This window comes from Streptococcus sp. HN38 (assembly GCF_028335765.1).
Taxonomy (GTDB): domain Bacteria; phylum Bacillota; class Bacilli; order Lactobacillales; family Streptococcaceae; genus Streptococcus; species Streptococcus suis_P.
This window is the reverse complement of record NZ_CP116604.1, coordinates 1,613,101-1,667,316: the sequence shown is the minus strand read 5'-3', so window position 1 is coordinate 1,667,316 and position 54,216 is coordinate 1,613,101. Positions and strand designations below refer to the sequence as shown.

Annotated in this window: 72 protein-coding genes, 1 other RNA gene and 4 pseudogenes (2 of these 77 cut by a window edge); 65 read left to right on the top strand and 12 right to left on the bottom strand. The window is 41.0% G+C overall.

Features of this window, described 5'->3' with window-relative positions; all coding sequences use genetic code 11:
- From PHA78_RS08065 to galE, 4 genes are all read left to right on the top strand, one after another.
- Positions 1-445 carry the 3' portion of a TIGR01457 family HAD-type hydrolase gene (locus tag PHA78_RS08065; protein ID WP_104929690.1) on the top strand. It extends 329 nt beyond the left edge of the window, so the window shows 445 of its 774 coding nt (coding positions 330-774); its start codon lies beyond the left edge, outside the window; its stop codon occupies positions 443-445.
- Entirely contained in the window at positions 435-1,064 is a 630-nt protein-coding gene (locus PHA78_RS08060; RefSeq protein WP_104929689.1) for a TIGR01906 family membrane protein, read from the top strand. The genes PHA78_RS08065 and PHA78_RS08060 overlap by 11 nt, the downstream gene beginning before the upstream one ends.
- A gap of 97 nt (positions 1,065-1,161) precedes the next feature.
- Positions 1,162-1,338 (top strand): 30S ribosomal protein S21, encoded by a 177-nt coding sequence (gene rpsU / locus PHA78_RS08055; RefSeq protein ID WP_000048054.1) that lies wholly within the window; start codon positions 1,162-1,164, stop codon positions 1,336-1,338.
- A 104-nt stretch (positions 1,339-1,442) separates the two neighbouring features.
- Positions 1,443-2,456, top strand: a complete 1,014-nt coding sequence (gene galE, locus PHA78_RS08050; RefSeq protein ID WP_002942991.1) for a UDP-glucose 4-epimerase GalE — start codon at positions 1,443-1,445, stop codon at positions 2,454-2,456.
- A gap of 79 nt (positions 2,457-2,535) precedes the next feature.
- On the opposite strand, the gene mscL (PHA78_RS08045) is transcribed toward galE, so the two are convergent.
- The 3 genes and pseudogenes from mscL (PHA78_RS08045) to mscL (PHA78_RS08035) all read right to left on the bottom strand — a co-directional run.
- Complete coding sequence (gene mscL, locus PHA78_RS08045; protein WP_099776538.1) at positions 2,536-2,916, bottom strand: large conductance mechanosensitive channel protein MscL; 381 nt, start codon at positions 2,914-2,916, stop codon at positions 2,536-2,538.
- 194 nt (positions 2,917-3,110) lie between these two features.
- Entirely contained in the window at positions 3,111-4,865 is a 1,755-nt protein-coding gene (locus PHA78_RS08040) for an IS1634 family transposase (RefSeq protein ID WP_029175660.1), read from the bottom strand.
- A 133-nt stretch (positions 4,866-4,998) separates the two neighbouring features.
- Positions 4,999-5,283, bottom strand: a pseudogene (mscL, locus tag PHA78_RS08035) (large conductance mechanosensitive channel protein MscL); the annotation flags it as partial.
- Positions 5,284-5,464: 181 nt separating this feature from the next.
- Between mscL (PHA78_RS08035) and dnaG the strand changes: the two are divergent.
- The 3 genes from dnaG (at position 5,465) to PHA78_RS08020 (ending at position 8,828) form a co-directional block, all read left to right on the top strand.
- Positions 5,465-7,255: a DNA primase gene (dnaG, locus tag PHA78_RS08030; RefSeq protein ID WP_029175824.1), complete on the top strand. Its 1,791-nt coding sequence runs from the start codon at positions 5,465-5,467 to the stop codon at positions 7,253-7,255.
- Between the two features lie 2 nt (positions 7,256-7,257).
- Positions 7,258-8,376: an RNA polymerase sigma factor RpoD gene (rpoD, locus tag PHA78_RS08025; protein ID WP_029998484.1), complete on the top strand. Its 1,119-nt coding sequence runs from the start codon at positions 7,258-7,260 to the stop codon at positions 8,374-8,376.
- 128 nt (positions 8,377-8,504) lie between these two features.
- Positions 8,505-8,828, top strand: coding sequence for a metal-sulfur cluster assembly factor (locus PHA78_RS08020; RefSeq protein ID WP_024377440.1), 324 nt, complete (start codon positions 8,505-8,507; stop codon positions 8,826-8,828).
- A gap of 100 nt (positions 8,829-8,928) precedes the next feature.
- Here PHA78_RS08020 and PHA78_RS08015 read toward each other — a convergent pair.
- A pseudogene (locus PHA78_RS08015) lies at positions 8,929-9,775 on the bottom strand (IS630 family transposase); the annotation flags it as partial.
- Positions 9,776-9,964 (bottom strand): annotated as a pseudogene (locus PHA78_RS12585) (helix-turn-helix domain-containing protein); the annotation flags it as partial.
- Between the two features lie 594 nt (positions 9,965-10,558).
- Between PHA78_RS12585 and tnpA the strand changes: the two are divergent.
- Positions 10,559-11,022 (top strand): annotated as a pseudogene (gene tnpA, locus PHA78_RS08010) (IS200/IS605 family transposase).
- 143 nt (positions 11,023-11,165) lie between these two features.
- On the opposite strand, the gene PHA78_RS08005 reads toward tnpA, so the two are convergent.
- The gene (locus tag PHA78_RS08005; protein ID WP_024377438.1) at positions 11,166-11,759 is read right to left on the bottom strand and encodes a TVP38/TMEM64 family protein; all 594 of its coding nucleotides are present in this window, start codon (positions 11,757-11,759) and stop codon (positions 11,166-11,168) included.
- 109 nt (positions 11,760-11,868) lie between these two features.
- On the opposite strand from PHA78_RS08005, the gene ssrA reads away from it, so the two are divergent.
- Positions 11,869-12,216, top strand: a transfer-messenger RNA (tmRNA) gene (gene ssrA / locus PHA78_RS08000).
- Between the two features lie 137 nt (positions 12,217-12,353).
- Here the strand turns inward: ssrA and PHA78_RS07995 are convergent.
- From PHA78_RS07995 to PHA78_RS07980, 4 genes are all read right to left on the bottom strand, one after another.
- Positions 12,354-13,427, bottom strand: coding sequence for a tyrosine-type recombinase/integrase (locus PHA78_RS07995; RefSeq protein WP_099780102.1), 1,074 nt, complete (start codon positions 13,425-13,427; stop codon positions 12,354-12,356).
- A 266-nt stretch (positions 13,428-13,693) separates the two neighbouring features.
- Positions 13,694-14,341 (bottom strand): type II toxin-antitoxin system PemK/MazF family toxin, encoded by a 648-nt coding sequence (locus PHA78_RS07990; protein WP_024378009.1) that lies wholly within the window; start codon positions 14,339-14,341, stop codon positions 13,694-13,696.
- 13 nt (positions 14,342-14,354) lie between these two features.
- Positions 14,355-15,101, bottom strand: a complete 747-nt coding sequence (locus PHA78_RS07985; protein WP_105157043.1) for a S24 family peptidase — start codon at positions 15,099-15,101, stop codon at positions 14,355-14,357.
- Between the two features lie 574 nt (positions 15,102-15,675).
- A complete protein-coding gene (locus PHA78_RS07980; RefSeq protein ID WP_024378011.1) occupies positions 15,676-16,365 on the bottom strand; it encodes a hypothetical protein in 690 nt (229 codons plus the stop codon).
- Between the two features lie 61 nt (positions 16,366-16,426).
- On the opposite strand from PHA78_RS07980, the gene PHA78_RS07975 reads away from it, so the two are divergent.
- Positions 16,427-16,645: a helix-turn-helix transcriptional regulator gene (locus PHA78_RS07975; RefSeq protein ID WP_238139787.1), complete on the top strand. Its 219-nt coding sequence runs from the start codon at positions 16,427-16,429 to the stop codon at positions 16,643-16,645.
- Between the two features lie 119 nt (positions 16,646-16,764).
- On the opposite strand, the gene PHA78_RS07970 is transcribed toward PHA78_RS07975, so the two are convergent.
- On the bottom strand, positions 16,765-16,986 hold the full coding sequence (locus PHA78_RS07970) for a hypothetical protein (RefSeq protein WP_029178447.1): 222 nt from the start codon (positions 16,984-16,986) through the stop codon (positions 16,765-16,767).
- A gap of 82 nt (positions 16,987-17,068) precedes the next feature.
- Here PHA78_RS07970 and PHA78_RS07965 point away from each other — a divergent pair, with 82 nt between their 5' ends.
- Both PHA78_RS07965 and PHA78_RS07960 read left to right on the top strand, forming a co-directional pair.
- The gene (locus tag PHA78_RS07965; RefSeq protein ID WP_004195135.1) at positions 17,069-17,290 is read left to right on the top strand and encodes a hypothetical protein; all 222 of its coding nucleotides are present in this window, start codon (positions 17,069-17,071) and stop codon (positions 17,288-17,290) included.
- 14 nt (positions 17,291-17,304) lie between these two features.
- Positions 17,305-17,442 (top strand): hypothetical protein, encoded by a 138-nt coding sequence (locus PHA78_RS07960; protein WP_157756012.1) that lies wholly within the window; start codon positions 17,305-17,307, stop codon positions 17,440-17,442.
- Here the strand turns inward: PHA78_RS07960 and PHA78_RS07955 are convergent.
- Positions 17,439-17,657 (bottom strand): hypothetical protein, encoded by a 219-nt coding sequence (locus PHA78_RS07955; RefSeq protein WP_024378015.1) that lies wholly within the window; start codon positions 17,655-17,657, stop codon positions 17,439-17,441. The genes PHA78_RS07960 and PHA78_RS07955 overlap by 4 nt on opposite strands.
- Positions 17,658-17,725: 68 nt before the next feature.
- Here PHA78_RS07955 and PHA78_RS07950 point away from each other — a divergent pair, with 68 nt between their 5' ends.
- The 53 genes from PHA78_RS07950 to PHA78_RS07690 form a co-directional block, all read left to right on the top strand.
- Entirely contained in the window at positions 17,726-17,890 is a 165-nt protein-coding gene (locus PHA78_RS07950) for a hypothetical protein (RefSeq protein ID WP_153308685.1), read from the top strand.
- Positions 17,891-17,903: 13 nt separating this feature from the next.
- A complete protein-coding gene (locus tag PHA78_RS07945; protein WP_141666655.1) occupies positions 17,904-18,083 on the top strand; it encodes a hypothetical protein in 180 nt (59 codons plus the stop codon).
- A 232-nt stretch (positions 18,084-18,315) separates the two neighbouring features.
- Positions 18,316-18,507, top strand: coding sequence for a helix-turn-helix domain-containing protein (locus PHA78_RS07940; protein ID WP_024378016.1), 192 nt, complete (start codon positions 18,316-18,318; stop codon positions 18,505-18,507).
- Positions 18,508-18,588: 81 nt separating this feature from the next.
- Positions 18,589-18,891, top strand: a complete 303-nt coding sequence (locus PHA78_RS07935; protein ID WP_029876246.1) for a helix-turn-helix domain-containing protein — start codon at positions 18,589-18,591, stop codon at positions 18,889-18,891.
- Positions 18,888-19,145, top strand: a complete 258-nt coding sequence (locus PHA78_RS07930; RefSeq protein ID WP_024378018.1) for a hypothetical protein — start codon at positions 18,888-18,890, stop codon at positions 19,143-19,145. The genes PHA78_RS07935 and PHA78_RS07930 overlap by 4 nt, the downstream gene beginning before the upstream one ends.
- Positions 19,126-19,320, top strand: a complete 195-nt coding sequence (locus tag PHA78_RS07925; protein WP_024378019.1) for a hypothetical protein — start codon at positions 19,126-19,128, stop codon at positions 19,318-19,320. Before PHA78_RS07930 ends, PHA78_RS07925 begins: the two co-directional genes overlap by 20 nt.
- On the top strand, positions 19,317-19,442 hold the full coding sequence (locus tag PHA78_RS07920) for a hypothetical protein (RefSeq protein WP_257212218.1): 126 nt from the start codon (positions 19,317-19,319) through the stop codon (positions 19,440-19,442). Before PHA78_RS07925 ends, PHA78_RS07920 begins: the two co-directional genes overlap by 4 nt.
- 52 nt (positions 19,443-19,494) lie before the next feature.
- A complete protein-coding gene (locus tag PHA78_RS07915; RefSeq protein ID WP_004194647.1) occupies positions 19,495-19,860 on the top strand; it encodes a hypothetical protein in 366 nt (121 codons plus the stop codon).
- 258 nt (positions 19,861-20,118) lie between these two features.
- On the top strand, positions 20,119-20,448 hold the full coding sequence (locus PHA78_RS07910) for a hypothetical protein (RefSeq protein WP_024378020.1): 330 nt from the start codon (positions 20,119-20,121) through the stop codon (positions 20,446-20,448).
- Between the two features lie 6 nt (positions 20,449-20,454).
- Positions 20,455-20,595 carry a hypothetical protein gene (locus PHA78_RS07905; RefSeq protein ID WP_099780097.1) on the top strand — a complete coding sequence of 47 codons (141 nt, stop codon included), beginning with the start codon at positions 20,455-20,457 and terminating at the stop codon, positions 20,593-20,595.
- Positions 20,596-20,605: 10 nt separating this feature from the next.
- Positions 20,606-20,734: a hypothetical protein gene (locus tag PHA78_RS07900; RefSeq protein ID WP_014636676.1), complete on the top strand. Its 129-nt coding sequence runs from the start codon at positions 20,606-20,608 to the stop codon at positions 20,732-20,734.
- Positions 20,734-20,913, top strand: a complete 180-nt coding sequence (locus PHA78_RS07895) for a hypothetical protein (RefSeq protein WP_024378021.1) — start codon at positions 20,734-20,736, stop codon at positions 20,911-20,913. Before PHA78_RS07900 ends, PHA78_RS07895 begins: the two co-directional genes overlap by 1 nt.
- Entirely contained in the window at positions 20,910-21,821 is a 912-nt protein-coding gene (locus PHA78_RS07890; RefSeq protein WP_024378022.1) for a recombinase RecT, read from the top strand. The genes PHA78_RS07895 and PHA78_RS07890 overlap by 4 nt, the downstream gene beginning before the upstream one ends.
- A complete protein-coding gene (locus tag PHA78_RS07885; RefSeq protein WP_024378023.1) occupies positions 21,821-23,035 on the top strand; it encodes a DUF1351 domain-containing protein in 1,215 nt (404 codons plus the stop codon). Before PHA78_RS07890 ends, PHA78_RS07885 begins: the two co-directional genes overlap by 1 nt.
- Positions 23,028-23,864 carry a PD-(D/E)XK nuclease-like domain-containing protein gene (locus PHA78_RS07880; RefSeq protein WP_272157946.1) on the top strand — a complete coding sequence of 279 codons (837 nt, stop codon included), beginning with the start codon at positions 23,028-23,030 and terminating at the stop codon, positions 23,862-23,864. The genes PHA78_RS07885 and PHA78_RS07880 overlap by 8 nt, the downstream gene beginning before the upstream one ends.
- 122 nt (positions 23,865-23,986) lie before the next feature.
- A complete protein-coding gene (locus tag PHA78_RS07875; protein ID WP_099872512.1) occupies positions 23,987-24,346 on the top strand; it encodes a hypothetical protein in 360 nt (119 codons plus the stop codon).
- Positions 24,343-24,792, top strand: a complete 450-nt coding sequence (locus PHA78_RS07870; RefSeq protein ID WP_024378026.1) for a RusA family crossover junction endodeoxyribonuclease — start codon at positions 24,343-24,345, stop codon at positions 24,790-24,792. The genes PHA78_RS07875 and PHA78_RS07870 overlap by 4 nt, the downstream gene beginning before the upstream one ends.
- Positions 24,793-24,797: 5 nt before the next feature.
- Positions 24,798-25,082, top strand: coding sequence for a DUF3310 domain-containing protein (locus tag PHA78_RS07865; RefSeq protein ID WP_050571202.1), 285 nt, complete (start codon positions 24,798-24,800; stop codon positions 25,080-25,082).
- A gap of 120 nt (positions 25,083-25,202) precedes the next feature.
- Positions 25,203-26,381, top strand: a complete 1,179-nt coding sequence (gene dcm / locus PHA78_RS07860; RefSeq protein WP_272157945.1) for a DNA (cytosine-5-)-methyltransferase — start codon at positions 25,203-25,205, stop codon at positions 26,379-26,381.
- The gene (locus PHA78_RS07855; protein ID WP_024377122.1) at positions 26,374-26,718 is read left to right on the top strand and encodes a hypothetical protein; all 345 of its coding nucleotides are present in this window, start codon (positions 26,374-26,376) and stop codon (positions 26,716-26,718) included. The genes dcm and PHA78_RS07855 overlap by 8 nt, the downstream gene beginning before the upstream one ends.
- Positions 26,719-26,722: 4 nt before the next feature.
- On the top strand, positions 26,723-27,289 hold the full coding sequence (locus PHA78_RS07850) for a DUF1642 domain-containing protein (protein ID WP_272157944.1): 567 nt from the start codon (positions 26,723-26,725) through the stop codon (positions 27,287-27,289).
- Between the two features lie 28 nt (positions 27,290-27,317).
- Positions 27,318-27,446 (top strand): hypothetical protein, encoded by a 129-nt coding sequence (locus PHA78_RS07845; RefSeq protein WP_257212217.1) that lies wholly within the window; start codon positions 27,318-27,320, stop codon positions 27,444-27,446.
- A gap of 130 nt (positions 27,447-27,576) precedes the next feature.
- Complete coding sequence (locus PHA78_RS07840; protein ID WP_153603776.1) at positions 27,577-27,714, top strand: hypothetical protein; 138 nt, start codon at positions 27,577-27,579, stop codon at positions 27,712-27,714.
- Positions 27,708-28,085 (top strand): YopX family protein, encoded by a 378-nt coding sequence (locus PHA78_RS07835; RefSeq protein ID WP_099831244.1) that lies wholly within the window; start codon positions 27,708-27,710, stop codon positions 28,083-28,085. Before PHA78_RS07840 ends, PHA78_RS07835 begins: the two co-directional genes overlap by 7 nt.
- Positions 28,078-28,299 carry a hypothetical protein gene (locus tag PHA78_RS07830; RefSeq protein ID WP_024378749.1) on the top strand — a complete coding sequence of 74 codons (222 nt, stop codon included), beginning with the start codon at positions 28,078-28,080 and terminating at the stop codon, positions 28,297-28,299. The genes PHA78_RS07835 and PHA78_RS07830 overlap by 8 nt, the downstream gene beginning before the upstream one ends.
- A gap of 327 nt (positions 28,300-28,626) precedes the next feature.
- Positions 28,627-29,049, top strand: coding sequence for an ArpU family phage packaging/lysis transcriptional regulator (locus PHA78_RS07825; protein WP_024378747.1), 423 nt, complete (start codon positions 28,627-28,629; stop codon positions 29,047-29,049).
- A gap of 516 nt (positions 29,050-29,565) precedes the next feature.
- Positions 29,566-29,889, top strand: a complete 324-nt coding sequence (locus PHA78_RS07820; protein ID WP_024378746.1) for an HNH endonuclease — start codon at positions 29,566-29,568, stop codon at positions 29,887-29,889.
- Positions 29,890-29,901: 12 nt separating this feature from the next.
- Entirely contained in the window at positions 29,902-30,369 is a 468-nt protein-coding gene (locus tag PHA78_RS07815; protein WP_024378745.1) for a phage terminase small subunit P27 family, read from the top strand.
- A gap of 2 nt (positions 30,370-30,371) precedes the next feature.
- Positions 30,372-30,593, top strand: coding sequence for a hypothetical protein (locus PHA78_RS07810; protein ID WP_024378744.1), 222 nt, complete (start codon positions 30,372-30,374; stop codon positions 30,591-30,593).
- 12 nt (positions 30,594-30,605) lie between these two features.
- A complete protein-coding gene (locus PHA78_RS07805; protein WP_024378743.1) occupies positions 30,606-32,351 on the top strand; it encodes a terminase large subunit in 1,746 nt (581 codons plus the stop codon).
- Complete coding sequence (locus PHA78_RS07800; RefSeq protein ID WP_162841104.1) at positions 32,352-32,519, top strand: hypothetical protein; 168 nt, start codon at positions 32,352-32,354, stop codon at positions 32,517-32,519.
- A 13-nt stretch (positions 32,520-32,532) separates the two neighbouring features.
- A complete protein-coding gene (locus PHA78_RS07795; RefSeq protein ID WP_024378742.1) occupies positions 32,533-32,769 on the top strand; it encodes a hypothetical protein in 237 nt (78 codons plus the stop codon).
- A gap of 77 nt (positions 32,770-32,846) precedes the next feature.
- On the top strand, positions 32,847-34,052 hold the full coding sequence (locus PHA78_RS07790; RefSeq protein WP_024378741.1) for a phage portal protein: 1,206 nt from the start codon (positions 32,847-32,849) through the stop codon (positions 34,050-34,052).
- Complete coding sequence (locus PHA78_RS07785; protein ID WP_024378740.1) at positions 34,030-34,704, top strand: head maturation protease, ClpP-related; 675 nt, start codon at positions 34,030-34,032, stop codon at positions 34,702-34,704. The genes PHA78_RS07790 and PHA78_RS07785 overlap by 23 nt, the downstream gene beginning before the upstream one ends.
- 28 nt (positions 34,705-34,732) lie before the next feature.
- Positions 34,733-35,911 (top strand): phage major capsid protein, encoded by a 1,179-nt coding sequence (locus tag PHA78_RS07780; RefSeq protein WP_024378739.1) that lies wholly within the window; start codon positions 34,733-34,735, stop codon positions 35,909-35,911.
- A 139-nt stretch (positions 35,912-36,050) separates the two neighbouring features.
- Positions 36,051-36,365: a head-tail connector protein gene (locus PHA78_RS07775; RefSeq protein ID WP_024378738.1), complete on the top strand. Its 315-nt coding sequence runs from the start codon at positions 36,051-36,053 to the stop codon at positions 36,363-36,365.
- Positions 36,352-36,720, top strand: coding sequence for a phage head completion protein (locus PHA78_RS07770; RefSeq protein WP_024378737.1), 369 nt, complete (start codon positions 36,352-36,354; stop codon positions 36,718-36,720). The genes PHA78_RS07775 and PHA78_RS07770 overlap by 14 nt, the downstream gene beginning before the upstream one ends.
- Positions 36,717-37,091 (top strand): HK97-gp10 family putative phage morphogenesis protein, encoded by a 375-nt coding sequence (locus PHA78_RS07765; protein ID WP_024378736.1) that lies wholly within the window; start codon positions 36,717-36,719, stop codon positions 37,089-37,091. Before PHA78_RS07770 ends, PHA78_RS07765 begins: the two co-directional genes overlap by 4 nt.
- The gene (locus tag PHA78_RS07760) at positions 37,088-37,531 is read left to right on the top strand and encodes a hypothetical protein (RefSeq protein ID WP_024378735.1); all 444 of its coding nucleotides are present in this window, start codon (positions 37,088-37,090) and stop codon (positions 37,529-37,531) included. Before PHA78_RS07765 ends, PHA78_RS07760 begins: the two co-directional genes overlap by 4 nt.
- Positions 37,532-37,533: 2 nt before the next feature.
- Positions 37,534-38,127, top strand: a complete 594-nt coding sequence (locus tag PHA78_RS07755; RefSeq protein WP_024378734.1) for a major tail protein — start codon at positions 37,534-37,536, stop codon at positions 38,125-38,127.
- Between the two features lie 51 nt (positions 38,128-38,178).
- A complete protein-coding gene (gpG, locus tag PHA78_RS07750; protein ID WP_024378733.1) occupies positions 38,179-38,508 on the top strand; it encodes a phage tail assembly chaperone G in 330 nt (109 codons plus the stop codon).
- Positions 38,509-38,720: 212 nt separating this feature from the next.
- Complete coding sequence (locus PHA78_RS07745) at positions 38,721-42,845, top strand: phage tail tape measure protein (RefSeq protein ID WP_024378732.1); 4,125 nt, start codon at positions 38,721-38,723, stop codon at positions 42,843-42,845.
- On the top strand, positions 42,846-43,565 hold the full coding sequence (locus PHA78_RS07740; protein WP_024378731.1) for a phage tail protein: 720 nt from the start codon (positions 42,846-42,848) through the stop codon (positions 43,563-43,565). It begins immediately after the preceding gene.
- A complete protein-coding gene (locus tag PHA78_RS07735; protein WP_272157943.1) occupies positions 43,566-47,822 on the top strand; it encodes a phage tail spike protein in 4,257 nt (1,418 codons plus the stop codon).
- Between the two features lie 14 nt (positions 47,823-47,836).
- On the top strand, positions 47,837-48,049 hold the full coding sequence (locus PHA78_RS07730) for a hypothetical protein (protein WP_024376852.1): 213 nt from the start codon (positions 47,837-47,839) through the stop codon (positions 48,047-48,049).
- Positions 48,050-48,051: 2 nt separating this feature from the next.
- A complete protein-coding gene (locus PHA78_RS07725) occupies positions 48,052-48,396 on the top strand; it encodes a hypothetical protein (protein WP_024378885.1) in 345 nt (114 codons plus the stop codon).
- Positions 48,397-48,441: 45 nt separating this feature from the next.
- A complete protein-coding gene (locus PHA78_RS07720; protein WP_202822138.1) occupies positions 48,442-48,933 on the top strand; it encodes a phage holin family protein in 492 nt (163 codons plus the stop codon).
- Between the two features lie 108 nt (positions 48,934-49,041).
- The gene (locus tag PHA78_RS07715; RefSeq protein ID WP_052805275.1) at positions 49,042-49,878 is read left to right on the top strand and encodes an N-acetylmuramoyl-L-alanine amidase; all 837 of its coding nucleotides are present in this window, start codon (positions 49,042-49,044) and stop codon (positions 49,876-49,878) included.
- A 355-nt stretch (positions 49,879-50,233) separates the two neighbouring features.
- Entirely contained in the window at positions 50,234-50,419 is a 186-nt protein-coding gene (locus PHA78_RS07710; RefSeq protein ID WP_024376845.1) for a type II toxin-antitoxin system HicA family toxin, read from the top strand.
- Between the two features lie 60 nt (positions 50,420-50,479).
- On the top strand, positions 50,480-50,884 hold the full coding sequence (locus PHA78_RS07705; protein WP_029185623.1) for a type II toxin-antitoxin system HicB family antitoxin: 405 nt from the start codon (positions 50,480-50,482) through the stop codon (positions 50,882-50,884).
- A gap of 217 nt (positions 50,885-51,101) precedes the next feature.
- Entirely contained in the window at positions 51,102-51,332 is a 231-nt protein-coding gene (locus PHA78_RS07700) for a hypothetical protein (RefSeq protein ID WP_272157938.1), read from the top strand.
- Between the two features lie 349 nt (positions 51,333-51,681).
- The gene (locus PHA78_RS07695; protein ID WP_272157936.1) at positions 51,682-53,409 is read left to right on the top strand and encodes an ABC transporter ATP-binding protein; all 1,728 of its coding nucleotides are present in this window, start codon (positions 51,682-51,684) and stop codon (positions 53,407-53,409) included.
- A protein-coding gene (locus tag PHA78_RS07690; RefSeq protein ID WP_024378609.1) for an ABC transporter ATP-binding protein crosses the window boundary here: on the top strand, positions 53,409-54,216 show its 5' end (the start). 932 nt of this gene lie beyond the right edge of the window; only the first 808 of its 1,740 coding nucleotides appear in the window; its start codon is at positions 53,409-53,411; its stop codon lies off the right edge, out of view. The genes PHA78_RS07695 and PHA78_RS07690 overlap by 1 nt, the downstream gene beginning before the upstream one ends.

Sequence of the window (54,216 nt, the reverse complement as noted above, 5' to 3'; positions counted from 1 at the left end):
GGAAAATCCAGCCTATGTTGTTGTCGGTTTGGATACTCAGTTGACCTATGAAAAACTGACCATTGCCACCTTGGCTATTCAAAAGGGAGCGACCTTTATCGGTACCAATCCTGATCTGAACATTCCGACGGAAAGAGGTCATTTGCCAGGAGCAGGCTCACTTATTGCGCTTTTGAGAGCTGCTACCCGAGTAGAGCCGACCTTTATTGGTAAGCCTGAAGCCATTATCATGGATAAGGCTCTGGAGATTTTAGGTACAGAACGCAGTCAGACAGTTATGGTGGGGGATAACTACCTGACGGATATTTGTGCAGGGATTGACAATGGTTTTCCCACACTTTTGGTTCTGACTGGATTTACCAAGCCAGAAGAAGTAGCAGGCTTACCCCTGGCTCCAACCCATGTCCTTGATAGTTTAGATGAATGGAGTTTTGATGAGAACTAAGTTGCAGCTTATTGGAACGATTTTATTTGTCTTGTCGGCAGCAGTTCTAGGAACCATCTACCTAACTTGGCTAGTTTATCCGCTTGAGATTTCTTTTTTGGGGTTGGAAAAAGTGGTCTACATGAAAGCGGCAGATATTTCTTATAATTTCAATATTTTGATGAACTATTTGACCAATCCATTTGCAAGTGTTTTAGACATGCCAAATTTTTCATCCTCAGCTGATGGTCTCGAGCATTTTGCGGATGTCAAGCATTTATTCCATCTAACTCAGGGGATTTTTATCCTCACACTCCCTGCCTTTGTGCTTTTTGTAAAAAACATTCTGCTAAAAGGTTATGGAGACTTGGTTAAAAAGGTCATTTTCTGGACCATGCTTACGCCAATGATAATCGGTTTATTAGGAGTTCTTGTTGGCTTTGATCAGTTTTTTGTATTGTTTCATACGGTGCTATTTCCAGGAGATTCTACATGGCTATTTGACCCTGCAAAGGATCCTGTCATATATATTTTGCCACAAGAGTTTTTCTTGCATTGCTTTGTATTATTTTTTGTCCTTTACGAATTCTTCTTTGGGACAATACTGGCGTGGATAGGAAAAAAGAATAGGATAGGATAAGAGCGTAAAATTCATATTTTAGAATTAAAAAATATTGACAAATGAGTTGAATCATAGTAAAATGATAAAGACTTTGAAATTGAGGGGAGTGAAAAAAATGTCAAAAACAGTAGTACGCAAGAACGAATCACTTGATGATGCTCTTCGTCGTTTCAAACGTGCGGTTACTAAAGCTGGTACTCTTCAAGAAACACGCAAACGCGAATTCTACGAAAAACCATCTGTAAAACGTAAACGTAAATCAGAAGCAGCTCGCAAGCGTAAAAAATTCTAATTGAATTTGAAAACGGCCGAAAGGCTGTTTTTTGTTTACATTTTACAACAAGTAACATATAATAGGGATATAGAATTTTTGTCCAAGTGAAAAGGAGTAAAGAGATGAGTATCTTAGTTACTGGTGGTGCAGGTTATATTGGTAGTCATACGGTTGTCGAATTGTTGAAGTTGGGGAAAGAAGTGGTTATCGTAGATAATCTTTCAAACTCAAGTATTTTAGTTTTAGATCGCATTGAAACCATCACTGGCAAGCGCCCAACTTTCTATGAGTTGGACGTGGCAGATAAGGAAGCCTTGCGCCAAGTTTTTGAAAATGAAAACATTGAGGCAGCCATTCACTTTGCTGGCTACAAGGCAGTAGGAGAATCAGTGGCTAAGCCAATTATGTACTATGAAAACAATATCATGTCAACCCTAGCTTTGGTGGAAGTCATGGCAGAATTTGGTGTTAAGAAAATTGTCTTCTCCTCAAGTGCGACTGTTTATGGCCTCAATAATCCATCGCCTTTGGTTGAAACTATGCCAACTAGCGCAACGAATCCGTACGGCTATACCAAAGTTATGTTGGAACAAATCTTGCGTGATGTGGAAGTAGCAGACAAGGGGTGGAGTATTGCCCTTCTCCGTTATTTCAACCCAATCGGTGCCCATGAATCTGGTTTGATTGGGGAAGATCCGGCTGGTATTCCTAATAATTTGATGCCGTTTATTGCACAAGTAGCCGTTGGTAAACGTGAGGAACTCAGCGTTTTTGGTAACGATTATGATACAGTTGATGGTACTGGAGTGCGTGATTATATCCATGTGATTGATTTGGCGCTCGGTCATATTAAGGCGCTTGAAAAAATTTCAACTACTACAGGTGTACATACTTACAATCTTGGTTCAGGTCAAGGAACTAGTGTCTTAGAACTTGTTCAAGCTTTTGAAAAAGTGAATGGTGTACCGGTACCTTATAAAATCGTTGACCGTCGTCCGGGTGATGTGGCGACCTGCTATGCTAATGCAGACAAGGCTCTAGCTGAACTCAATTGGAAAACAGAGAAAACGATTGAGGATATGTGCCGTGACACATGGAACTGGCAGTCTAAAAATCCAAATGGATATGAAGGATAAAACAATAAGGGAAGCCGATTGGCTCCCTTTTTTTGACAAGAAGAAAACAGGCAAGGTACCTGTTTCACTATCTTATTGATTATTTTTTCAACAAGTCGCGGATTTCTGCAAGCAATTCTTCTTGAGTTGGACCTGCTGGAGCTTCTTCAACAGCAGCTTCTTCCTTCTTAGCTAAGCTCTGAGCTTTTTCAGCAGCCTTAACGATGAAGAAGAGAACAGTACCAACAATCAAGAAGTTGATAACAGCACTCAAGAAGTTACCGTATGCTACACCGTTCCATGACAAGTCAGCGATTTTTTCTGCACCAGCAGCTTTCAAAGCTGGCGTCAAGAACAATGGAGTAATTACATCTTCAACCAATGATTTAACGATTGCACCAAATGCAGATGCAATAATCACACCGACAGCCAAATCAATCACGTTTCCACGGAACAAAAAGGCTTTCAAATCTTTTAACATATCCTAAATATGTCCTTTCATAAATATTTTACTCTATATATAATAACCGTTAAAAATTATTTTACAAGTAATTTGTTTTAGAAATTTTACATTTTCCCGTATTTAGTATACAATCCCGTCTTTGACAGTTTTACAAGACAAAAACCTCCCTAACCCTATGCATATCAAGGGTTTAGCGAGGTTTTCTTTTTATATCAAAAATGCGTACTTTTTCTCGATTTTGACGATTGTAAAATTTTTTTCATCTTTTTTTCGCTTAGAATTTGATAATCACTTCTGAATCCAAATGTCTGATGCAGCTGGTCAGTAATAGCCGTCCGAGTGTAGTTAGGTAGATAACCAAAACCAGGCAGATACTTAAAGGTGTATGAACGTAAGGTTTCAATGAGTTCAGTACATGTGAATTGCTTCTGAACCGCCAGCTCTAAGTAACGATAGAGTATAAGAGCAAGAAAGCAAGTTGTAAAGTGAGCAGAAATGCGATCTTCTCGACTTAAATAAACTGGTCTAGCTTTCAATTCATGCTTCATAATACGGAAACATTCTTCAATTTCCCATCTTCTCTGATTAATGGAAACAATGGTCTCAATCGTATCGTCTAAGTTTGTTGTTACCGCATAAATTCCATCAAATCTAGCTTCAGAAACAATTCGTTCTTCATCCAACTCAATAAACGTTTTCTCAGCTATTTCTCCATCCCTTGTTGTCTCTGTTACTTTTAGGAAACGCTTAGGATCTGTAGATTGTTTCTTCTTGTAGTCAGCTGGTTTTCCAATCCATTTTGAGGCACGTTGAATCTGGCGTTCGCGTATCTTTCTTTGGTAATCTCTGTATTTAGCTGAGAAGGTTACAATCAATCGTTGGTCTTCTAGCCCATCTTGTGGTAAGGGGCATTCTTTGTAAAAGACTTGTCTATAGAGAAAGTCTTGATTACTTTCATCTAGTGCAGAAATATCATAGAATGTCTCGGACTTATCTCCCATCAACCGCCAACCTGTAGAAGCTGTAGCCCAGTCTTTGTCTTCTTTCTTTAACTTTTTGATAGATTGAGTTGTGACAAAGGCTCTCCCGCTGATATTATTGTAGCGTTTGTTTCCAATAGAAGATAGTCCAGCATCTGTACAGACCACAAATTGAGCTTTTTCAAAATCCTTGATAATCTTCTTCTCCAAAGGTTTCATAGTCGTTTGTTCATTCGTATTACCAGGTGTGACGGAGAAAGCTAATGGAATTCCTTGAGAATCCATAAACAGCCCCATTTGAACGATTGGATTCGGTCGATGTTCCTTAGAATAGCCATATTGTCTCAGTTGCCCCTCCTCATCTTCTTCCTCAATTTCGAAATAGAAATTTGTACAGTCGTAATAGAGGACATCAGTTTTACGAGAGGAAAGTGCAGTTGAGTTTTTATAGAGTTGTTCTTGAATAAAGTCAGTTTCTTTGGCAATAATTTCTAATCCTCGGTAGAGGTGCTGGAGTTCCAGAGTTTTAGGTTCTAGGAGAGTTTGTGAAAAATGAGCAGTAGACCGTTTAGAGGATGGGAATAGGATTCTGCCGTAGAGGAGACGAGAAAGAATGGTATCTAAGTGAAAACTAAAGTGATACCTCTTCTGAATATCTTGACAGATTTTATCCAATCCCAACTGATAATAGATATTCTGTAGAAATAAATATCCCCCATGATATTCATTTCGTTGATTTTGTTTCAACTGTTTATTCTCATGAAGTTTGACTAATATTTCTTGTTTATCTTCTTTATCAAGTTCGGTTAACTCTTTAGCCCGCAATTTTGCCCATTCCATTGGTTCCATTTCGGGATGTAGCTGTTGAAGAGTTTCATGATTGCCGAGATTTTCGACAATGGTTGATGTCCGTTTGTTTCCGACCTTGATATCTTTGATAATGGCATAGTTGATAGTATTTTTAGATACTGATTTTTTAACTCTCATGGATTCGCACCTCACTCTATTATACCACAGTACGAGAAAGTACGCAATAAAAATGTGCGAGAATTTGACAAAAAAATAGCGTCACATCAACGTTTGTGACACTTTTGGTGGTTTCAAACTGTCAAACTCCCGAGCTCTGAGCTTTTTCAGCAGCCTTAACGATGAAGAAGAGAACAGTACCAACAATCAAGAAGTTGATAACAGCACTCAAGAAGTTACCGTATGCTACACCGTTCCATGACAAGTCAGCGATTTTTTCTGCACCAGCAGCTTTCAAAGCTGGCGTCAAGAACAATGGAGTAATTACATCTTCAACCAATGATTTAACGATTGCACCAAATGCAGATGCAATAATCACACCGACAGCCAAATCAATCACGTTTCCACGGAACAAAAAGGCTTTCAAATCTTTTAACATATCCTAAATATGTCCTTTCATAAATATTTTACTCTATATATAATAACCGTTAAAAATTATTTTACAAGTAATTTGTTTTAGAAATTTTACATTTTCCCGTATTTAGTATACAATAGAGTATGTTAAACTAAGGGAAGAGTGTTCACTTTTTAAATTAGCTAGTATGATATGAGGAGGGAATGTGCTTTCAAAGGATAAAATTACTGAAATAAAACAAGCTCTCAATATCGTTGATGTTATTGGTGAAACGGTTGCTTTGACAAAGGCCGGACGTAATTATGTCGGTCTTTGCCCTTTTCATGGGGAGAAAACCCCGTCTTTCAATGTGATTGAAGATAAGCAGTTCTACCATTGTTTTGGATGTGGTAAGTCCGGAGATGTATTCAAGTTTGTCGAAGAAGTTCGTGGTGTTTCTTTTGCAGATGCGGCAGCTATCTTAGCTGAGAAGGCAGGTTTTCAAGTAGATGTAACTCCTTCCTATCGTCCAGAAGAGAAAAGGGTTAGTCCGCATCAGGTACTGTATGATATCCATCGAGATGCCGCAAAGTTTTATCATGCCCTTTTGATGACAACCAAAATGGGTGAGGAAGCTAGAGCTTATCTACACCAACGTGGCTTGACAGATGATGTCATAAAAACATTCCAGCTAGGCTTAGCTCCTGCCGAACAGAATATTCTTTACCAAAAACTATCAGGTCAATATGACGAAGAAAGTCTATTGAATTCGGGTTTGTTCAATCCAAGTGAGAATAATATTATTTATGACGCCTTTCAAGCGAGGATTATTTTCCCCTTGGCGGATGAATATGGTCGAATTGTAGCTTTTTCAGGTCGGATTTGGACCGAAGAAGATCGAAACAATAAACAATTAGCTAAGTATAAAAACTCTCGTAGTACTGCAATCTTCAATAAAAGCTATGAATTGTATCATTTGGACAAGGCTAAAGCGGTTATTAAGAAGCAACGTGAAACCTATCTCATGGAAGGTTTTCTAGATGTGATTGCTGCTCATCGTGTAGGGATTGATAATGCAGTGGCTTCCATGGGAACAGCTTTGACAAGAGAGCATGTTGCACATCTAGCTAAGTTTTGTAAGAAAATTGTTCTGACTTATGATGGGGATAAGGCTGGACAGGCAGCTACCATGAAGGCGTTGGACGAACTACAAGATTTTCAGGTTGAAATTGTGAGTTTGCCAGATAATATGGACCCAGATGAATTTTTGCAGAAAAATTCGGAAGAAGCCTTGCAACAGGTTTTAACCAAATCACGAATCAGCGATGTAGAATTTTTGATTCAATACTTGAAACCTGAAAATCCTGACAATCTACAAATGCAGATTGAGTTTGTAGATAAGATTGCACCAATTATTGCCAAAGTATCATCCATTACAGCTCAAAATTCTTATATTTATAAGGTGGCGGATTTACTTTCTGACTTTGATTATAATCAGGTGGAACAGGCAGTAAATGCTGTTCGTCTGAACCAGCGCCAGGAGAGAACACAACAGGTATTTCAATCACAGACTGGTCAGTCTTATTTGCCACCAGTCCAAACGATTGCTCGTATAACGAGTCTAATTCGAACAGAAAACCATTTACTTTATCGGATGGTTGAACATCCTTATATTCTCAATGAGTTCCGTTTACGAGAAGATTTTTATTTTGCGACGCCAGAATTGCAAGCTATTTATGATATGTTAAAAAAATCTGGGGAAATTACCAGTTTTGAACTATCACAGTTGAACGATTCCGCTCAACAGGCTTGGTATCGTATGCAGGAAGAACGTTTACCTAATGAAGTATCTCCACACGAAATCGAAGAATTAGAAATTCGGCGAGACAAGGAATTGTTGAAGAAGGAGAACCAGCATCTAGCACGGAAAATCCGTGAACATTCCCATGTGGGAAATGCAGATATTGCCCTCGATGAGTTGCAAAAACTCCTCGATAGAAGAAGACAAATGGAGTAAATATGACAAATAAAAAAGATAAAAAAACAGAAGTCACTACTTTTGATGTACAAGTTGCCGAATTTATCCGTAACCATAAAAAACAAGGTTCAGCTACAGACGATGAAATCAATGACCAACTGGTTATTCCGTTTACGCTTGATGCTGATGGGATTGATGACTTGCTCCAACGTATTCAAGATGCCGGGATTTCGATTGTTGACAAGGATGGTAATCCTTCTGCGCGTGCTATGCAGGTAGAGGAAGAACCAGGATTATCTGATGAAGAATTGCTCGGAAGCACTTCTGCAAAAGTGAACGACCCAGTCCGCATGTATTTGAAAGAAATTGGTGTTGTACCTCTTTTGACCAACGAGGAAGAGCAAGAATTGGCATTGGCGGTTGAAGCAGGTGACCCAGAAGCGAAACAACGTTTGGCTGAAGCCAACTTGCGTTTGGTTGTTTCCATTGCCAAACGCTATGTCGGCCGTGGTATGCAGTTCCTTGATCTTATCCAAGAAGGAAACATGGGCTTGATGAAGGCCGTTGATAAGTTTGACTATTCAAAAGGTTTCAAGTTTTCAACCTATGCAACTTGGTGGATTCGTCAGGCTATCACTCGTGCCATTGCGGACCAAGCGCGTACAATCCGTATCCCTGTTCACATGGTAGAAACCATTAACAAATTGGTCCGTGAACAACGCAATCTCTTGCAGGAATTGGGCCAAGATCCAACTCCTGAGCAAATCGCTGAGCGTATGGATATGACGCCTGAGAAAGTTCGTGAAATCCTCAAGATTGCACAAGAGCCTGTTTCACTCGAGACCCCAATTGGTGAAGAAGATGATAGTCATCTTGGAGATTTTATCGAAGACGAAGTCATTGAAAATCCAGTTGATTACACAACTCGTGTCGTTCTTCGTGAACAGTTAGATGAGGTATTGGATACTCTTACTGACCGTGAGGAAAACGTATTGCGTCTTCGTTTTGGTTTAGATGATGGTAAAATGCGTACGCTTGAAGATGTTGGTAAAGTCTTTAACGTAACCCGTGAACGCATCCGCCAAATTGAAGCCAAAGCCCTCCGTAAACTCCGCCACCCATCCCGCAGCAAACCACTCAGAGATTTTATTGAGGATTGATTTTGTCTGGGAGACAAAATCAACCGCTCGCTGAAAACAGGAAACGAGCGAGAGTTCGGGGAGGTTTTGACACAAACTTCGTTTGGTTCTTTTCTAGTATTGAACTTGTGAAAAAGAAAGAGAGAAAAATGACGTACACAGAAGATCAAATTAAAGACATTCAGGAGCGTGTTTTTCATGCTCTTGAAGATGTGATTGACCCTGAGCTAGGTATTGATATTATCAATTTAGGGCTAATTTATGAAATCCGATTTATTGAGGGCAAGGCTGAAATTGATATGACCTTGACGACCATGGGTTGTCCATTAGCTGATCTAATTACCGATCAAATTCATGATGTACTGAAGGATGTCCCTGAAGTAACAGAAGTAGATGTGAGACTGGTTTGGTCACCAGCTTGGACCATTCAAAAAATGAGTCGTTATGCTCGAATTGCATTAGGAATTAAATAAAAAAACAAAATGGTTTCGAACGTTTGAAGCCATTTTTTTATTAATGTTTGGATTTTTTGTAAAAAATATTAATACTCAACAAAAATCAAAAGCAAACCAGTCAAGTGTTTTTAAACCATTGTCTACTAACAATTGGTTTTAAAATAGACCAATCTAACTCTCGTATTACTTCTTGAAGCTTGTTTATCACATCGTCTAGTGTTTTAAAAGCTTTATTCTTAAACCCTCTCTTTCGAATCTCAGCCCAAACTTGTTCAATTGGATTCATTTCAGGAGTATAGGGAGGAATAAACTCAAAACCAATATTATGTGGTTTCTCTAAGGTACTTGATTTATGCCAAACGGCATTGTCCATCACTAATAAAATATAATCGTCAGGATAAGCTTCAGATAGTTGTTTGAGAAAAACATTCATCCAATCTGTATTACAGCCCCCAGCGATAATGAAGAAGGACTCTCCTGTATGGGCATCAACAGCACCATAGCAATAGCGATACTCACGAATATAGTGACTATGTACATGCGGTCTCACCCCTTTTGGTGCCCAGGCCTTCCCAATTTTACTGATCCGACCGAAACCCGCCTCATCTTGATACATTAGCCTGACTTTATGATAGCGACGACTATTCTTGAAGCGCTTTCCTGTTTTCGTGAATGAAGATTTTATTTTTAGACGCTAGAATCGTTTCGGCGTCTGCTTTTTTAGGGTGTTCTGGTCTTGGCGTCACTTTGCGCCAACCATGGCGTTTAAGAATGGCATAGAATCCTTCCTTGGTCGTAGGGTGTCCAACCCGTTTCTGATAAGCTTCATAGAGAGAGTTTATCGTCACAAATTCGCCATTTAGTGAGGCTGTTAACTGTTCTTTTAGAAACGCTTCCTCTTCTTGAAGGGTTAAATATTGACGGTTCCGTCCACCTCGCGTTTCTCTTACTAGAGCTGAAATCCCCTCAAGTTCGTACTTGCGCTGTAAGGACCAGATTGTATACTTTGAATAGCCGATGAGGTTAGTGATTTCCTTATAGCTAAGACCTTCTGCTCTGAACAAGATAACTTGAAGTCGTCTATGAAATGGAGAATAGGTTTTATCTTTCAAATAAGTTTTTAATTCTTTCGTTTGTTCGATAGTAAGTTTCATAAATCTATTATAGGTTAGTTTTTGTTTTTTGAATAGTATAAAAATTATACTTGTCAAAGAGAAATTTCCGTGTTACAATAAACAGGCCTAGGAAAAGTAGTCATACCTATTCTAGCAAATATCAGACCTATATGGGATGGGTAGCTCTGCTATTTATCATAACCAAAGCCTACGGACAGGCGGGTCGAATGCCGAAGCGTGGCGTAAGCCACATTATTGATAGGGTTAAAAGCCTACATTTTATAAGTTGATTTTAGGGTTCATCCCTAATTCGTATATCAAATTTAGTGTGGTGAAAGCACACGTCATCTTGTGAAACGGTCAATAAAGTACGTATATATTTGCACTGGAGAGTAGGAAACGGTAGGCACATAAACTCAAGAGAAGAATAAAAAGCGTCGATTTGGATTGTAGAGCAGGATGAACCCTGCTCTTTTTGCTTTGTTATGTGACTTTTAGTCCGTTACGCTCCATAAGGTGCGTGACAAATAAACCACCCGCTATGCGGGTGCGCGACGAAGGTTATACCAAAAAAACTCCAAACGCGATACAATAAAGGTGTTCAAGCCTATTGTAAAGCGAAAGGAGAAAAATATGGCGCAAAAGGCACATAGTTTATCACATACAAAGTGGCTGTGTTCTACCACATTGTCTTCACCCCTAAGTATAGACGAAAAATTATCTATAATCAATATCGAAGTAGTCTTGGAGAGATATTTCGACGATTGTGTAGTTATAAAGGTGTTGAAATTATCGAAGGTCATCTGATGCTGGATCATGTTCATATGTTAGTCAATATTCCCCCGCGGTTAAGTGTATCCAGTTTTATGGGCTATTTAAAAGGCAAGAGTGCTCTTATGATGTTTGATAAACACGCCAATCTCAAATATAAATTTGGCAATCGTCATTTCTGGGCAGAGGGATATTATGTAAGTACGGTTGGACTTAATGAAGCCACAATTAAGAAATATATACAAGAACAGGAAAAACATGATCTAGCACTTGATAAATTGAGTGTAAAAGAGTATGAAGATTCCTTTAGGGATAATGGCAAGTAGTACGAATGCCTCTTTAAGAGGCTAGTGACGAGTCAAAAGCAGTGAGGCTTGAACAAAGTGAAAGCCAGCGTCTTTAGGCGCTGGCTGGTGATGTGGGCTTATAGCCCTTGTTCAAACCACCCGTTTTCACGGGTGGTTATGACTTATCCTAACAATTGCTGCAACCATTGGCTGCCATAGATCCAAAAGAAGCTATAGGCCACAACTGAGAAAGGGCGACAAAGTAAAGTAATCATAATAAATTTCCGATAGCTCATGCTTGTTAATCCAGTAATCATCACCACTATGTCAGCTGGAGAAATGGGAGAAAGCATACAAAGAACAAAGAAAATTTCATAACTACGTTTATTATCAATTTTGCTTTCATATTTGTAAAACGTATCTTCAGACATGAAGAGGAGACAAAATTTCTTTCCATAGCGACGAGCCAACCAGAAAAGGATGATACTACCGATTGAAATTCCAAGATAATTGAGAAAGAATCCCCACCAAAAATGAAATACGAGGAAACCTACAACAGTCGTAACACCGCCTGGAATAATCGGAAATACAACTTGAATAATCTGAATAGCTAAAAAAGAGAGGCTACCTAAAGCACCTTGGCTTTTGATTAAATCGCTTAAGACATTTTGGTCGTTCAAAATGCCAATCTTATAGAGCCAAAACAGAAAAATAGCAGTCCCGATAAGGGTCAAAATACTTAATACTTGAATGGTTTTTTGCCAAAATTTATACATACTTTCATTTTACCATATTTCAAAATTTTTTTAAATTGTAAGGAAAATGTAAAATAATTTTGCTATTTATAAAAAATTCTGCTATAATAATTCCTGTATCAAATCCTACGGGGTTGTTACGGATTCGACAGGCATTATGAGGCTTGTTCTGCAACTCATCGGCAGATGTAAAAATGCCAGTTAAATATAACTGCAAAAAATACAAACACTTACGCATTAGCAGCTTAATAACCTGCCTGCGTGACCATTCGCGAATTGCTTGTGTTTGCTGATTGGTCTTAAAATAACAAGCTACGTTGGGATTGAGTCAGGCTGTTCCAAAAGAGATTTACTGACTCGCTTGGTCTAGGTTTGAGTTATGTATCGAGCCCAAGTTAAAGCAAGACATAACCTATGGTTGTAGACGAATAAGTTAGCAGGTGTTTGGACGTGGGTTCGACTCCCACCAGCTCCATATATGGTTTTCATAACTTTTTATAACTTGTCAAAAACGTTGTTAAATCAACGTTTTTTGTGTTTCGCGCTATCATAAATTATCACAATTTTTCATATAAGTGATACCCAAAGTGATACCCAAAACGTGAGAATGGCAACTTAAAAATCTAAGTATTTTGAAAATTTTTCTCCGATATTGTCCACTGCTGATTGGGTAATATGTGTATAAACATTCATTGTGGTCTTCATATCGGAGTGCCCCAATCTGTGCTGAACTTGTTTAAGTGTCATACCTGCATCAAATATTAAACTGGCATGAGTGTGGCGAAAACCGTGGATGTTAATCTCCGATAAATCTGTGCCCTCTATGATTTCAAGTAACCATCTTCTAGGGTCGGTAGGCGATAGAATGCCTCCTGTTTCACTCTCGAACAAGAGTGTACTGGTTGGATATTGTCGTTTTAACTCATGTAGAATTTGGTCTGTCTTATCGTCCAAGCTAATCAGACGTTCGCTAGAACTGTTCTTAGTTGGTCCTATTTCTTCGCCTGCAAAACCTCTTGTGACTGCTTTATTGATCCGCAAGGTTTTAGAGTAATGGTCGTCTTTATGAAGCGCACGAAGTTCGCCTTTGCGAATACCTGTAAAAGCCAGCACTCGGAAGAGGGCTATCTTGCGAATATCACCAGTTGCCTCTACTCTTTGCATAAACTCCTTTAATTCGTGCTTGTCGTAGAAGTCTTTGGTCGTGCTGACGGTTCGTTTTAGTTTCGGGGCTGTGACACTTTCTGCTGGACTGATGGCAATGAAGCCCATGCGTACTGCGTAGCGATATATCGTTTTGACCAAGCCTAATATCTTCCTGCCGTATTTTAATTTGGAACACCATTGCTGTGTATGGCTTTGTAGCTCCAGGGCTGTAATTTCAGAGATGCGCCTGTGTCCGATAGTTGGTGTAATGTGGTGTTTAATGTTCCTACTTGTTTTGATGTAGGTGCTTTCTGCTACCTCGGTTTCGTAGTTTTTTAGCCATTTCTCTGTCAGCTCTTGGAAGGTCATATCTCCTACAGGTCGGTCAATTTCTTCTTGCAAAGAAAGTATTGCCGCTCTGGCATCGGCCTTTGTTTTAAAATTGGCACGCTTGACGTATTTTCGTTTCCCGTCAACTACGCCAGCATACAGCGTGAATTTGTAATACGTTTTTCCGTTTTTTATATATGGTTTAATTTCCATTGTCATTCACCTCATTTTCTGTTAAAATGGGTATAGTAAAGAGACCTACTGCGAAGCAGGTTTTACTATACGGAATTACCCTACACTCAAGCTTTGGTCGGCGGAGAGTATAGGGAATTTTTTTTTGTAAAATAGCAAAAAAGCAGCCATGAAAAACATGACTGCCGTACGGTATGGGACTAAATCCCGAATGTAAACTTTATGAGGCTTTACCTCTAATACAGTCATATTTTATACTTTTTTTTGATTTTTGTAAAGTATTTTGGTTAGAAATACAATTCTTTAACTTTTGCGTTGATGGCGTCAAGAGTTTCTGGTGATACTTTTATCTTTCCTACAGGGTCTAAGGGGTTCTTTTTGAGTATCCTATCTTTGCTAATGGTTTGTAGGCTGTCGCATTTTGCGAATGATTGCTTGAGGTATTTACCATAGTAGTCGATGACTTCTTTTAGATTTGAAATGGTGAGTTGGAACTCCTCACTTGAAGTGTTTTCCTCAGTTATCTTCTGTTCTAGTTTAGCAAATTCTTTGTCTATGTACTTAAATGATTGTTGACCAATTATTTCTTGTAACGGAACAGTGTTGTCATTTTCTTTGGAAGTGATTGGGATGACTGTCAATGTCTTTTTGTACGGTGAATCTGTTTTATCAAGTACTATAGCCCAATGATTGTTTGATAACTCTCCACCAACGTTTACTCCAAATTCAACAAAGACTAGTGAACCACGATTAAACTTCCAATATTTCCTTTTGGGATTTTCTGCCTCGTAAAGATACTGCTCTGATTGTCTTTTGACAGCAGGGGCTAGGAAGCGGTATTTGGTGGAGGTGTGTTTTGCTTTGCCAAGTTTGTATAATTTTTCTACTTTGATGTAATTCTGTTTGGTATCCTCAAAGTATGGATTTTCTTTCATAAAAATCGCCTCCCTATCTCTCCCTATACACCTCCACGACTTCTCCAATAGTTCGGAAGTCGGTGTCTGCTGTGATGGGGATGTCGTCATAGTCTGGGTTCAGGCTGTGGAGGTAGGCACCTTGGTCTGTGATACGGAGTTGCTTGATGTAGGCGTCGCCGTTATAGGCAAATACTCCGATGTCGCCGTCAGATAGGTCTACGGATAGTTTGACGAATATATAATCGCCTGAGTGGTATTCTGGTTCCATGGAGTCTCCGTAGATGGGGACAACGAAGTCGGCGTCCACTTCAATAGGTAATTCGATTGTTTCAACTTTCACATCATTCAGATATTGACCTGTGCCAGCGGAAGCGGGTTGGTCGTAGTAGTTGTAGGTGTGGTAGGTGGCTTGAAGTTCGCTCACTGTATTCTTACTGTCTGTTACTGTATTTTGTTTATCTAGGAGTTCGCTAGAATAGCGTAGCACGTTTTTCTGGTTGGGTTCGGTTAATTGTACCATCTTCTCCGAAACCTGCTCTATGAGGCTGTTAGGGGCTGTGGTGGTGGATAATACAACCAAGTCTTCACCGAGTAGCACTGATTTTTTGATGTCAAATAACAACGCCATGGACTCTATGTTATCCATTAACGGTTTGTTTCTCCCTAATTCCCAAGCGGATACCGCAGTTGGAGCTACCCCTAGCTTTGAAGCAAGTTCTTTTTGTGTAAGTCTCGCTCTCTTCCTATAGAGTTTGATATTTTCTGCAAGTGTTGGCATAACATCACTCTTTCTATATATTATCGACTACATTATACACTTGAAGTGTAAAAAAAGCAAAAAATTTTGTACTTTTTGCAAAAAAATGTTGACGCTACACTTCAAGTGTAGTATAATATAGTCAAGGTTAAGGAATTAACCGAATCAAAACAGGAGGAAAAGCAAATGGTGGACATACTAAAAAGCCTAAAACCAGAAGAACTCGGGACAGTTCTAATAGTCCTAGGCTTAGTTCGAGAAGCAAGGCTCTGGCACAAACAAATACTAGAGCATAAAGCTTCAAATAAAAAGTAAGAGCTAGGGGCGAAAGCCCCAACCTCTTATTTGAGTATACCACCATTTGCCAAAGAAAGCAATGATCTATTGGTTAGCTGGTTTGTTGGTTTTGTCGTTTGTCATACGGCAGATTGTGAAGTGGAGAAAGAAGAAGTAAGGGCAGAAAGGAGCAGTCATGATAAGTGCTGAAGAAAAGCTACATCTAGATAAAAGATTACTGGATTTAGAAAATGAATCAAAAAAAGACAAAGCAACTATCGCATATTTGATAGGCCTTGTCCAAGGGTTGGATACTAAATTAACGGATATTGCGGATTTGTTGCAACATGGAACGGACCTGAGCGAATAAGGCTTCTAATCGAGCGGGGTTATCAACGCCTAGATCGAGCAATCGAGGGATGACTTTTTCGATTGGAAGTATCGTGGTATCAAACTGTCTTGTTTCATTATTCTTTTGAATGTTACGAGAAATGTTTGACACGTTGCTCTTGATTTCGTCTAGTTTACGTTCAACTTTTTCTTCGAAGGTTTGTTTTGGAAGATTTTCCGAATCGAAACTAAAATGGCTGACCATTTTTTGGATTCCGTCAATCGCATCTTGAATATTAATAGATGCTTCGCTGGGATAATCGGATTTTAATTGATAATGATGAACATAGAACGTTTTCATATCGAAAGGAATCGGTTCGTTATCATTCTCTTTTATACAGAAAAATGGTTTTCCAAGAGCTTTGCGGTATCCGAGTTCTAGAAATACGTTTGGGTTATTTGTAGTAATGTCAACAGCTACCAAATCTGCCTCTTCTAAATAGCGGAAGATTTCATCGTCCAATTTATCTGGTTTGAATAAAAGGTCCGCCCTGATAATATCAAACTCTTCTTCAAGAGCAGGTTCTAGGAAGCGAGTCATTACTTCATCTGAACGTCTTCTATCAGCAGAGATTTTTTCTCCGATAGGGGAAACAAAGAAACAAGTTTTTTTATCCATGAGATTTCATCTCCAATCGTTTTTATTTTATTATATCATATTTAGAAAGGGGTGAGGGGTATTGAAATGGACATTGGAACAAGCTCGGCTTCATCGAGGCATGACTCAGGAAGAGGTAGCCCGTGAGTTGAAAGTTTCAAGACAAACTTATCAAAACTACGAAAACTATAAAACAGCTATGCAGATTCCGGTTGGGTATTTGTTTAGCAGAATTGTAGAAATTCCATTTGATGATATTATTTTTTTTGATAGAAAACTACACTTGAAGTGTACAGATTAAACCAACCGAACTAGGAAGGAGGGAGGACAAAATGAGACCAAAACGGTATCCGTATAGACAAAAAGAGCCTACCAAGTTGATGGTAGACCCTAAGTTGAAAGCAAGACTTCTTCGTGATTCTAGTCTTGTAGAGCGTTTACTAGCTGAGCCAGTAATGCGACTGTGGTGTCAACGCTGAACTTGTGTCCAGCAATGACGCTGTTTAGAATAGCTTGTTTGACTTCGATGTCGATTGGGGAATCTTTCAGAACATCATTCAAGCTATTTTCGATATGAGGGATGCTGTCTTTGAATGTTTCTTTAGCAATTCTTGAAGCGTCCTCAATGGTTAATTTTGCCACAGCATTCTCCTTTCTGTGTTGATATATCAATTATATCACAGGAAAGGAGTACAGCTCTGCTATTTACGGAAAGGAGGAGGACATGTCAAAACAAAGATACGGTCGCCCAAGTACAGGGCAGAAAGGGAATAACCGTCCCACAGTGGTCATTAGTCGTGAGAACTACGACGAGGTAGACAGCTTGTCAATTGGTACAGGAATGAGCCGTAGTGCTATTATTGATTATTTTATCAGTGAGGGCTTGAAACGTGCTCGTATTGAAGAAGTTGTCATCAAGACTAAGCGTCTAGTTCTTGAGGACTAGAAAGGAGAAACAAGATGAATGAAAAACAAACATTTGCTACAACGGTGAATAAATACGCTAAAGATGTATTTGAAAAAGCGGATAAAAAAGACCCTGCGTCTGTCGTAGCAGTCGCAGAGTTAATTAAAGCAATGAAAGGGATTTTTTATTAGTAAACCCATTCAGTTGGAATATATGGTCTTACAGTAATGACTTGATCTAAGTTGAGCAGAAAACTTGTTTTATCTTTTCGTTCAACGACTTCAATCAAATTGTCATAACCTTTGTGTTCGTTAGCAACTTCTATCACAATTACCGTCTGACCATCACTCAATGTTAGTGCTAAAATTTGTTTTTGTTCTAGCATATCAACAATGTATTTTTTCATAATATTACCTCCTTTCTGTGTTTATTATAGCACGGAAAGAGAGCAACCAAACTAGAAAGGAGAAGGGGATGCGAAAAGTATTCGAGAGAATAGCAAAAAGCCTTGAGAATATTGTTGAATTACTCAAGGCTCAAGCTCAAGAACGTGCTGAATTAAAAGAAAAATTCGACACATTCGAGAAAATGTTAACGGACTTACGCAACAATCCATTTGGAATTAAAGAAAAGGAATAGCAAGGAGAAGAGGATGAAACATAATACGCAAGATAAATTTCTAGACCTGATGCAGACGGTTCTGGATGAAATAAAAAGCCCTGCAGATGACTACAACGCTCATTCGTTAAATAGTTGTCTTAGTCGTCTAACAGAGGCTTATCAAGTCTATCTGGAGGTTGTTCATCGTAGCTCAGATAGGAATTTACGATAGTACTCTTTGTACTTGTCGATTTGAACAAAATTGATGCGAGGGTGTGTTTCTTTTGTGAAGTCAGCGGTCATCATAGCTATAGCTAAGTCATGAGCTATTTGTTCTTTAGAAAGCATATATCTCTCCTTCCTTGTTGATAAGTTGATAATAACACAAATATATAGAAAGGTCTATATATAGAAATAATATCAGTCTAAAGACGGATATGGCACTATATATAGTGGTTTTGAAAATGTGGGAGAAAATCGAAGAACTCGCTAATGTCCGAGGAATGACTATCTACGCTTTAGCAAAGAAAGCAGGTATTAATTATACGATGTTGGCAGAACTAAAATCTGGGAAGAAGAAGGATATGATGTTTAGTAATGTTGTTAAAATTGCCAAGGCTCTTGATGTGAGTCTGGAGGAATTAGCAAAAAGTTAATAAAAATAGCCCCATGACGAAGTCAGGAGCTTACTAAAAAAATCACTTAAATTATAACACACGAAAGCGAGGTTTGACAAGATGGATGCAATGTTAGAAGCGTTTGAGGTCTTGAAGCAAGAGATTATCCAAGAAGTCTTGAGTGAAGTACGGAAAGAGCTTGCTATCGAGAGAAAACCCTCTCAGATGTCCGATAAAGCCATTGGTGTGAAGGAAGCTTGTGAAATCATGGGAATGAGCCGTAATCCGTTTATGGCAATTGTGAAGGCTGGGAAAATCCCTTATCACATGGCTGGAACTCATTTCCGTTTTGACCAAAGAGATATTGAATATTACAAAACAAAGATGAAAGTAAAGAAAAAAGTGAAGGGATTGAGTGCATGACAGAAGCAATTTTAACATTAGGAATTTTCGCTGTGCCGATGTTGGCAGTAGGCATTGTGGAACAGCGGAAAGCTGAGAAAAAGCGGATGTGTGAAGAATTTGAAGAAATTCGTCGCAGAGATTACCTGTATGGCTTTAAAGCAGGTATGGGGTATCAGAGTACCTGCGACATTGAAAAAGCTCGTAACGGGCTAAAGAGAGACGCTCAGCAAGTGGATAAGGAGTGGAAAAGATATGCAGAAATGGTTGGTTAATTTTTTAAAACAAGAAAAACCTGCTATCCCACGTCCGCTTTACACACTAGAACAGGAAAATCAAATATTGCATGACATGGTCCGCGAAATCGCTGAACAACGGAATGAATACCGTATCGAAAATCAGCGGTTGAGGGACAAAAATGCTATGTTGAGGAGGATTTTAGAAAGATGACAAGTCTGGTTAGATTGGAATTAATCGCTCAATCGTATGACCGATTTCTTCGGACAGGCGACATTGAACATCTTGAGGATGTAGAAAGGATTTTGGAATATGACGAACATGACAGCGATTGATAACACGTTTCAGCGAGGAATTGTTGGAGTTTAGGAGGAATGGTTATGGCTTATGCAGCATATTGCAAGAAATACACACGAAAACTACTCTAAAATAAATAATCACCCTGCTCAAAACAGCGAACTTAGTTTACAAGCTAAAGGGTTACTATTTGTGTTGATGTCGAACAAAGATACTTGGCGACCGTACATCGATCAACTTTCCAAACGCTCAAAGAACGGTCGAGAAGCTCATAGAAATGCCTTTGAAGAACTAAAAGACAGCGGCTATATACGTATCTACAGAAAAAGTCTAGGGAGAGGAAGAGGAATTCAGAACTACCCCTTAGTTTCCGACATCCCTATCACAGATAGCTATTGGGAGTACTGGAAAGAAAAGGTTGATGATGAGTTATCCACAGGTGAATCATCAGAGTGAATTTACAACTTACGGGTTTTACAAAGTTGTATTTTTCAAAAGTTGAATTTTACAAAGTTGTATTTTTCAAAAGTTGAAAAACCCGACACTAATAATAACTAAATAAAAATAATAACTAACTTAATAATAATCTAGGGGCTATCGCCCACTAATAAACAATAAGAGGCTAAAGCCTCTAACTAACTTAAAAACAAACTAATCGTTATATATAAATAATATATATAGGGATTTACAGAAGTTATCCACAGGAGGAAAAACATGAAACAAACAAACACATTTATCGTATTGAGAGATGAAAAAGGCGATTATTTAGCTAGTTACAAAAACAACGAACACGTTTTAGCATATTCGGCAGGTTGGTCGAGCGATGTTGAGGATGCTTTGAGAATACCAGAAGAATGGTATCACGGCGAGCACCGTGAGAAGTACTTGGCAATGGCGAAGTTGTTCAACGCTGAGCCAATCAAGGTGCAGGCAGAATATACCTTGACCACCTTGGATGGACAAGGGCCATCTGAACCAGTCAAAGATACTGAGGATGTCAAAGACTCAATCAAGAAGTTGCTTGATATTTTGACTAAGGACTAGTCAGCGATGAAATGGGAACTACGTGAAAATCTTGTCTGGCAACGTGCCACGGCAGGAGAGAAGGAAAAGCTACTGGATACAGGTCTAGCTGATAAGGCAGGATACATCCGCCTTGTCAGAGAGCTAGGTAGAAAGTATGTGGCCTAGGAGGTGCGACATGGACGGTACTTACCCATGGTTTGACTATGACCGCGACTATCTACAACCTGAGGAACCAAGACAGGTACATGATCCTGATGAATGGGTGTTCAGAGGCGGTCAATGGATTTATGTAGGGGATGCATAATGACAGAGGAATTACTAGATACAATCCGACGGCTGAGGTGTGATTATTTCCACCTGGGCCGAGAGCTGGGCGAGATTATCAACGAACAACAGGACTTGATACTTGCCTTGAAACGAGAAAACGAACGCTTAAAGCGTGAGAAATGGAATTTGAAACAGACGAAAAGGAGAAAGAAATGAGTAATCTTGCAGTTGTTCAAAAAGATATTACAGATGCCGTGAATGCGAAAGTGTCGCAGATGCAGAACGAAGGCTTGGTAGTAGCACCAAACTACGCACCAGCAAATGCTTTGAAGTCAGCATTTTTTGCCATGACCAACAGCCCAAGCGGGAACTTGCTTGAAAAGTGTTCGAAAGAAAGTATTGCCAATGCCTTGCTTGACATGGTTGTTCAAGGGTTAAGTCCAGCAAAGACTCAATGCTACTTCATTCCATATGGGAATACATTAAAAATGACACGGTCCTACTTTGGGACTATGAAGGTTGTCAAGCAACTGTCCAACGTGAAAGATATTTGGGCAGAGGTGGTCTTTGAAGGGGATGTGCTTAAAATTCGTAACGATAATGGGCGCAAGGTTCTTGAAAGCCACGAAACAGATTGGACCAACCAAGATAACGCAATTATCGGTGCTTACTGCATCATTGAAAAAGTGGACGGTGAGCGCATTTTGACAGTTATGACCAAGAAAGAGATTGATCGCAGCTGGCAACAGTCGAAAAATAAATCTGTCCAAAATGCCTTTCCTCAAGAAATGGCCAAGCGTACTGTTATCAATCGTGCAGCCAAGCAATTCTTCAATACGTCGGATGATAGTGACATCTTGATTGAAGCTGTTAATCGGACAACTGAAAATGAATTTGATAACAATCATCAAATCAAGGAAGCAGAGCCAGTTCAATCAGCTGGGCAGGATATCCTGGATAAGATGACCGGAAAGACTGCTGCTGAAGAATCTGCTGAAGATGCAACGATTTCCGAAGTGGAAACCGTTGAAGAAGCAGGAGCAGATATTTCCAAAATGGAAACAACCGAGCAGATTATTGATGCTGAAACAGGCGAAATCTTAGACGAGGAGGAACCATTTTAATGTCTGAAGAACTATCTCTATTTGACAATCTGGAAAGTATGGCACCGGCTCCGACTGCGACAGAATTAGATTTTGACTTCGAATTTACACCAGCCGAAATCACGATTGTTGGCAAGGAGCTACTGGAGCAAGCCTTAGCTGCCTATACTAAAAAATACGAAAATTATGCTGTTACTGCCGAAACATTCGAAGACGATGCCAAGGTTCGAGCCGAATTGAATAACCTGCAGAAAAAGGTCAAGTCAGCTGTTAAAGATAAATTGGCAGATTACAACAAGCCCATCGACGAAGTTAAGGCTTGGGTGGACGGCTTGTTGGAACCTATTGTCAAAATCGGCAAGTCGATTGACGAAGGTGTGAAGGCGTTTGAAGAGCAGGAACGACTTAAACGCGCCAAAACCATTGAGGAACTATTCCATAAAGCTATTGCAAGCATAGGAAAAGACATTGACATCCGTTTGTTCAGCAAGTATTTTGATGAGTTTTCTAAGAAGACATGCTTCATGGCTGACAATGTTCGTCCCAATAAAGCCACAGTCGATATGGTTGCCAGCTTGGTAGAGGAAGAAGTGGCCAAGAAGGAAGAATATGAGTCAGCTTTAATAAAAATAACAGAGGCGGCTGCCAAAGCAGACTTTGGTCCAGCTCCTTACGTACGTAATTTTGAACAAGGAGCAAGCCTGGCTGATATCTTACAGGCAATCGCTGATGACAAGGCTTTGGCAGATAAGACCCGTGAGGAAGTTAGGCGCAAGCAACAACTGGCAAAACGGATTGAAGAGCTGACTGCTATCGCAGAGAGTAAAGGTCTGAACCCGAAGAAGTATGCCGATATGCTCGAATCAGGGGTATCTGCACTAGCCGTCCACGAAGAACTTGTCAATGACGCAAGAAAATGGCAAGAAGAGCAGGACCGAATGGAACAGGAATTCTTAGCTCAACATGGAGCTATTTGTGGAAATGCTCAAAATCGCCCAAATTCTGACGAAATTCAACGAGAAAATGCGTCAGAGGGTAAATATACCTCCGAACAGAAAAACGCGTCAGAGGATAAAATAGAGCTGAATAAGAAGGTGGTCAAATGGCAAGGTGATTTCAGAATTACTTTCCCAGACGGAGAGACCGCTAAGTTATTCGGTGGTCCAGGTGGTTTGTATGAACAACATGGGATAGTTGTTGAGAAATTAGGGGAGTGGACGAAAATAAATGACTAAACTAACTGAGGAGAATTACTATCAAGACCGTCAATGGCTTTCAAATTCTCGCTTTAAGGCTTATATGGACTGCGAAGCGAAAGCTAAAGCCATTGATGACAAGGAGTGGACGGACAAGCGTGATGATACGGCTTTGCTTGTCGGAAATTACGTTCATACCTACTTTGAATCCGAGGAAGCTCACGCTAAGTTTGTTGACGCCAACAAAACTAGGATGATTTCGAGTCGTGGTGCGACCAAGGGCGAGCTGAAGAAAGAGTTCCAAGTCGCCCAGAACATGATAGATGCTCTGAAAGATGACAAGGATTTCTTGCCTCTCTATCATGGCAACCCAGGCGATGATGTCCGCAAGGAAATGATTTTAGAAGGCGAAATCTTCGGTATCAAGGTCAAGGGTAAGGTGGATAGTATCAACTTGACTGAAGGCTATTTTGTGGATCTAAAAACTATGAAGACCATTCGTGGTCTTGAATGGTCTGATGTCGAACGAAAGAAAATCCACGGAGCTGCTGCCAACATTTTAGGTTTCCGCTACGATGTCCAGCTGGGGCTGTATCAGGAATTGTTACGACAAATGGGCTATTCAAATTTTGTACCGTTCGTCGTCGCTGTAAGCAAGGAAGATGTGCCTGACAAAGCAGTTATCACACTTTCACAGTATCGCTTGGATGAAGGCCTGCAATTCTTCGAAAATAACGTTGAGCGTGTTGCAGGTATTATTGCAGGCGAAATCAAGCCGAAAGATTGCGGGAATTGTGACTATTGTCGAAGTAAGCGAACTTTGGATCGCGTAATCAATCTGGATGATTTGATCGCAGGGATATTTTAAAAAAATGTATTTTAACAAGCTGGGTATCCTTGTAAAACTGCAACCTAGAAAGCGTGTCAATTGGAAACAATCGGTTGGCAGTTGGACGATAGCGACTGCCCGTATTTAGCCAAACTCACACAATGGCAGTCGCTGGATTTTGGAAAAATGAAAAAACAGCAATTTTAAAAACACCTTTTACATTAGAGACGAACAAGGAAAAGCAAAGTCTCAAAATTGTTGGTTACACTCACTGGAAAATAAGTGCAGAATTTGTGAAGCAAGAACACCAACTTTCATTGGACGAGAACGGAGATATGTTCGAACCGGAATATAGACTCGTCTTAGAAGCTGAATTTCCCGATAAACTTATTCTCGATGGTGCTTATACAGCAAAAGAGATTAGCAAGGACATTAAAGAAATCCAAACCTTGTTTGAGTTCATCGAAGAAAATAAAAAGAATTTGTTTGATGAATTGGGATTCCACGGGGTCATACTATGAAGTTGATTATACCTATTGAACCCAAACCGCAGAGCCGTCCAAGAGCTGGAAGACGAGGTAAACACGCAACTGTCTATGAAGATGGAAAGATGGTTGCGTGGCGGAAAAAATGCACTGAGTTTGTTAGACAGAATTACGATGGTCCATATTTTGATGGGGCAATCAAGGTAGATATGACATTCTACATACCTGCTCCGAAGTCTATGTCGGAACCGCCTAAACCACGGTCTAAGGCCAAGAAAGTACAACAGTATGATGACTTCATCAATGAGCGGATTTACGTAGATAAAAAACCAGATTTAGATAATCTGGAAAAAGCGGTTTATGACAGCATCAGCAAGGCTGGCAATGTTTGGACGGATGATAACATCATTGTCGAACATACAACGAGAAAGGTGTACAGTCCTAGACCGAGGATTGAGATTGAAGTGGAGGAAGTTTTATGACACAAATGATTTATGCTTGTACTTGTCCTGAATGTGAGGGACAAGAAGAACAATTTAACAACGTAACCAAACCAAAACATTACCAAGGTAAGTATGGTATGGAAGCTTTGGATGTGGTCAAGAATTTTATCGGCAATCTAGCCGGCGAATCTGCTTACTACTGGGGCAATGTCATCAAGTATCTGTTGCGATTTCAGCAGAAGAACGGTGTCGAGGACTTGAAGAAAGCTAGACAACATTTGGATTGGTTGATTGAGGAGATGGAGGAAAGTAATGAAAATAATAAGTGATATGAAAAGACTATTTTGTAAACATTCTTGGAAGGAATTACCGCGCTTTATCGCGTTGAATACTGGGAAAATTTCTCCTAAACGCAAATGCCTAAAATGTGGGAAAGTTGAGGATGTATCTTGAAATTCCTAGACCTATTTGCTGGCATTGGTGGTTTTTGTCTCGGTATGGAACGTGCTGGTCACGAATGTGTCGGCTTTTGCGAGATAGACCAATTCGCCAGAAAGAGCTATAAGGCGATACATGATACGGAAGGAGAATTTGAATTCCATGACATTACAAGAGTCACAGATGAGTCTGTTCGAGAAATCGGACGTGTGGACGTTATCTGTGGAGGATTTCCGTGCCAGGCTTTCAGCATTGCTGGAAAGCGGGCAGGATTTGAGGATACTAGAGGGACTTTATTCTTTGAGATTGCTAGGTTCGCATCTATTCTCAGACCTAAATATCTATTCCTTGAAAACGTCACAGGACTCCTCAACCACGACAACGGAAATACATTCGAGACTATCCTCGGAGCGTTGGATGAACTGGGGTATGATGCGGAATGGCAAGTGTTCAACAGCAAGAATTTTGGAGTCCCCCAAAACAGAGAGCGGGTGTTTATTATCGGACATCTTAGAGGAGCAGGTGGACGAGCGGTATTTCCTTTCGGAGGAGGCGACAAGGAGATTGGTAGCCTACAAGGACAATCAACAAATACCATTACCGCCAGGTACGGAGAAGCACAAGGGAGCAGGTCGTACATTATTGAGGGTCAACAGCCGAAAATCATCCAACGAGGCCACGGCTACAATCAGGGTGGCGAGCATGACATCACCCCGACATTGACCAGCAACAGCTGGCAGGAAAATAACTTGTTAGCCATCAAAGAGGCAACTACCAAAGGTTATTCTGAGGCAACGGTTGGTGATTCTATCAATTTGTCACATCCCAATTCTGCCACACGACGGGGACGTGTTGGCAAGCAGATGGCGAATACTCTCTTGACAGGCGAGGAGCAGGGTGTTGTTGTGTATGATTTTTACAACCGAAAAACCAAAGACGAGGTTGGCACACTCACTGCCAGTGGCCATCAGGGGAATACCAAAGCAGGGACATTCGGCATATTAGATGGTATCCGCATCCGCAAATTGACACCTCGTGAGTGTTGGAGGTTGCAAGGCTTCCCAGATTGGGCCTTTGATAAAGCCCAGGCGGTAAATAGTAATAGCCAACTATACAAGCAAGCTGGTAACTCAGTCACGGTTAATGTGATTGAGGCGATAGCGAGAAAATTGGAGGAAACAGATGAATAACACAATTGAAAACGTAAAGATAACCAAAACTTTCTTGGGCAGAGAAGACCATGGAATTTTAACTTGTTATCTGACTGTTGAGGGATATGGATTTGGAGTATCTATTGGAGGATACTGCCTAGATAAATACGACGAACACAAGAAAAAACGAGTAGCTTTTCACAAGAGCTTTGAGCTGATAGACCGTATCTTGGAGGTTGCCGGTGCAAATAGCTGGGAAGAACTGCAAGGGAAGTATATACGTGTTAAGAGTAACGGTTTTGGAGGTAGAGTAACGAAGATTGGAAATCTTATTAAAGATGATTGGTTGGACTTTGATACCTTTTTCAAGGAGTAAACAGATGAATAAACAGGAAGCGATAGAGATTATTGAGCAATCAAAAATAAAAATAGCTAACAGAGAGAGGGTAATATTTAAAGCAGGCGAAATTATAGGAGGATGTGTCCAGGTCGATTATGTACCACTTGAAGTTGTTGTGAACACGATTGACCAAATCCACGAACCGCAGAAGGTTGTGGTGCCGAAGTTTATCGCTGATAGTATCGAATATTGCAAAAATAAAGAAGGGTATGGATTGCTCCGTGCAATGGATTACTGCGATGAATACAATGATACTGGCGAATGGTTAGAGCGCCCAGAAAACCAAGAAACATTCGCCTGCGCTTGGCTCTTCGGCTACGAGATTGAGCAGGAGAAACTGTATACGGTGGAGATACCTGACCCAAATCGCCCAGATATTGCCACATTCTTGTATAAAGAAAACGGAAAGGTATTTATTGGAACTGATATATTTTTGGATGAGGTGCCCAACTATAAATGGAAAAATGAACCAGAAAATCAATTAACCGAATCCGAAATCAAAGAGGATTTTGAGTGGGCGTGGCAGTTTGCGAAAGAGGTGAAGTAGAATAATGATGCCAGATGAGTTTTTAAAAATGACAATAACTGACATTTTAGCAATGCTGAAAGAAGAAGGTAGTGATTCGATGGAAGCTAAACTAACAAATGACGATGGTTTAGGGGTATTGGTCAAGATTAGTTATGAGCCTGTGGAGGTGGAGTGATGGATTGGCCGATATTAGACTTTTTATTTAATCTCATCACTCTATCTGGGCTAATAGCGGTTTTAACTATTATTTGGATAATTATCATCAGCATGATATGTATGTTTTTGGAAGAAATAGGAGACAGAAAATGATACCGAAAATTGAGACCTGTGAAGAATGTGGATGTAAGTACAAAGAGGGCACATTGGACTATGGCAGTATCTTCCAGACAGGGTACTGTGGCGATTGTTTGGTTGAACGTGTAGAAAGAGGCGAAGAATGGTAGTACCGAAGTTTAGGGCTGTTTTTAAAAATAAAATTATAAGTGAGGTTGGGTCGATTGATTTTATTAACAAAACTGTAACGATACCTATTTACGATAAGGAAACGGATGAGTATTTAGCTGACTATGAATTGAGTTTAGATTTGGTCACCCTCATGCAATCCACAGGGCTGTTTGATATCAACGGCAAAGAGATTTTCGAAGGGGATATTGTTAGAATGCACTCAGGAGAGCTTTTACCAGTAAAGCTACACCACGGCATGTTCGAACCTGTTTGTTATTACATCAGCAATGTCTTTGAAAGGGTTGGGAATGTTTTTGAAAATCCCGAGTTGTTAGAACATCCAGATTTTAGGGAGGTACTAAATGACTAATGAAAAACTAGGCGTGCTACTGGTCGATGTGCCAGATATAATGTTTTTTAAATACAACTACATTATAGACACAGAAGAAGCTGGCACGAGTACATTTATTATAAATGGAACAGATTTTTTAGAAAAATTAGAGAGGCTAGCCTACAAATGCACCCAAGAAGAAGCTAAAAAATACCCACAGTTTAGGTGGGTAGCGTTGGAGGATTTAACCTAATCTAAGGCTCACCGACTGTCGCAGGTCGGTTGGTCATTCTGCCAAAAATGAATTAAAAAGGAGGACTCCTTTGTAGATTAAAGTCACATTATTGGGCCAATGGCAGTACGGTCAGCCACAAAATATAAAACTTTACAGTCGTTGTCTTCTCGCAGATTGTGGTAAAACGAGAGGAATACCGCAAATAAAGAAAGGAAAACTTGTTAGATATTCACCGTCCAAAACCCTATTGCGGTACGGGTTGAGGGCAAACAAAAAAGCCAGCACTGCACGTACTGACTATGTGAGTAAAAACCTAAAATTATTATATCACAGAAAGGTGTGCAGATGACTTTTTTCCCTGAAATAAATACAGAAAAAACCAAAGCGAATGCAAAGCGAAAATTGAAAGAGTATCCAAGATGGCGACGAGTCGCGAATGATGTAGATGGTCAGAAAGTCACTGCAACCTACACATTTGAACCAAGACAAGCTCATGGAAATCCGAGTAGACCAGTCGAGCGATTGGCGATTAACAGGACAGATGCAGAGGCGGAACTTGAAGCGATTGAGTATGCAATTAATAATTTACTCAATCCAACACATCGACGGATACTGTACGAGAAGTATCTTTATGCAGGCAAGCGGTACGATTTTGAAATCTACAATAACCTATACCTGTCAGAAGCTAGTTTCTATATTGAGCTAAGTGACGCACTGTTATCGTTCGCAGAACAGTATCGAAGTGGTTGCTTGCTTGTTGAAAATTAGAGTTTTCACCAAGAAAGTAAAAGTTTTTTTATGGGTTATTCGTTATTTTGGATAGTAAAATAGTATTATCGGAATTTAGAATAGAGGGTTATGATAGAATCCCCTCGGGAGACGGTCCCGTAAAAAGAGGCATAAAGCTGTGGCCATCGGATGTTGCGTGCGACATCTATGGACGTTATCTATTTTGGGATATTTGGAAGACTCCTCTGCTCGGTTGAAAGTCCTAGGTTCCGAAGGCAGTTTTGTCGCAGGTTCGATTCCTGCTGTTCCCATTTAATCCATGTTCTCAATATCGACTTAAGCGATATGGGAGAGGTTAAGTAAGCATACATGTCACTGCTTATTTAACTCAGTGTTCGAGCCACTGGCACGGAGTAAAAAACTAGCACCAAAAAATTAATAATAAAGGACCCGAAGACCATGTTTGCTAGTGTCATGCGAGGGACCAAAATTTCACTCAGAAAGACCGCAGATGTGGTCTTTTTGTATTTCTGTCAGGAAGGTGGTAACCAAAAAGTGAAACCTCAAAAACTTACAATGTCCAACGGGCGGAGAGTTATCGCTGATTATGATAGTCGTAAGGAAGAATATCAATCCTACAACAAGTCTCGTTGGAGATACAATAAAGAAGCAATGCAGTTCTATAACTCAGCTATCTGGCGAAAAACCAGTAAGCAGGTATTACTAGCAAATGATTATATATGTGCTGTTTGTGGTGGTGAAGCAACCATGACTGACCACATTGTCAGCGTAAAAAAAGATTGGTTCAGGAGATTAGATTGGAGCAACCTACAACCTATCTGTAAGGCTTGTAACGATGCTAAAGGTTCGTGGAATTAGAAAGGAGGGCATATGGGTCGAAAGATGAAAGTTGTGTCTAACACCAAAAAACACTTAACCAAGGCAGAAAAAGACACTAGAAAAGAAGTTGAAGAACTAGCCTCTGACGGTCTGCCCATGTTATCGAATAGCCCACCTTCGTATTTCAATGATGTAGCCAAAGCGGAATACAGACGGGTAGTTAAAGGACTTAGACAATTACCTATCCGCAATCTGGATAAAGCAGTCCTCGAAAGCTACTGCACTTGGTACGCTGTTTTCAAGGAAGTATCCCAGAAGATTGATGAATTAGGTCTAGTTACTTATGACGAAGACAAAGGTTGGATTTCAAATCCACTCATTCTGACTTTGGAAAAAGCGACAACCAATATCCGTATGACGGCAAGTCAGCTAGGATTGACTGTTGATAGTCGGATGAAGATGTTCACTCCGAAGAAGGAAGAGAAGAAAGAAAGTTTGTTTGATAAGTTTGGAGGGTAGTGATGAAAACATTGGAGCAAAGATTTCCAAAAACAGATTTTTACTTTCGTGATGGTGATTATAAAGAAATATTATCAACAGACGAAGAGATCGCTGAATTTCATTCCAAAGGTTGGGGCGGAGAAAACATTATGTTTACTAAAATAGAATTAGAGGAATTGTTAAGCGGAAAAGCAATAGGTTGGAGCGATGGCGAATATACACATGTTATTGCTTTAGAATAAAGGAAGGAGGTTATTTCAATATCTTACGATTATTCCATGATAAGCGACGAGTATAAAGATGTCGCTTTTTATTATGCTAAAGATGTGGTAGACGGGGAGATAGTAGCTGGTAAGAAAGTTATCAAGGCTTGTTTGCGTCACTTGAATGACCTTGCAAATCCTGACTCAGCTTATACCTACTTTCCTGATAAGGCACAGAACACGATTGATTTCTTGGAGATGTTGCCGGATGTCAAGACAGGCAAGACCTACCCTCTAGCTAGGTTTCAAAAGTTTATTATTTCTAGCTTATATGGTTGGCGAAAGAAAGAAGACAGCTCCGTTAGACGTTTCAAAAAAGCGATGGTGTCTGTTGCTCGTAAGAACGGTAAAACCATTCTGATTGCAGGTATTTTGTTATACGAGTTTCTATTCGGTCGCAACCCTGCTTTAAGTCGTCAACTATTTTGTACGGCAAATGACCGTACGCAGGCAAAGATAGCATGGACTATGGCAAAGAAACAACTAGAAGCTCTCAGAGCTAAGGTGCCAGATATTAAGAAAGCAACCAAGGTAACAAGGGATGAATTGTTTAACAAGAACGATGAATCCTATATCCGAGCATTAAGTCGCGATACTGGTGCAGTCGATGGTTTCGAACCCTACGTTGGTGTGCTCGATGAGTATGCAGCATCCAAAACCAATGAGATGTTGGAGCTTTTAGAATCTGGTCAAGGGCAATTGGATAACCCCTTTATTTTGATTATTTCAACGGCTGGTCTTGATTTAAATGTGCCGATGCACACCATCGAATATAGTTACTCAGAAAAAATTCTTAATCAGGAAGTCGAAGATGATTCTTATTTTTGCTACATAGCTGAACAAGATAATGAAACTGAAATCACAGATGAGGAAAATTGGATAAAATCAAACCCAATTCTTGAAGTCGAAGCATTGAAAGAAAAAATCACGGAGTATCTCCGTAAGCGTAGAAAAACTTCTCTGGAAACTGGAGAAATCAATAAAGTCCTCGTCAAAAATTTCAACATGTGGCGACAGTCCAGTGAAGAGTCTTATCTGGATAAAGAAACTTGGAATAAAGCCTATATCGATAAACCAAACACCACCAAGAGAAGAGTCTGGATAGGCGTCGACGTCGGTAGGGTTAGTGACTTATTCGCTATTACACCGATTGTCCAGATGGATGACTACTGGCATATTGACAACTTCTCTTTCGTAGCTACCAAGTACGGCTTGATAGCTAAGGAAAAACGTGATGGCGTTTCTTACACCAACCTTGAAAGACAAGGGTATTGTGAGATAACTACGCTTGAATCTGGTGTTATAGATGATGAGCGTGTCATGGAGAAGTTAGAAGAAATGGTTTACACCAATGAATGGGAAGTGCATGGTATTTGTTATGACCCTTACCAGTTTGGCTCGCTACTTACCATGATTGAGAAACGTCATCCTGAATGGCCCTTGATACAGGTATCGCAAACAACAATGGTACTGAACATGCCGACTAAACAATTCAGGGATGACATGAAACAAGGGAAAATCAAGCACTCAGGTAACCCTTTGCTAACTATGGCATTTCATAATGCTTTTACAAAAGTCGATAACAATGGTATGCGGATCGACAAGAACAAAAATAGCAATAAGATTGACCCTGCCGATGCTGGGTTAAATGCCTATGCCGTTTGTTTCCTTGAGCCGTTTGACGGTTCTGGTTACTGGACGGACGAAAAAATATTGGAAACGGAGAGTATGTTTTAGATGAAATGGTTATTATCGAATATCCACACCATTTTACTGATTTTAGGTTTTGGTTTTATAGCCTATGCTGCTTTTTTATTTTCTGCAATAATCGGTTATTTAGTGATAGGATTACTTTTAGTTTTATTGGCGGTTATTATTAATCATTCCGCAGGTCAAAGTGGATAGAAAGGAGGTCGCTATGAGTAACAAACGTATCAAGAAGAAATGGTCGCGAATTGAGAGATTAGAAAACAAAGTTGCTCAATTGACAGCGGAAAATATTTTATTAACTGATGCACTACGAAATCATGCGAATAATATCAGAGATTTGGATGGCATCGTTAAACGTAATGCACAGGCTATCAACTCAAGGTTTAATTATCTTGAGAAGAAAGTAGCTGACAAGGTTTCTAAGAAGTCTTGGTTCAGTCGTTAACGAGGAGGTGGTCCCACATCTTGACTGGTAGGAAAGACTATCAATTATTTCTAAAAAGAAAGGAGTTAGAAATATAAATGAGTTTTTTTCAATCATTAGGAGGGAAGGTCTCCTATGATGATTATATTTCCTCGGTTCTATCTGGCAATTCCGCCCCCTCTTATGTCGGGATTTCTGCTTTGAAAAACAGTGACGTGCTAACAGCAGTTTCCATTATCGCAGGAGATGTTGCTCGCTTCCCTTTGTTGAAGAAAGGCATGGACGGGGAGATTATCGAAGATGAAGATGTCAATTATCTTCTGAATGTTAAATCTACCAAGAACACAACAGCGAGGGATTGGAAGTTCGCAATGGTCGTGAATGCGATATTGACGGGCAATAGTTACTCTCGGATTTTGCGAGACCCACTAACAGGTAAGGCCTTGCAGTTCGAGTTTTATCGTCCGTCTGAAACAGTTGTAAAGGTTACCGATGACCACGAAGTTATCTATACGTTTACAGAAAGTCAGTCAGGAAAAGAAATCAAGTGCCACTCAGAAGATGTTATCCACTGGAAATTCTTTAGTCACGATACGATTCTTGGTCGTTCGCCTTTGTTGTCACTGAAAGAAGAAATAGCCTTACAGGACGAAGGGACCAAAACACTCTTGAAGTTTTTCAAGGATGGTTTTTCGAGTGGTATTTTAAAACTAAAAGGTTCTCAGTTAAGCGGTGAAGCTCGTAAGAAAGCCAGAACGGACTTCGAGAAAATGCGAGAAGGTTCTGCAGGCGGAAGCCCCTTGGTGTTTGACGACACGCAAGAATACAGTCCGCTTGAAATTGATACAAAAGTCTTGCAGTTAATCAGTAGCAATAACTTCTCTACTGCACAGATTGCGAAGGTTTTGCGAGTGCCTAGCTACAAGTTAGGGGTAAATAGCCCGAACCAATCTGTGGCGCAACTGATGGACGACTACGTATCAAACGATATGCCGTTTTATTTTGACGCAATCACAAGTGAATTGGGTCTGAAAATCCTGAACCTTGACGATAGACGAAAATACAAAATTGTTTTTGATACTCGTAGTGTTACAGGATTTTCGGTTGATGAGGTTCGGAATATGGTCAACAACCAACTGCTCACACCGAACCAAGGATTGGAACAACTGGGCTTGCCGAAGTCGGATGACCCAGATATGGACAGATACCAATCTAGCTTAAACTATGTCTTTTTGGATAAAAAAGAAACTTATCAAGACGTGAAAGGAGGTGAGACAGGAAATGCCGAAGAGGATAAAGCTTAGAGGTCCGTTGATTACCAACAATCAACAAGAGGCTTATGACTGGTATGGACTAGAAGCGGTTAGTGCTAAAGCTATTGCTGATGCCTTGCCAGATGATGGTTCAGATATTGTTTTGGAAGTTAACTCAAACGGTGGGCTGGTCACTGTCGGAAGTGACATCTATACCATGTTAAAAAACTATAAAGGCAATGTCACAGCAGAAGTAACTGGTATGGCGGCAAGTGCAGCAAGCGTGGCTATCACGGGAGCAGATAAGGTTGTTATCAGTCCGACTGCTCAAATCATGATTCATAAGTCGTTATTCAACTGGGTATCTGGCAATAGTGATGATCTAGACAAAGCATCTAACGCACTAAAGGCCAGTGACCAAGGTATTGTTAATGCGTACGTAGCTAAAACAGGCAAGTCAGAAGATGAAATCATGGAGCTAATGCGAAACGAAACCTTTATGTCTGCTCAAAAAGCAGTAGAGCTTGGTTTTGCAGATGAAATCATGACATTTAATGAACTGGACGCTGTCGCAAGTATTGAGAATGGCATGTTGCCACAGGCTGTCATTGATGAATTTTACGCTAACCACAGTAAGCGTAAGCGAGAAATCCAGAATATGCTGCTGGAAATTGAAAAAGAAGAAATCTTACAAGGGCTTTAATAGTCCTTTTTATTTTGGAGGAAATTTAATGTTTGATGAAAAAATTAAAGAACTAAAAGCAACCATTGCAGGGCTTAGTTCTACAATTGCAACTAAAACAACGGAAGTTAAGGCTGCATTGGAAGCCGATGACCTTGAAACCGCTAAGTCTTTGAAGTCGGAAATCGAAACCGCAAAAGCTAATCTTGCTACCGCGGAAGAGACCTTAGCGATGTTCGAAGAAGCACATGCTACAGGCGGTGCTGAAAACAAAGAAGGAGTTGAAATGACAACAGAAGAAGTGACATATCGTGAAAAAATGAATACCTTTATTCGTTCAAAAGGCGCAGTTGCACAAGAAGGATTGCGAATGGAAGGGAAAGATGAAGCGTTAATTCCAATGAACGCAGTAACCCCAGTCAATCCTTCGACAGATGGTGTAAAAAAAGCCGATGTGAAGCCTGTTTCAAGCGAGGAAATCCTTTACACACCAGCTCGTGAAATCAAGACGGTTGTAGATTTGAAACAGTTCACTACTATCCACCAAGCTAAGAAAGCTACTGGTAAATATCCAGTCTTGCAACGTGCTACAGAGAAGTTGATCAGCGTCGAAGAGTTGGAGAAAAATCCGAAACTCGGAAAACCTCAATTTAAAAACGTTGAATGGGCGGTAACAACTTACCGTGGCGCAATTCCTCTTTCTCAAGAATCTATTGACGATGCAGATGTTGATTTGGTGGGTATTGTGGCAGAAACTGTCGGTCAAATGAAAGTGAATACAACAAATGATGCTATCTCCAAAGTCTTGAAGACTTTTGCGGCTAAGACTGTTAAGAATTTGGATGACATCAAGAAATTGTTGAACATGGGATTTGACCCAGCGTATGACGTGGCGTTTATCGTGTCACAGAGCTTCTACAATATCCTTGATACGTTGAAAGATGGTAATGGTCGTTACCTCTTGCAGGAGTCTATCACATCAGCAACAGGTAAGGTATTCCTTGGTAAGCCAGTGTTTGTCTTGTCAGATGAAGTGTTAGGTGAAAACAAGGCATTTGTTGGTGACTTTAAACGTGGCATCTTGTTCGCTGACCGCAAAGACCTTGGGCTTCGCTGGGTTGATAACGAACTATACGGACAATATCTGCAAGCAGTACTTCGTTTCGGTGTTTCTAAAGTGGATGAAAACGCGGGCTACTTTGTGACCTTTACTCAGACACCCTCTTAATGCCACTCAAGCAGTGGCGAAACCAACAAGCGCCAACACCGTGACGGAAATCAAGGCTTATTTAGATAGTCAGAATATCACTTACACCTCGTCAATGAACAAGTCAGAGCTATTGGCTCTGATAGTCTAGGAGGTGTTTATGGAAATTACTAAAGACTACCTTGAAAAAGTAAAGCTCTATTGCAAGATAGATGTGGACTATGAAGATGATATTCTGGAAGAGTTTATCATCCCTGCTGTTCAGGAGCAAATCTGCTTTGCGATTGAAGAAGGGTCTTGTCCTGAGACTTTCAAAGACTACCCTAAGTTTGACCTTGCTGTCATGAAACAGGTCAAGGAAGAGTATGAACACCGTGGTTTGTCAGCAGATAGTGAACGCTATCCGCTGGCGAATGGTGTTTTAAACATCATTCACCAATTGCGATTGAGAGGTAAGGAAGATGATAACACGTAGAATGAATACCCGTATTACTATCTTTTCCAGGATTGCAGGGCAGAATGAAGACGGGGAAGTTGTAGATTCAATCCGCAATGATGTCTATCAATGTTGGGCGGAAGTGGTAAAAACTGGTGTCAAGGATTTTAAAGTGGGCGGTAAGTCCTATGTGGGTGACCTAGCTCAGAACGGGCAGAAACCTTTGGAATCCTATAAAGATGAAAAAGTGTTTATCATTCGTTATCATCCCAAACCTCCGTTCGATAACTCTATGTATGTTGATTTCAACGGGTTTGAATACAAGATTACAGAACTGGAAATCGACTACGCTAGTAAAGAGATGATCATGATAAAGGCGGTGAGGATTGCATGACAAAGGGAGTAGACAAGATACTGGCTAATCTTACCAAGTTGCAGGTCAAAGCTCCAAGAGTTGCAAGAGCAGCTGTTAAGCAGGTTGCGGATGAGTTTGCGGAAGAATTGGAGAAAAATACTCCTGAAAGCAAGGATTTATTTGGCCATTTGGCAGAAGAGGTTGTCGTGACAGGGTTCAAGGGTGCTAGTCAGGGGATTATCGCAAAAGATATCGGCTACGGTCGAAAAACAGGTTGGCGGTCACATTTCCCTGATGACGGTACAATCTATCAAGCGCCGCAAGATTTCAAAGAGAAGACGATAAATACAATGACCCCAAGAGCGAAAGAAATCTACGCCGAAAAAGTAAGAGAGGGGTTGAAGTTGTGATAGCAGAAACAGAAGTTTATAAGCTATTGAGCGCTGATGAAGAACTGAACACGCTTCTTGATACCTTTCGGGGCGGTAAATTCGGCAATGGCTTTAAGCAAGGTATCTTTACGCACGCAATTCCAGAACACCCTGTGAGCGTGATTAAAAAGGAACTTGCGCCGTTTATTCGAATCAATGCGAACTATGACAATCCCGCATACTATTCTGACGACGTCTGTATCGCAACAGAATACCGTGTGATTGTAAACTTTTGGTGCGAAACATCTGACCAATCCGAACAAATTGCGAAGGCAGTAGATAGAATTTTAAGCAAAGCTGGCTACGATAGATATACGGCTGGCGAAAAACCAAGATACAAAGATGGCGATATTGACCTTTTGATGAACATTAGGAAATATCGCTTTTTTGAATGGAAAATTAAAGAAAACGAGGAATAATAATGGGAAAAGTAAAATTTGGACTCAGTAATTTTGAGTACGGTGTTTTGAATGAACAAAACAAGGTGGCTACCACCAAGAAGCTACCTGGCATGAAGTCAGCCAAATTGGAACTGACAAACGAATTGTTAACAATCGCAGCAGACGATGGTCCTTACGTTGTTATTTCGGCTGGTATTACAGATGCTAAACTAGAAATCGAGACATTGGATTTGAACTCTGAAGCTCGTAAAGATTTCTATGGCATCACTGTTGAAAATGGTGTAGAGAAATACAATAAAAACTTGACACCAAACGATATCGCTTGCTTGTTCCGTACTCGTATGGAAGATGGCAAGTCTATCTGGGTCGGTTTGTTGAAAGGGAAATTTAATGTACCAGGAATGGACTTAGCAACAAAAGAGGGTACTCCAGACCCTAAAACAGATTCGACTACAGGAAGCTTCGTAGCTCGTGGCGATGACGAAAATGGCGATATCTTGTATATCGGTCGTGAAGACAATACCGATTTCAATCTTGCAGAATTTAAGAAATTGGTATTTCCGTCTGCATCTGGGGCAAGTCCAACTACAAGCGCAAGCTCTGGTAGCCGTTAGTGGTTTCAGGGGCGGATTATCCGCCCTTTTTTTCGATAAAAAGGAGTAAATATGTACGAGATTACACTAAAGCAGGGTGGAGTTGAAAAAGTTTTCAAGAAAGACTACGTCAACATCGAAGATAACTTACTAGCAGTTGAGCATCAGGTCCGTCAGGCGGCTGTTTATGGCGATAAGAAAAATTCTTTAGACCCCGAAAAACACCGCTCTATGAACGAAGAATATCTACAAATGTTTGTGGATATGTATGGCAAGCAATTTACTGTCGAGGATTTAAAACAAGCGGATATTTCTATTCTTGAGGTTTTGAATGTTCTGTATCTAGATGCCCTCGGTGGGAAGGAAGAAGAAACCGAGGACGAAGAACCAAAGGAAGCATAACGCCTGAAGAAGCGAAGGAAAACCTGCTCAGATGGATAGGTGCTCTGCTTGATAGAGGGCATACGATTTTAGATATAAAGAAAATGCGACTGTCAGACATTGAGTTGATGGTAGAAGCATTAGAAACAAAATCTGTCGAAAAGAAAGAAGAGGTTATGGAGACTACGCTTGATCAGGCGTTTCCGTTTCTTTTTGGCTAGAAAGGAGTATGAATGGGTGTATCAAATTTAGGTGACTTAGTCGCAACAGCTCAACTAGATATATCTCCGTTTATAAACAACACTAGACAACTCCAGATATACACAAGGAGTTTAGACAGTTCTTTAAAAGCAGTAGAAACTAGCTTTAAAGGGCAGAAAGATAAGTTGTCTGGGTTAAAAGCGACGTATACACAAACCGGACACTCCCTCAAAAGTTATCAGGAATTACTGAAAAAACAGACTGAGAATTACAATAAATTAAAAAACAAAATCGGTGATGTTAATACGGCTACCTCAGAACAAAAAACATACTTGGTCGGTGCCCAATCAGCAATGACTGCCACGGCGGCTAAAGTTGCTGAATTGCAGAATAAATATAACGACCTCGCTCGCGAAATCGCCACGCAGTCTAGTCTATGGACAAAATTCGGAACCAATCTAACACAGTCTGGAAAAGAATTAAAATCTTTCGGCGACGGGATGGCGAGTGTCGGGAAATCCTTGACTATTGGTTTAACAACTCCGATTGTAACAGGCGCTGGTTATGCCGTGAAGGCGGCTGCGCAGTATGAGTCAGCTTTCGCGGGGGTAAAGAAAACAGTAGACGAAACAGCTACAACATCATATGAAAAACTTTCTAACTCAATTAGGCAAATGTCAAAAGAGTTGCCTGCAAGCGCTGTTGAGATTGCAAATGTTGCTGAGGTTGCAGGTCAACTTGGTATCAAGGCGGACAATATTACAGATTTTACAAAGGTTATGATTGACCTCGGAGAATCAACTAACATGTCTGCTACGGTTGCTGCTGAATCGCTAGCTAAGTTTGCGAACATCACTAAATTAGCGCCAGAAAATTACAGTAGGTTGGGAGCTTCTATCGTAGAGCTCGGTAATAACTTTGCTACAACAGAAGCCGACATCACAGCTATGGCCAGTCGTTTAGCTGGTGCGGGTGCGCAAATTGGTCTTAGTCAAGCAGACATCATAGGATTGTCGGCAGCTCTATCATCCGTTGGCATCGAAGCCGAAATGGGTGGCTCAGCATTCTCAAAAATGATGGTTAAGATGCAGTTAGCAGCTACCAGCGGAGCCAAGGGAATGGACGAGTTGACTGCAAAAACAGGCATTAGCCGACGCGAGTTTGAGTTAATGCTCGCGAATAGCCCGAAAGATTTCAAAAAATTGGCTGATTCAATAGGTATGACTTCAACGGAAATGTCTAATATTGTGAAAGCGTCAGCGAACCTTGAAGACTTTGCAAGGATTTCTGGTATGACGGCAGATGAGTTTGTTCAAAAATTCGAAAAAGACGCAGTCGGTGCAATCGGTGCGTTTATTAACGGATTGGGTAATGCTGAAGAATCTGGAGAATCGGCTATTGAGATGCTGAATGAGATGGGCTTTACAGAGGTTCGTCTCAGAGATGCTTTGCTTCGAGCTGGTAACGCTCAAGATTTGTTCACTAGCGCTATAAACATGAGTAATGATGCTTGGGATGAAAACAAGGCCTTGACAGAGGAAGCTAGCAAACGCTACGAAACGACCGAGGCGAAATTGAAAATGCTTCGTAACGAAGTGACAGATGTAGCAATTGAATTTGGTGGTCCTTTAGTCGATGCTCTCCGAGATGGTTTAGAAGCGACGAAACCATGGATACAAAGTGCAGCGGATATGGCAAAAGCGTTCAGTAAATTGGACAAAGAACAGCAACAACAAATTATCAAGTGGGGGCTGATTGCAGCAGCCGCAGGACCTGCTTTAAATATTCTCGGAAAGGGAATTAGCATTACTGGATCTGTTTTTGAAGGATTAGGTAAAGTATCAACCGTGCTTGGAAAAGTGTCAGGAGCTTTGCAGACTGGCACACCATTAATGTCTGCATTTTCAGGAGCCACCACTACAGCGACGGCGGCTAGCGGAGGTCTTGCAAGCGCCGTCGGTTTGTTAGGAAATCCTGTAACATGGGGTGTTTTGCTGGGAGGAGTTGCGATAGCAACTATCGGTTATTTTGCGCAAAAAGCACTTGAGGCTCGTCAACGCACTGAAGAATGGGGTACCGAGGTCGATAAGGTCCAAGCTGTCGAACTTACTAAATTTAAGGACAAAGTCGATGAATCTACGAAAGCAATGGAATCCTTTGGTACGAGCGGAAAAGATGATGTTGAAGCTGTGAAAACTGCTTTCCAAGAATTAGTAGGAGAAATCGAATCTTTAACCAATAAAGAGCTGGCTAAAGATTTGAAACTTGCCGAAAAATGGGGTCTATCGCAAGAACAAATAGACCGCATGAAAAAAACAGCTCAGCAAGGCGTCGATAATGCACAGGCCATGTCTGACCAAGTTATCGCAATCTATAAAAACGCTAATGAACAACGTCGCGCCTTGACAGAGGAAGAGTACGCCATCGTTCTAAACAACCAGACAGAACTAATCAACAAGCAGTTATCTCTTTTGGAATACTCCGGCCAAGAGAAAGAAGCAATCACGAAAGCTATGAACGGTCGCCTAGAAGAACTGAATAGCGCACAGCTTTCTAAAGCTATGCAGACCACTGTAGAATGGCTGAAAGAAGAGAATAAAGCGTATAAAACTTCTAAGGATGAACTGAAAGAGATCTACGAAGCTGGCGGTTATTCCCTAGAAGAGTACAACGCCAAAGTTCAGACTTTGACGGCTGACCATAATGCTAAGATGGATGCCTACACCCAGAAATATGTAGATATTCGTAAGCGGATGGATGAAGTGAATGGTCGATCATTGGCTTCTTCATTGGAGCAAGACAAGTATTTTTTAGAAGCCTATAAGAACGCCTTGGAAAACCTTGGTATCAGTTATGACGATTACGCTCGCCGTATGGAAAACGCGACAACAAGGCAAGGTGTGGCTATCCAGATGCTTGCTAGATACTCTCAGGATATGACAGAGGCATCGAGAGCGGCAGCAACTCATTGGAATGCGTTGGTTTTTGATGAAAAAACAGGTAAGTTGAAAACCAACGCCGAAGAGGAGGTGCAAAAAGCAGCGCAATCTCAAGAAGGTTGGAATCAACTGATGTTTGACCTAAAGCATGCTGAATTAGACAGTAATGCACGCCAAGTTATTGTTGAAGCGGCTGAATCAGCGGGGTATTGGAATGAATTAACTGTTCATGAAAAACAAATGATAGTGAATGGCAATCAGGCGATGATTGAAATGGCTACATCTCAAGATATGTTACATCAATGGATGGCTTTAACACCAGAACAAAAACAACTGTTAGCAGTTGACCTAACAGCAAACCCAACCCAATCTGCACAAGTTGCACTTGACAAAGTGAAACAAACAAGGCCGGCGGATATTTTAGCAAACGATAAAACCGCTACAGAAACCGCTAGCGCCCAACGTGCAATCGACAATGTTTTACAGAGGTCCCCAGCTCAAATTTTAGCTAATAACCGTACGAGCCCCGAGGTATCCGCCGCTCAAAGAGCGATTGACTCCATTTATCAACGGTATCCAGTTTCGATTAATGCGAGCGACTATGCATCTGGTGTAGCAGCAGGTGTTCGCGATCAAATCTATAGTATTCCTGATTATAAACTAATCACTATCGAAGCTGTCCGAAGAGGAGAGGCAGGGTATTACGCTCAAGGTACAAATTTCCACCCTGGTGGTCTAGCTATGGTCAACGACCAGAAGGGGTCTTTGTATCGCGAATTAGTCACTCTTCCGAACGGCGAGAGTTTTATCCCTGAGGGGCGTAACGTAGTGCTTCCGCTTCCTAGAGGGACAAGAGTTCTAAAGGCTAGTGATACGAAGAAGTTATTTCCGCATTATGCAGATGGTATCGGATTTGAAGATACTGGGATTGCAAGGTTGGCAAGAAGGATGAATAATGTAACTGAAACTAGCGTCACTAACGTAATCCAAACCGCTGATGATGCAGTAGTTAAGGCTTTGTCAGAGTTGCTGTCTATAACTCGAGAAGGTAATAGTTTAGCTGCAAGGCTTATTTCTCAAGGGCTAGGCATTTCCTTGTCGATTGATGGAGAAGTTGGTGTTTCTGGACCGCGTTATAACGAGTTAGTGAATGCAGTATCACAAGCTATTGCTCAAGAATTGCAAAGAAAAATGATGTTGAAAGGAATGGCGGGATAAATGAAATTCAATGAATTAGTGATTGACGGTGTGAAAACATCGTCTTTTCCTTTCGATGTAATAGTTCATGATTCGCCGTCTTTTATTACATCGAATAGCAAAACACAGCTACATGAACACGACGGCATAAGCGGGGCGGTTGTTCAGACTAATAAACACAGAAGTTTGATTGAGAAACCGTACACCCTTTACTTGCTCAATCCATCAGAAACAGATTTGTATCGGTTTATGAGTTTACTTCAACGAGAAGGCTTCTGGTTGGAAAGTGAGCGAGTGAAGACGACTAAGCTATGGTGCTACAGGGTAAACGCTACGGAGGCGACAAAAGAAGGACAAAACACCTACAAAGTTAATGCGACTTTTATCTGCCACCCGACTAAATTTTTCAAGACAACCGACACCCAGACTTTGACTGGGAATGGGGTTTTGAGGGTACAAGGGTCAGCTCTTGCTTTTCCGAAGATTACAGTGGTTGGACAGAATGCTTCTGAGACATCGTTTACGATAGGTAACCAAGTAATTAAACTTGAAAAGCTCTCAGAATCGCTTGTGATGGTCAATGATCCTGACAATCCTAGCTTTAAGACTGCAACTGGCAAGCTCATCAAGTGGGCTGGAGATTTTATCACAATTGATACAGCTAAGGGACAGAATGTTGGTGTGGTTTTAGGACCAGGTATTCAGTCATTGAAATTTGAAACAGTTTGGGGGTGGGCATAGTTGCTTTATTTGCTAGATAAAGATGTGAGAACGGTCAAATGGAATGGCATTCCACTTCATGAGGCTAGCTCTGCTATTGTCAAAGAAGAAATCAATGGCGATTTTGTGCTGACTGTCCATTATCCTATTACGAATTCTGGCATTTATCAGCTCATCAAGGAAGATATGTTGATAAAAGCGCCTGTGCCTGTGCTGGGTGCTCAGCTCTTCCGCATCAAGAAACCTGTTGAAAACGATGATAGTCTGGATATCACTGCATACCATATCAGCGATGACATTATGAAGCGGTCTATCAATCCGATGAGCGTAATTAGGCAAGGATGTTTCACGGCACTTTCACAGATGGTTCAAAATGCTAAGACCGGGCTTGGCAGTTTTTCCTTTACAAGTGACATTGCGGATAACCATACTTTCAATACTGATGAAGTTGAAACACTCTACACCGTCCTGATGGACGGTAAACACAGTATTGTTGGTACATGGGAGGGCGAGCTTGTTCGTGACAACTTTGCTTTGTCGGTCAAGCGGAGCCGTGGAGCTAATCGCGGGGTTGTTATCACAACCCACAAAAATCTAAAGGCTTACCAGCGGACCAGAGACTCCCAAGGTGTTGTCACTAGGATTCATGCACGGTCTACGTTTCGAGCAGAAGGCGCTGAGGAAGAAACAACCATCACCGTGACAGTTGATAGTCCGCTTATCGGAAATTATCCATATATCAACGAGAAAGAGTATCAGAACAACGATATTCACAGCGCCGAAGAGCTTCGGAAATGGGCTGAGAGAAAATTCAAGTACGAAAATATCGACAAGCCTACCGACGAGATAAAAATAGAAGCCTATGAACTTGATGGTCAGGTCGTCCATTTAGGCGATACAGTCAACATCAAGAGTAGGAAGCACGATGTTGACCTCTACAAGAAGGCTATCGCTTATGAATACAACGCTCTGACGGAAGAATACATCTCCATCACGTTTGATGACACGCCTGGTGTTGGTGGTTCTGGTGTGTCTAGTGGCCTGTCTAATGCTGCTGATGTTATTTTGGGAGTAAATGCAAATGCTCAAGAAGTAGCCATTGAACGAGCTGTCAGAAATGCCAACCAAGCCTTTGATGCTGAGTTTGAAAAGCGAGTCGAGGAAATCAATGACGGTATCGAGCAGGCGAAAGCAGAAGCAGAGCTTTATGCAGACAATATCAAGAGAAGTATTGATACTGAAATCGCCCAAGTCAATCAATCCATGCAAGCACAGGTACAGGAACACGACAGACAGGTCGCAGATATATTGTCCAAAACCCAGTCTGTCGAGTCGCTTGCCAACCAGGCCAAGTCTGATGCTGCTAGTGCACTAGCTAGAGCTAACCAAGTCAAGACGGAGGCTATCGCAGATGCAAGAGCGCAGGTTGCGACGGTCAGTCAAGCCTTAAACACTGCTAAGTCTGAACTGCAGATGGCAATCGCTAGTGCCGACCAAAAGGCTAGGGATAGTCAAGCGAGTGCTACAGCTTTGCGAAACGACCTCAACTTGCAAGCTAGCAAGATTTTGGCACAAGCACGAGCGCAGACGGCTTTGACCAATCGTGTGTCGACAGTCGAGACTTTGGCAGATGGTACGAGGTCAACAGTCGCAGAATTGTCTAAAACAGTCTCTAAAGCAACTGGAGACATCACAAGTGTCTCAAGTCGGACCAAGACCGTGGAAGACACCCTGAGCCAAACGAGGACCCAATATGAGGCTCTGACGCAGACTGTCAATACTCAGACAGGACAGATTGAGAGTATCAATCGTAAGACTGCTGACTTGCAGAGCGGGATTGACGGAGTGACGGAGCGGTTTGAAAATTTGCGGATAGAGGACAATCTGCTACTTAATAGCTCATTCAACGAAAACTTGAACCAATGGCAAGGAAACGGAGTGACTATAGTTGATGGTAAAGCGAGAATTATAGGAGAACTTAATAAAACCAAGTACATTTACCAAAGTATCAAGTCTCAGATAGCTAATGACGATGTTAGCCAGGTATACATAGCATCAATCTCAGTTAAGGTCACTAATTATGTGGCTGGTAGAAATCCATATCTTGCACTTTATACAGATGGCAAAAAGAACGACAGCGCAAAAACATGGTTTGGCGCAACATATTTGACAGCCAATCGCTTAGATGCGGTCAATAATAGAGGAGTTGTGCAGTTTACCACTACTTTCAAAGTAAATGTGCCACGTAGCCAGATAGGCAGTATGGAGTTTAATATCTATGCAAGGGATTTCACAGGGGAAGTTGAGTTTGAAAAAGTGTCGCTCAGACGTGGAAATATTGATTTAGGTTGGCAGGCTTCTCCAGAAGACCTCCGCTCCGAAATCGCAAGTTATAAGCGTACAGTAGATGAAGCAAGCGCAGAGTTATCCCGTCAAATCCAACTGGCAGATGGCAAGGCTGTCGAAGCCAAGACCTACGCACAACAAACCGCTGAAGGTTTTAAAACTCGATTAGAGAGCCTAGAAACCTACAAGAACGCGGAAGGGACACGAGCTAGTCAGTACTTTACCGCTAGTCGTGATGAGACTGCTCGCCAAGTATCAGCTCTGCGTGTAGCTGTTACTCAAGACTATGTCGCTAAGTCGGTATTTGAAGAAACCGCTCGCGGAATTAGTCAGCGGTTTGAAAGTCTGTATGTAGGCGGTACCAATCTATTGACAGGCACTGATGAATACACCGAAATCTTTAACAGCGAACAAAGTCACGCAGAGTTTCTGCGAACACCTTATGACTTGGCCCCAGTTTTTGATAAGTATGGGCTGATTGAGTATACCTTAAGTTTTGACTTGAGAGCATCTCAAGCGGGACAAGTCGCTGTATACCAGCAAAATGGATCAGGTTCTAAATATTCGGGTCTATGGAAAAACTTGACTGTCACAACGGAGTGGCAAAGGTTCCATGTGACCTTTACTCCAACCGAGGGAACAGTGAGTTTAGCAAATAGTTACTTAGCCTTTTATGGCACTTACGGCACGGGAGTAAAACCTATTATTCGTCGAGCAAAAATTGAACGCGGAGCGATTGCGACTGACTGGTCGCCCGCTCCTGAAGACCAACAATCCTACGCAGACACAAAAATCGCTGAATATAAGACCACGGTCGACGGGCGATTTGCGACCTTGCAATCTCAGAAGGCTAACCAAGTAGACTTGCAGACTGTACGTGAGACGGTCAATCTTTACGAGCGTATCATCGGCTCAACGGAAACTGGTATCAAAGACAAAGTCGCTCGTATGGTCATGACTGATAGTCTATTTCTAACCGAGGTCAAGGATAAGATTAGCGGTACAGCTACACAGGTTAGTCAGCTTAATAATTCGTACGCTATTAAAAATCTGAACAGTTCTGGTGACATCTTGTCGCAAGCCAACCTATCATCTGATTTATTCTTGCTTGAAGCGGCTAAAATACGTTTGAAGGGCAAGACCTTGGCGGATGAAATTCAGGCTATCGATGGTAAATTTGGTACGCTATTTGTTGCAGACGGTACATTTGCCAAGCTTAATGCCACCGTCATCGGCTCGCAGGCTATCACAGCCGACAAACTGAAGGTGGACCAGGCATTTTTTGACAAGTTGATGGCCAATGATGCCTACTTGAGACAGCTTTTTGCCAAGTCAGCTTTTATCACCCAAGTTCAAGCCGTCACATTGTCAGCAAGTAAGATTTCAGGTGGAATTTTAACAGCGACCAACAAAGCTATGGAAGTCAATCTAAACGCTGGTCAAATCTTGTACTATACGGACCAAGCAGCTCTCAAACGTGTTTTAACCGGCTATCCTACCCAGTTTGTCAAGTTCGCAACTGGTACGGTTACTGGTAAGGGCAACGCAGGTGTGACCGTGATTGGCTCCAACCGTTGGAATTCCGAGTCCTCGAATGATGGCGGATTTGTCGGAATTAGGGCTTGGAACGGTCCAAATATTGACCAAATCGACGTGGTTGGAGATACGGTCAGATTAGCAAGCTCGGCGTTTGAGTCAGCGGATGGATGGAGTGTCAATACCTTGCCTGGGAAATTAGACATCGATGCATTTAATGCTAAACACCGCGCTTCGTCCAAGATAAAAGTTGGGGATTTGTGGTTGTGGAAAAACGCTACGACATACTCGAGCATGAGAGATACCATAAATTTGATCATCGACAACTTACAGCTATTACACAACAATAAATCGACAGAGAGGGGTTATAGCTATACTCTACCAGCAAAAGTTTAGGAGGAAACATTTAAATGAACCAAGAACAAATCAACCAAGCGCTACGCTTGACTAATAACGACCTCGTGGCAAAACTGTCAGAGGAAATGACAACGAAGAACTTGCTCGCTGTGCAACTAACTGAGGCACAGCAGACCATCGCAGGTCTGCAGACAGAAATTACTGAGTTAACAAAGCAACTGGACGAAGCTACTAAACCAGCGGAAGAAATCATCGAAGGAGAATAATCATGACTGAAACTACTAACAATACTTTACTCGACTTATCAACTATTACAGAACCATTTGACCTTGCTACTGCACTCGTCTACATGAAAGAGCACGGAGAATTTATCCGCTGCAAGTCATCAACGCAGGATTTCTACATGTATCGCGATGTGCAGAAACGTCCTGCAATCGTAAACGGTCGTCGCAAGTTTGTCGACGTGGAAACCATCTGGGCTTTTAATCAATGGGGCGGTACCGCTGCGACAATTAATATTGCTGATATGCTCAACGAAGAGTATTGGATCATGAAATTTGATGAAAACGGAAATCCAGACTGGACAGAACCAACAGCAGGAGCGGAGGCGTAAAGCATGGTTATAATGTTATCTAAAATGCCACCGCATCCTTCAGGGATGTTTGATTTTCTACGCGAGCTTATTGCAACAGAGGACGGTCTTGTCCTCTTTTTGCTTAGCTTAATTGTGGTTATGGAAATCGTTGATTTTCTGTCAGGTACCTTTGCTGCTATGATTAATCCTGGCATTGAGTACAAGTCAAAAATTGGCATCAATGGTCTTATCCGTAAAATGATGGGCATTATCTTGCTGACAGTCTTAATTCCAATGTCGGTGCTTTTGCCTGAGCAGACGGGCGTGGCGTTTCTTTACACAATTTACGTTGGGTATCTTATTTTGACATTTAAGAGCTTGGTAGAAAACTACGGTAAAGCAAAAGGGGATACAAGTATATTTGCTAATGTGATTTTAGCGCTTGAAAAATTAGTTAGAAGCGAACCTAAAACCCTTGATGCCAACAAAATTTCTACTGGGACTATCCAGCCTGAAAAAATGAAAGCAGATTTGGGTGAGGGGAATATTGCATTTAATTTTGAAAAGGAGGACTAATCATGCAATTTGACGAAGTAATCGAGTTCAACGACGAACTCTATCAAAAAAATATCGCTGACCACGAATTTCCGAAAACGGATGATTTAGATGGTAAAGGAGGAGGATATGAGTAATCTAGGTCTTAAAATGATTCAAATGCCTGTACCTGCTGCTAAGTATGGTATTAAGTGTCCAAACGCTATGGTCCCTCAATGGTTGACCATCCACAATACCGCAAACAATGCGTCTGCTTTAGCGGAAATTAGTTATATGAACGGCAACTGGAACGAAGTATCTTATCATTGGGCGGTGGATGATGTGCAGGCTATTCAGGCGATTGCCCACAATCGTAATGCCTGGCATTGCGGTGATGGTCTTGGCCCAGGTAATTTGACCTCTATCGGTATTGAAATTTGCCACAGCTTGACCCCTGGCAATCCAAAATATGCAAAAGCTGAGGATAACGGAGCTAAATTAGCAGCGATTATCTTGCATCGGTTGGGTTGGGGCGTTGACCGCATCCGCAAGCATCAAGATTGGTCTGGCAAATATTGCCCGCACCGCATCTTGGATAATGGCAACTGGGAAGGTTTTAAAGGTAAAGTACAGGCTTATCTATTGCAATTGCAAGGCAAAGCAGTAGTAGCACCACAGCCAGCCCCTAAAGTAGTGACTGCCCAACCTAGAACGGCTAGTGTTAACACTGGTGCTCGTGAATATGCGGAAACGGGTGTGTTTACCGCCACAGAAGACATCTATTTCCGCAATGAGCCGAACTTAAACGGTCGTACACAAGGCATGTACTACAAGGGCGAGTCAGTGACTTATGACCGTGTCCGTGTTGATTATAACGGATTCGTATGGATTAGTTGGATTTCTGCAAGCACAGGTATTCGTCGTTGGATGCCGATTAAGGTTCGTAAAAATGGCCAGACCACAGAAGTGTGGGGCAATGTAAAATAGCATTTTCAACCCAGCGTTTGCTGGGCTTTTTTTCGTGCTCAAGATAATCTCAAGATAGTCTCAAGTTGGCTCAAGATACAGTAAAACACAGTAAAATACAGTAGTCTATTTGCTCAAACTCGCCATTTTGTCAATAATGGTTGCTGGAATTGATTTCTATTTTGACAAAATGGGCAAAATGACAAAAGCCCTCAGCAATACTGGGGGCTATTTTCTATTGTGGCGGACATTTCCAAAAATGTCTGTTATGATGGAATTTTTTGAAAAATATTTGTTAAAAACAAGTGTTTTTTTGTTGACAAGTGTTAAAAACAAGTGTATAATATAATTAAAGATAAGGAAAGGAGATAAGCCAATGACAGAGCGAGAGCTTAAGAAGATTGCTAAGAAGCAAGGTTTCAGTAAAACAAACTTTGGCAAAGGGTCTCACGAGGTTTGGAAACATCCAGACGGACGGACAGTGACGATACCTAAACCCAAAGAGAAGGATTACAGACCAGGCACACTAAGCAACATTCTCAAAGTCTTGTATGGGGAGTGAGGGCACTCCTCCCTGTACCCCTAAAGGGGGTTACTCTGATCATTGGCTTAATCTATCACTATGAAATATAATTATTTAGCATTGTTTGAAGCAGATAAGGAAAATGGTGGCTACAGCATTTCTTTCCCTGATTTCCCTGGAGCATTTAGCGAAGCCGACAATCTAAGCGAAGCTATTTTCAACGCTCGTGAAGTTCTTGAAATCTATACCATCATGTTTGAAGACGAGGGTAAAGAATTTCCTAAACCATCATCATTCAAAGCACTTGCAAGCAACCTAGCAAGCGATGATGATGTGATACAGGCTATCTCTGTTGATACCGAACTTGTCCGTGAGCGTGAGCGCTCTAAAATCGTCAATAAGACCGTCACACTACCAAGCTGGCTTGTTGAAATTGGCAAAGAAAACAAAGTCAACTTTAGCCAGCTATTACAAAAAGCAATCCGTGAGGAATTGCAAGTATAAGAAAGAGCGGTCAAAGATGGCCGCTTTTTTTCTGTATAAAAAATTATGAAAATAGATAGTAATACTTTTCAAAAATTGACCTATGAAAAACCGTCTGCCCCAAATTCGCCCCAAATTATTTTCAAAGTTTGCCGAATTTAACCAGACGGAAAATCAAAAAAGCCCGATTTTACGGGCTTTGCGTTCGGTTAATCCATGCTAATTCAGGTGCTAAAAGGTGGCAACTAGCATCGAATACTATCGAAATGCCTTGTTTGACAAGGTTTTTTCTTATTTTTGTCCTAAATTCGCCCTTATTGTCAAAAAATCCCTTGACATGAATGTTTATTATGGTAGAATAGAGCTTAGAAATATGAAAGGAGTAAAACAAATGAACAAGCAACTTGTCATTCAGCAAGCTATTTTTTATCATACACTCCTTTCTAAGCAGGAAAACAGGGCTCATTGAAAGACTTTTGGAGTTTTCGTGGCCCTACTCTGGAATAGTGGGAAAGTCAAGCATGTCTTAACATGGTCAGGTGGGCTTTCCAGGGCTATTCTAGAGTTGGTCTATTTTTGTGGACTTACGCAAGCCTAGGTGGAGTGACATGCTTCCCTGGGCTTTTTTGTGCGCTTAGAAAGGTAATACTCTTCGAAAATCAAAATTATCCGTTGTCAACTTGCCTTGATGAACTCCAGTTCTATCTTCGACATCGTTTTCTAGGCTACTTTTGATTTTCATTGAGTATAAGGTCTATCAATTGTTGCTGATTGAATAAAGTGGCAAATGATAGGTTATAGATTTGTAAAGGAGATATATGTTTCGATTAATTTTTGACTATATCAAGCGTCATAAGTGGCTCTATCTATTGGTTGCTGTGACCTTGATTATTTATGACGCCACACTTTTGCTACCAACGCAAATCATACAGCGGATGGTCGATATACTGACCAAGAATGAATTAACACAGGCCATATTGGTTCAGGAGATGACCTTATTGTTATTGGTAACAGTGCTGAACTATGCAACAGCCTTCATTTGGCATCTGAAATTATTTCAGGCCTCTATCAATTTTAAATTTGATATGCAGCAACGTGCCTTTAAAAAATTAGTGACCATGCGGACTCCATTTTATGAAAAATTCCGCTCAGGAGATGTCATGACTCGTTTTTCAACGGATGTGGATGGCCTGATGGAGATGGTGGGTTACGGTCTTATGATTGTCGTCTATGCAGGCGGTATGTTGGCTTTTATCATTCCCACGATGTTCTTTATTGATTGGAAAATTTCGCTAGTAGCTTTACTACCGATGCTGTTCATGACACTAGGTATATTTTTTATCGGGAGAAAACAAGATAAGGCGATTGATGCCAATAGAGAAGCTGTAGCCCAGCTCAATAATGAAGTTTTGGAGGTCATCGAAGGCATTCGAGTGACTCGGGCTTATAGTAAAAAAGCAAATCAAAAGGCTCAATTTCAAGCTCGTACCAAACAATTGGCTCAAGGTGGGGATCGCATCACTTCCTTGCAATCATTGTATAATCCATTAGCCACAGTCTGTTTGGGATTGTCTACTATTTTCGTGCTTCTCATGGGGGCACAAGCCGTGAAAGCAGGGCAACTGACCTTGGGACAAGTAATTGCCCTTCAATTGTATGTCGGTTCGCTTTTAGAGCCGTTTTGGACACTAGCAGATTTCATCCTTGTTTATCAGACTGGTAAGACATCTTTCGAAAAACTGCAAGAGCTGATTGAGACGGGAGATGATTTGGAGGCTGATGGTTCTAAGGAAATTGCAGAGCTGGATAGTATTTCTTTCAAGAACTACAGCTTTAGCTATCCTCAGTCGGACCGTCCGAGTTTGCAGGAGATTAACTGGACCTTGAAAGCCGGTCAGACAGTCGGGATTGTTGGGAAAACGGGTTCCGGCAAGACTAGCTTAGTTAGACAATTGTTACGTCAGTATCCAGTAGGTCAGGGTGAATTTCTTGTTAATCATCAGTCTGTCCTTGACTTTAAACGCTCTAGCCTAGAACGCAAAATCGGCTATGTTCCCCAAGAACATATTCTCTTTTCAAAATCAGTTGGGGAAAATATTGCCTTTGGTAAACGTGACAGTAGTTTAGAAGAAATTGAAGCGGCTATCGCAACCGCAGCCTTTAGCCAGGACTTGGAGCGGATGAGTCATGGACTGGACACCATGATTGGCGAGCGGGGTGTGTCTATTTCTGGTGGTCAGAAACAACGGATTTCTATTGCGCGTGCCTTTTTACGAGAGCCAGACTTGCTCATTTTAGATGATTCCCTGTCAGCCGTTGATGCTCGGACAGAACGCCAGATTATCCAAAATATTCAAAAAGAACGTGCAGGCAAAACCAATGTCATCGTGACCCATCGTCTATCTGCTGTCAACCATGCAGACTGGGTACTAGTCTTGGATGAGGGTAGCATTATAGAAGAAGGCCGACCAGAAGACCTACTAGCCCAAGAAGGCTGGTACTATGAACAATACCAGCGCCAACAAAGTCAGGAAGGAGGAGAATAATGAAGGTTTTAGGATTTTTATTGCAACAAATTGGTCGCGTTAAGTGGCTCTTTACGTTTGCTGTAGTCTGTTACTTAGCAGCTTCTAGCCTCTTGCGTTTTGCCCCTCTTATTATTCAAAAAGCCATCGATGGACCTTTACGGGCCTTGAGTGAAGGCCAACCCTTCCAAGAATCCCTTTTCTTACAAATGGCAAGTCAATATGTGGTCATGATTTTCTTGGGTGCACTTGGCTATTACCTTTCCATGCGGCTCTTGATGCACTCTGCCAATAGGATAGCAGAGTATTTGCGCAACCAGGCCTATGATGTTATGCAGCACCTGCCCATTTCTTATTTTGATGATAAACCTGCCGGGAAGATTGCCACTCGTATTGTTAACGATACTGAAACCTTGCGCAATCAGTTTTACGGTACTCTTGTTAATGTTTTTAATAGTTTTATTCGCTTGCTTCTTACCTACGGGATTGTTTTCTATATCAATCCTAGTCTAGGTTTTGCTCTCTTGCTACTAATTCCAGTCTTTATCGGTATTCAATTTATCTATAAAAAGTTGACCGATAAGCCTATGAGGGACTTTTACGATGCGCGAAGCGAGGTCAATACACAGGTCAATGAAACCATGAATGGTGCTAGTTTGATCCAGCTTTATGGGCAGGAAGAGAGAGTGCTAGCTGAGTTTGAAGCGACAGCAGATAAGATGCGCCTTGCAGATAACCAGATTATCTGGGCCCAAGCCAGCTCTACATGGACCTTGACGGAGTTTTTGAAATTTCTAGTTTTGACAGGGATTTTAACAATTATTGGCT

Excerpts from the sequence above, each read along its gene's own strand:
- PHA78_RS07740 (WP_024378731.1), top strand. The coding sequence starts at position 42,846 with ATGAAATTCAATGAATTAGTGATTGACGGTGTGAAAACATCGTCTTTT.
- PHA78_RS07985 (WP_105157043.1), bottom strand. The coding sequence starts at position 15,101 with ATGCCAACACTTGCAGAAAATATCAAACTCTATAGGAAGAGAGCGAGA.
- mscL (WP_099776538.1), bottom strand. The coding sequence starts at position 2,916 with ATGTTAAAAGATTTGAAAGCCTTTTTGTTCCGTGGAAACGTGATTGAT.
- PHA78_RS07830 (WP_024378749.1), top strand. The coding sequence starts at position 28,078 with ATGACTAATGAAAAACTAGGCGTGCTACTGGTCGATGTGCCAGATATA.
- PHA78_RS07875 (WP_099872512.1), top strand. The coding sequence starts at position 23,987 with ATGGCAGTCGCTGGATTTTGGAAAAATGAAAAAACAGCAATTTTAAAA.
- PHA78_RS07845 (WP_257212217.1), top strand. The coding sequence starts at position 27,318 with ATGACAATAACTGACATTTTAGCAATGCTGAAAGAAGAAGGTAGTGAT.
- PHA78_RS07825 (WP_024378747.1), top strand. The coding sequence starts at position 28,627 with ATGACTTTTTTCCCTGAAATAAATACAGAAAAAACCAAAGCGAATGCA.
- PHA78_RS07935 (WP_029876246.1), top strand. The coding sequence starts at position 18,589 with ATGGATGCAATGTTAGAAGCGTTTGAGGTCTTGAAGCAAGAGATTATC.
- PHA78_RS07880 (WP_272157946.1), top strand. The coding sequence starts at position 23,028 with ATGACTAAACTAACTGAGGAGAATTACTATCAAGACCGTCAATGGCTT.
- PHA78_RS07945 (WP_141666655.1), top strand. The coding sequence starts at position 17,904 with ATGAAACATAATACGCAAGATAAATTTCTAGACCTGATGCAGACGGTT.
- PHA78_RS07755 (WP_024378734.1), top strand. The coding sequence starts at position 37,534 with ATGGGAAAAGTAAAATTTGGACTCAGTAATTTTGAGTACGGTGTTTTG.
- PHA78_RS08020 (WP_024377440.1), top strand. The coding sequence starts at position 8,505 with ATGACGTACACAGAAGATCAAATTAAAGACATTCAGGAGCGTGTTTTT.
- PHA78_RS07955 (WP_024378015.1), bottom strand. The coding sequence starts at position 17,657 with ATGAAAAAATACATTGTTGATATGCTAGAACAAAAACAAATTTTAGCA.
- gpG (WP_024378733.1), top strand. The coding sequence starts at position 38,179 with ATGTACGAGATTACACTAAAGCAGGGTGGAGTTGAAAAAGTTTTCAAG.
- PHA78_RS07840 (WP_153603776.1), top strand. The coding sequence starts at position 27,577 with ATGATACCGAAAATTGAGACCTGTGAAGAATGTGGATGTAAGTACAAA.
- PHA78_RS08040 (WP_029175660.1), bottom strand. The coding sequence starts at position 4,865 with ATGAGAGTTAAAAAATCAGTATCTAAAAATACTATCAACTATGCCATT.
- PHA78_RS07785 (WP_024378740.1), top strand. The coding sequence starts at position 34,030 with ATGCCGAAGAGGATAAAGCTTAGAGGTCCGTTGATTACCAACAATCAA.
- PHA78_RS07915 (WP_004194647.1), top strand. The coding sequence starts at position 19,495 with ATGCAGCATATTGCAAGAAATACACACGAAAACTACTCTAAAATAAAT.
- PHA78_RS07910 (WP_024378020.1), top strand. The coding sequence starts at position 20,119 with ATGAAACAAACAAACACATTTATCGTATTGAGAGATGAAAAAGGCGAT.
- PHA78_RS07920 (WP_257212218.1), top strand. The coding sequence starts at position 19,317 with ATGACAAGTCTGGTTAGATTGGAATTAATCGCTCAATCGTATGACCGA.
- PHA78_RS07890 (WP_024378022.1), top strand. The coding sequence starts at position 20,910 with ATGAGTAATCTTGCAGTTGTTCAAAAAGATATTACAGATGCCGTGAAT.
- PHA78_RS07965 (WP_004195135.1), top strand. The coding sequence starts at position 17,069 with ATGTCAAAACAAAGATACGGTCGCCCAAGTACAGGGCAGAAAGGGAAT.
- PHA78_RS07930 (WP_024378018.1), top strand. The coding sequence starts at position 18,888 with ATGACAGAAGCAATTTTAACATTAGGAATTTTCGCTGTGCCGATGTTG.
- PHA78_RS07810 (WP_024378744.1), top strand. The coding sequence starts at position 30,372 with ATGAAAACATTGGAGCAAAGATTTCCAAAAACAGATTTTTACTTTCGT.
- rpoD (WP_029998484.1), top strand. The coding sequence starts at position 7,258 with ATGACAAATAAAAAAGATAAAAAAACAGAAGTCACTACTTTTGATGTA.
- PHA78_RS07715 (WP_052805275.1), top strand. The coding sequence starts at position 49,042 with ATGAGTAATCTAGGTCTTAAAATGATTCAAATGCCTGTACCTGCTGCT.
- PHA78_RS07870 (WP_024378026.1), top strand. The coding sequence starts at position 24,343 with ATGAAGTTGATTATACCTATTGAACCCAAACCGCAGAGCCGTCCAAGA.
- rpsU (WP_000048054.1), top strand. The coding sequence starts at position 1,162 with ATGTCAAAAACAGTAGTACGCAAGAACGAATCACTTGATGATGCTCTT.
- PHA78_RS08060 (WP_104929689.1), top strand. The coding sequence starts at position 435 with ATGAGAACTAAGTTGCAGCTTATTGGAACGATTTTATTTGTCTTGTCG.
- PHA78_RS08005 (WP_024377438.1), bottom strand. The coding sequence starts at position 11,759 with ATGTATAAATTTTGGCAAAAAACCATTCAAGTATTAAGTATTTTGACC.
- PHA78_RS07815 (WP_024378745.1), top strand. The coding sequence starts at position 29,902 with ATGGGTCGAAAGATGAAAGTTGTGTCTAACACCAAAAAACACTTAACC.
- PHA78_RS07800 (WP_162841104.1), top strand. The coding sequence starts at position 32,352 with ATGAAATGGTTATTATCGAATATCCACACCATTTTACTGATTTTAGGT.
- PHA78_RS07900 (WP_014636676.1), top strand. The coding sequence starts at position 20,606 with ATGGACGGTACTTACCCATGGTTTGACTATGACCGCGACTATCTACAA.
- PHA78_RS07835 (WP_099831244.1), top strand. The coding sequence starts at position 27,708 with ATGGTAGTACCGAAGTTTAGGGCTGTTTTTAAAAATAAAATTATAAGT.
- galE (WP_002942991.1), top strand. The coding sequence starts at position 1,443 with ATGAGTATCTTAGTTACTGGTGGTGCAGGTTATATTGGTAGTCATACG.
- PHA78_RS07990 (WP_024378009.1), bottom strand. The coding sequence starts at position 14,341 with ATGAAAGAAAATCCATACTTTGAGGATACCAAACAGAATTACATCAAA.
- PHA78_RS07925 (WP_024378019.1), top strand. The coding sequence starts at position 19,126 with ATGCAGAAATGGTTGGTTAATTTTTTAAAACAAGAAAAACCTGCTATC.
- PHA78_RS07960 (WP_157756012.1), top strand. The coding sequence starts at position 17,305 with ATGAATGAAAAACAAACATTTGCTACAACGGTGAATAAATACGCTAAA.
- PHA78_RS07885 (WP_024378023.1), top strand. The coding sequence starts at position 21,821 with ATGTCTGAAGAACTATCTCTATTTGACAATCTGGAAAGTATGGCACCG.
- PHA78_RS07705 (WP_029185623.1), top strand. The coding sequence starts at position 50,480 with ATGAAATATAATTATTTAGCATTGTTTGAAGCAGATAAGGAAAATGGT.
- PHA78_RS07995 (WP_099780102.1), bottom strand. The coding sequence starts at position 13,427 with ATGGAAATTAAACCATATATAAAAAACGGAAAAACGTATTACAAATTC.
- PHA78_RS07765 (WP_024378736.1), top strand. The coding sequence starts at position 36,717 with ATGACAAAGGGAGTAGACAAGATACTGGCTAATCTTACCAAGTTGCAG.
- PHA78_RS07895 (WP_024378021.1), top strand. The coding sequence starts at position 20,734 with ATGACAGAGGAATTACTAGATACAATCCGACGGCTGAGGTGTGATTAT.
- PHA78_RS07730 (WP_024376852.1), top strand. The coding sequence starts at position 47,837 with ATGAACCAAGAACAAATCAACCAAGCGCTACGCTTGACTAATAACGAC.
- PHA78_RS07905 (WP_099780097.1), top strand. The coding sequence starts at position 20,455 with ATGAAATGGGAACTACGTGAAAATCTTGTCTGGCAACGTGCCACGGCA.
- PHA78_RS07780 (WP_024378739.1), top strand. The coding sequence starts at position 34,733 with ATGTTTGATGAAAAAATTAAAGAACTAAAAGCAACCATTGCAGGGCTT.
- PHA78_RS07790 (WP_024378741.1), top strand. The coding sequence starts at position 32,847 with ATGAGTTTTTTTCAATCATTAGGAGGGAAGGTCTCCTATGATGATTAT.
- PHA78_RS07775 (WP_024378738.1), top strand. The coding sequence starts at position 36,051 with ATGGAAATTACTAAAGACTACCTTGAAAAAGTAAAGCTCTATTGCAAG.
- PHA78_RS07725 (WP_024378885.1), top strand. The coding sequence starts at position 48,052 with ATGACTGAAACTACTAACAATACTTTACTCGACTTATCAACTATTACA.
- PHA78_RS07940 (WP_024378016.1), top strand. The coding sequence starts at position 18,316 with ATGTGGGAGAAAATCGAAGAACTCGCTAATGTCCGAGGAATGACTATC.
- PHA78_RS07720 (WP_202822138.1), top strand. The coding sequence starts at position 48,442 with ATGTTTGATTTTCTACGCGAGCTTATTGCAACAGAGGACGGTCTTGTC.
- PHA78_RS07850 (WP_272157944.1), top strand. The coding sequence starts at position 26,723 with ATGAATAAACAGGAAGCGATAGAGATTATTGAGCAATCAAAAATAAAA.
- PHA78_RS07770 (WP_024378737.1), top strand. The coding sequence starts at position 36,352 with ATGATAACACGTAGAATGAATACCCGTATTACTATCTTTTCCAGGATT.
- PHA78_RS07795 (WP_024378742.1), top strand. The coding sequence starts at position 32,533 with ATGAGTAACAAACGTATCAAGAAGAAATGGTCGCGAATTGAGAGATTA.
- PHA78_RS07950 (WP_153308685.1), top strand. The coding sequence starts at position 17,726 with ATGCGAAAAGTATTCGAGAGAATAGCAAAAAGCCTTGAGAATATTGTT.
- PHA78_RS07855 (WP_024377122.1), top strand. The coding sequence starts at position 26,374 with ATGAATAACACAATTGAAAACGTAAAGATAACCAAAACTTTCTTGGGC.
- PHA78_RS07695 (WP_272157936.1), top strand. The coding sequence starts at position 51,682 with ATGTTTCGATTAATTTTTGACTATATCAAGCGTCATAAGTGGCTCTAT.
- PHA78_RS07745 (WP_024378732.1), top strand. The coding sequence starts at position 38,721 with ATGGGTGTATCAAATTTAGGTGACTTAGTCGCAACAGCTCAACTAGAT.
- PHA78_RS07710 (WP_024376845.1), top strand. The coding sequence starts at position 50,234 with ATGACAGAGCGAGAGCTTAAGAAGATTGCTAAGAAGCAAGGTTTCAGT.
- PHA78_RS07980 (WP_024378011.1), bottom strand. The coding sequence starts at position 16,365 with ATGGATAAAAAAACTTGTTTCTTTGTTTCCCCTATCGGAGAAAAAATC.
- PHA78_RS07865 (WP_050571202.1), top strand. The coding sequence starts at position 24,798 with ATGATTTATGCTTGTACTTGTCCTGAATGTGAGGGACAAGAAGAACAA.